A 57,671-nucleotide genomic window follows, 5' to 3' on the forward strand; every position below is an offset into this window, starting at 1 on the left:
TTTTTCTTAATTCCACTACGTTGAAAATGCGATAGCCATTTTCTTTATCCCTTTCGGAAACGATTAATCCCTCTTTTTCCCAATGCCTTATTGCGGAGGCGTTCACCCCAGCCATTTCGGCAACTTTGCCAATCGTCATTGCATTCGTCATTTTAACATTTCGATATTTGCTGAAATCAGCATTTTTAATCAGCATAAGAATTTCTTCAACTCTTTGTTTTTCCACTTGGTTGAGGTACAGCTGGTTGTTCACCAGCCAAAGGGCCTGCACCTGATCGCCGTTTTTTATTTTTCGCATGACCTCATAAACGGTTGGTATATCATAGCCTTGCAGCAACGAGCGAATCGTAATAAAAGCTTGAAAATGGATGGGCAAATAAGACCTATGGTTGCCTATCGTTCTCGGTACATCCGGGAGCAAGCCCTGCTCCTCATATCTTCTTAAAGTAGTCGTACTTATGTTCAGCTCATTGGCAATTTGTACAGGGGTAAACGTATTTGTCATGCGCCTGCTCCTCATTAAAGTAAAACCTTCAAGTGCTACGATAACATAAAAATGCCTGCATCGAAATCCTGCCGCTGTCTCATGAATCAAAACCGGAATATTGCATGAATGTTGTATGGTATTCATATAAGCGGATTAGGAGTGAAAACCATGAAAAAAATCGTAACTTTAAATGACGGCTCAAAAATGGAAGCGGGTCTAACCGGGAACCCTTCCGGTAAAGTCATCATGCTGCCGATAGCCAAAAAACCGGTTTATGGCCAGCAGGCTGAAAGCTTGAAAAGATGGGGGGCAGACCCCGAGCTGGGGGAGCATTTTATCGAGGGACTATCCGACCAGTTTCAGGTTTTATATTTTGATTATGAAGGCCATCTTTTTGAAAATCCTCAGCCGGATCAGCTCACGCCTGACCATATGACAAAGGATTTTCTGCTCATAGCCGATGAAATGAAGGTGGATACCTTTAGTTATTATGGCTACTCATGGCTTGCATTAGCTGGCTTGCAACTGGCGATTCGAACAAACAGATTGGAAAGCTTGATGATGGGTGGATTCCCGCCATACGAAGGGCCTTATAAAGAAATGCTGATCGTAACGGAAAAGACTCATGGGCAAGCTTTAAAGAATCCAAGCAGCTCCAAGGCTTCTATATATGAGGAAAATACGGCTCCTGATGCCATCGATTGGGATCATATCCAAATCACTCTCGATCCAAAGCAAACCCAACAATTTGTTACCTTGTATCAAAATTTAATGGATTTTGATGATACGTCCATTCAATATGCGTTGGACTTTCCTAAACTAGCCTTCGCTGGAGAAAAGGATACGATTGTTTACGGCGAAAGCTTCGGCAGTGTAACGGTTGATATGATTGGTATTTTGCAAAAGAATAAACAGCAGCTAGAACAATGGGGCTGGGATGTGGCTATTCTCGAGGGAGGAGGAATGGACCATACCCAAGCGATGCAGCCTAATGCTGTTCTGCCCTTGATTAAACCATGGTTGATGGAGCATTTGTAAATGATCTATCTACCGATCCGGTATAACAAACGACACGGTTGTTCCTTCATTAACGCTGCTTACTATCGACAAGCCCTGGCCGTACAGCTGCTGCAATCGGCGATTCGTATTAGGGATGCCAATGCCAGCTTTTTCACTCAAAGCAGCATTTTGCAATTGTGCGACCATCTCCTGCTCCATTCCCTTGCCATTGTCTTTTACTTCAATAAGGGTGAAGCCCTCCCGGCGAGTGATGGAAAGCTGAATCGTACCTCCTGTATTTCGGCTGAGGAGACCGTGCTTGACGGCATTTTCGATCAGCGGCTGAATAGAGAGCGGGGGCAGCAGCAGGCTAATGCCCGGCTCCACCTCCCATTCAATCGACAACCGATTCCCGAACCGCGTTTTTTCAATATAGAGATAGGCTTCAACGAGCGCGAGCTCATGGGACAGCTCTACCAACTCTCCTGTATTCAGATAATCAAAGCTAATCCGTAAAAAGGACGAGAAAGCCTCACCCAGCTTGCGCATGCTTTGCGTATCTATATCGCTTAATGCCATTAACGAATTAAGGGTGTTGAATAGGAAGTGGGGCTGGATTTGCGCTTGCAAATAGGCGGCCTCCATACGCAGACGCTCATTAATGGATAGCTTTAGCGCTACCAAGGCTCTGATTCGATATTTTAACTCCAGCGCATCTACGGGCTTCGTCACGTAGTCGCTTGCTCCCGCTGAAAATCCGGTGTAAATGTCGGCTTGCTGGCTGCGTGCGGTTAGAAGCAATACGGGCAGCTCCGACATGGAAAACTGCTCTCTTACTTTCTGCGTTAATTCATAGCCGGACATTTGTGGCATCATGACGTCAGCGATAAGCAAATCCCACTGCCGTGTCCCAAGCAATTGCAGCGCTTCCCTGCCGGAACGGGCGGTTGTAAGGGTGTACGGCTCGGTCGAAAGAATGCTTGCGAGAACACTCAGATTGATCGGATCGTCGTCAACGGCAAGAATATGGGCGTACTCTTCCTTAAGCAGCGGCGCAAGGGTGGGGGCAGCCTCCATTTCCCCTGAGAAATGATGCGGGAGCAGGAAGCCGGCGGGCGTCTCCTCCATGATTTCTGGCACTTGTCCAGAAGTTTGCGGGAACTGCGCAAGCGGAAGCTTGGCCTCATCTGCCAAAGGAAGATCAAAGCTGAACACAGAGCCTTTGCCCAATTCGGAGCGCACCGTCAATGCTCCGCCGTGCAGCTCGACAAGCTGCTTGCAAATGCTTAAGCCCAGTCCAATGCCTTGCCCATCGCTTATTCCAAAAGCACCTTGCTCATAAGGGAGAAAAATTTTCTCCTGCGTTTCTTTATCTATACCGAGACCCGTATCGGAAATATGAATAATCGCTTGCTTGTCGCTCATTTCGGCTGAGATGGTAATGCTTCCTTCCTCCGTATACTTGAGGGCATTATGCAGCAGGTTATATAAAATTTGAACGAGCCTTTTCTCATCAGCCAATACCAAGGGCAGCGATTCGGATATATCCATATGCAGGTTGATTGGCTTGTGCTCCTTCATGAATTGCAGCATTGCGATAACGCCGGGTGCAACAGCCTGAATGCTCAGGGGCTCCCGCTGCAAAACAATGCGTTGTTCCTGAAGCCGGGCAACATCGAGAAGATCGCCAAGCAGCTGTGACATTCGCCTGCTGATCGTAATGAGGAGCTGCATATCCTCAAGACTGCTTTTCGCAAGCCTGGTCTTCTCTTTAGTGACAACGTTATAAGCGATATTCATAATACCGTGCAGCGGCGTACGCAGCTCATGAGACGTATTTGCTAAAAACTGGTCTTTAATTTTATCCGCTTTTTGCAGCTGATTGTTCAAATCTTTGTTTTCTCTCGCATTTCGAAAATACTTTTTAAACCAATAGGCCGAAAAACCAATAATGGCAAAAATAATGTCAATAGGATAGTAGACGGTGGTAACATCTCTTGCATTTTCGGCAATGCTCCATAATAAGTTGGAAAGGATGCCTGCTGCGGACAACAGCAAGAAAATGATGTCATTATCTTTATTTTTTTGCAAAATCAGCGTTCCGACTATGTATATAAACCAGGCGAATGAGATGAAATTTATAATATTCAATATATTGAAATGAATAAGTCCATAAGCCATATAGACTGGCGAAATCAGAAAAATGACGGTAAAAACGACAATGGCCGCATTGTGCGTTCGGAACCAGTTTTCTCGCAGAGGAGTCGCGTTGAAGCTTTTGAATAGCAGAAGCAGGAGCACATTTTGCCACAGCAGAGTGATCATTCTAATCTTGAAACTCCAAGTATAGTTGATCGGCAGCCACAATAAGAGTACATTGTCGTGACCTATTAGAATTGTAATGCCTACGGATAACGTTAACAGCGCTGCGATCAACAATGTCTTATCTTGCGGACTGAACAGGTAGAGAATGCAAGCATATGCGCAATGAAGCAGCAGAATAAGAAAAATGAGCATCTGAAACCCTATCGAGTACCAGCGAACATAATCAATCGCGGCCGCAGTCCCGAAGCGAATTGGCGTTAAAATACCGCCCTTATAAGGACTGTCGAAATTGGCTGCATGAATGACCAATTCGATCTCTGTCGCGCCTTCAATGCCATAAGTAGAGGTGAAAGAAGCGCTTTTCGGCGTATATTCATAGGCAGATTCGGCAAGCTTGCCCATGCCCCCATTATCTTTACCGTTAAGCTCAATTTCTGATGCCGCCTGAATGTTTCTAAACCAGAATGAAACAGGAGTCTGAAGCGGATCGATCAAAATGCGAAGTCGATACGTTCCATATCCGTACGAGTTGCTAGAATGATGCGGCAGCGCGCTGCTCCAATCGCCTGGAACGACGACGTAGCTTGCATCGGATTCCGTCTCCAAAAACTCGGTGCCCGTTAAATATTTTTCAGGATAAAACTGCCATTCCCCATTCAAATTAAGCACGGGGGAATTTTCCAAATCGATACCGCGAAGATCAAGTACACCGCCAACGGCATGCGGCTGCTGGTCTGACATGGGAAAAAGGACAGACCATGCCCATCTCATGCTAACTAATACAGCAAAAATTAAAAGCATGATCGTTATATATTTAAAACGTGTGATAGGTTTTGCCTGCAGGACGTTCTTCAATTTTGTCATAAATGAATAAAACCTCTTTTGATCGTTCTCTATTGTTAATCATTTACATTATAGCATAGGATTTAGCCATTCTCTTGTCTGGCTGCTAAGAGAGCAGGTAACGACTAGCAAAAAGCCCTTAGAATAAACACTGGGAACCTGTGAAGGTTTTCCAGTGCTATTCTAAGGGGCGTCTAAAAGGGAGATGTCCTCCTGCGTAATTTCAAGCGTACCTGTGTCATCGAACAGGGGAAGCGTCTCGCCAGCAGCTGCTTGCAGCAGCCGCTCGATAATGCGTGTACCCCATAATTGTTCATTTTGCGACAGCGACGCTGTAATTTGTCCATTCTGAATTGCTTCCTGAATTTCCGGCATCATGCCGAACGTTAGGGAATAGCGGTTTAGACCTTGCGCTTTCCAGACGAGCACCGAGGTGGAGCCGGAGAGGGCATCCATCGATACGAGGGCGTCAAAATGCGGATGGTCGTCGATCATTTTTTCCAGCTGCGCCAGTGCGCGGGTTTCGTTGCCTTCGTTATACAACACATCGAGCACTTGAATGTCGGTCTGCTCATTAATATAGGTCAGCATGCCTTCGAGGCGCTCGCTCAAGCTTTTCATCCGCGTCATGCCGTTCTCGACAATAACCATTCCCCGCCCGCCCAGCAGCTCGGACAGCATATGCCCCATTTGGGCGCCCGCAGCAGCATGATCCGTTCCAATGAAGGCAGCGCGCTTGCTGCTCGGGGAATCGGATTCAAAGCAAATGACCGTAATGCCCGCCTGTACGGCCTTGTTAATGACAGGAACAAGCGCTTCCGCATCAATGGGATCAAGCGCTATGCCGTCAACCTGCGAGGCGATCATCGTCTCCATCATGCGGATTTGCTGCTCCAGATTCGCTTCATCCGGCGCCTTCACCATGAGCTTGACGCCGTGCTGAGCTGCTGCTGCTTTGGCGGATTCCGTCACCGTCTCATAATACGGATGCGCCATCGGATATATAATGCCAAAGGTAGCAGTGTCGGGTGCTGCTGTTGAAGCACTTGAAGCAACAGGGGAAGATGGGGGAGAGCCGCCATCCTGGCTGCTGGATGAGACGATGCGGGCATCTTCCGCCGTCTCATTACGACTATCGCTGCTGCTAGAGTTTCCAGCGGCAGTGCCAGCTGCCTCATGATTTGTACAGCCTGTCAGTAGCAAGGCGAGCACGAGCAGGGCTGCAAGCAAAATAGCGAGCAGGGGCCTTTGCCGAATAGCCGCAAGCCTATGGGCCAGCTTATGGGGAAATAATGATGCCTGAGCTCGCATGGTGATGCACTCCTTCTGCCGTTTGCGCACTGCCATCTTGTTCTTGCTGCTTGCGAAACTGCGTTGTCGTCATGCCGGTTACCCGCTTGAACAAATTGGAAAAATAATGGGCGTCATTATAGCCGACCTGATGGGCGATTTCATACGACTTTGCATTCGACGCCTGCAGCAGCTCCATTGCTTTGCGGATGCGCGTATGGGTTAGAAATTCAATAAAGGTCTGGCCCGTCTCTTGGCTGAACACTTTGCTAAGATGGCTGGGGCTGACGCGCACATGCTCCGCCGCATCATTCAGCGACAAATGATCATCGCCATAATGCTTCAAAATGTAGTCCTTCACCTGGCTCAGCATTTCGGCGTATTTATCCGCGGCGCCAGCGCGCCATTGCCAGAACTGCGCCAGCAGCGTTTGGAGATAACAGCAGGCATCCTCTTGGCTGCGTACCTCGCTCATGGCCCGCTGCAGCTTATCCAGTTGCTCCTTGGGCATATCCGGATTGCGCTGAATGGATTTGGCGATATGAACAGCTTCAATCGTCAAGTCATTAAGCAAATAATAGCCGTAAAAAGCGCCGCGCCAGTCAAGCTGCTGAAGCCCAGCTGCAAAGCTGGCGACGAAAGCCTCCGTCTTGGCGGGCGTGCCAAGCTTGAGGAAGTCGATGAAGCGCTGGCGCTGGGCGACGACCGATTGCTCGGATAAGCCGGAGGCGGCATCGCGCAGCGCCTTGCGGTTTTGCCCGGAGAGCCTGCGCCAATGCTTATCATCCTCCGCCTCCAAATAGGAGGAATGGATGCCTTGCAGGCGATCTTGAATACTGCCGATGCCGACGGCTATCGTGCAGTTGGCACTGCGCTCCGCCTGCTCCTTCCAGCTGGAGGCGAACCGCGCCAGCACCTCTTGCAGCTGCGGCAGCGAATCGCTCTTGAGCAGCCAGATCGTCTCCGTCTGGCTGCGCTTATAGGACAGCGTGCCCGGCAGAAGGGAGCTGACCGCTTCGTGCAGCAGCAGCTCCGTCTGCTGCTGGGTCGCCATATGAACGCTGGCGGAGCCTTCCGGGCAGCGAATGTCCGAGATGGCGGCTGCATAATAGCTGGCCGTCAGTCCAATTGAAAGCGAGCCGGCCTGATGGATCGCTTCGGCCGTTGTAATAAAGCCGCTGCATAAATCGCTGAGCAGCTTATGCCGCATCTGTTCTGCGCTTCCGCCTTGGGCGAGCTGCTTCTTCTCCAGCAGCTCGCGCTCATAGCGCTCGCGGTCAATGCTGCGGCTGACGTCCTGCAGCGTCCGCACGATATCGGCAGCGCTGACCGGCTTGAGGCAATATTCCTCTACGCCGACACGCAGAGCGGCACGGGCATATTCAAATTCGTCATGCCCGCTGAGAATAATGATTTTGATGTCCGGCATCCGCTCGCGGACGATGGCGCTCAGCTCCAAGCCATCCATAAACGGCATCTTGATATCGGTAATGAGGATATCCGGCTGGCGCTGCTCAATGAGCGGCAGCGCCAGCTCGCCATCAGAGGCGTCCCCGCAAAACATAAAGCCTTCTTGCTCCCAATTGATACAGTCCCGAATGCTTTCCCTGACAAGAATTTCGTCGTCAACGAGCATAACCTTTTTCATTCGGCTTCATCCTCTCCATTGGAATGCGGATCGTAACCTTGGTTCCGAGCTGGTCTTCGCTTTCTACGATAACGGTATAGGCTTCCCCGTAATAGAGGCGCAGCCGCTGCTGGACGTTATGCAGGCCGAAGCCGCCGGAAACCTCCGAGCCTGTCTCCTCGGGAATATGCTGCATGCGCAGCGCCTCGCGCAGCTCGGCAAGGCGCTCCGGCTTCATGCCGATGCCATTGTCCTCAATCATCAAATACAAGTCCGAATCTTGGCTGGCATAAGCATGTATGCGGATTAAACCTTTACCGCGTTTATTTTTAATGCCGTGATATAACGCATTTTCAACGATGGGCTGGAGCGTCATTTTCAAAATCGGCAAGTCCTTCAGCTCCTCCGGCACATCCAGCTCATATTCCAATATGTCGCGATAGCGCATCTGCTGGATGATCAAATAGCTTTGCACATGCTCCAGCTCATCCCTCAGGGCAATCCAGTCCCGCCCCCGATTGAGGCTAATGCGGAAAAAGCGCGACAGCGCCTGTACGAGCTGGATAACCTGCGCGCTGCGCCCGGCCTCCGCCATCCAGACGATGGAATCGAGCGTATTATAGAGAAAATGCGGATTAATTTGCGCTTGCAGCGTCCGCAGCTCTGCCTTCTGCAAATGCTCCTGCTCCTCAATGCTTTGCTTGAGCAGCTGCTTGATTTTCTCCAGCATAATGTTGAAGCTGTTGCCCAAATCGGCAATTTCGTCATGTCCGCTCGGCTGTACCTTGACCTCAAGAAAGCCGCTGGCTGCCAGCCGCATCTTGCTCTTCAGCAGCTGAATCGGCCGCGTCAGGCGGGCTGTAATGAAATAATGCAGCGTAATCGCAAACACGATGCTGAGCAGCACGCTGATAATGATCAGCTGGCGAATTTCATTCGCCTCGGCGACAATTTCCTGCAGCGGCACGGAGCCGACGATTTTCCAGCCCGTTGTAGACGAGGTTGTGAAGGCGACGAACTTCGGCCTGCCGATGCTGTAATCCACAAAGCTGTTTTGCTGCATAGCGAGCTGCGCGCTCAGGTCGGCTGGCGGCTGGGCCTTCGCCAAGCTCGTCATGGCCGAGGGGAGGAAGATGGGATTGCCCGCCTGATCAAGGACATAGACGTAGCCGCTTTCGCCAAGCGTAATATTTTCACAGTAACGCTCGATGATGGAATCATCCAAATCAATGACGATAAAACCGATCACCTCATGGGTAATTTGCTGCTTGACCGTTGCCATGATGGAGATGACGTTATGCTGCGAATAATGAAAGCCATCGAGACGGTCCAGCGGTGAGGCGTCCGGCGGGGGAATGTTCAATACCTCATCCGGATGGTTCAGCAAATATTGAAAATGCGGATTGCGCAGCGGATTCCTGTCCAGCTGGAACACGCCTTTACGCTCGCTTAGGCCCCGTCCATACAAGTTGACGACCGTAATGTTGAGCACACTTTCGTATTTATACGTTTCCCGGTACAAATTCATCGTTTGAATAATGGCTTTGGCATCCTCATACGTATCCGTTTGCGAAAATAAATAATGCAGCACCTGCGGGTTGTTTTCCAGCTCCAGCAGCCTTCCCGTATCCTCAAGCAGCGCATCAATATCATTGCCAAGCTGGCCCACGACGAGCATGGTCGCTGCTTTGCTGTGATCGGATACCGCATTGTACGATTTTTGATAGGAAATGAGGCCAACGGCAATCAGCGGGACGGAGGTCAAAATAATGAACATCAGCAGCAGCTTGGCCCGAAGGCTTGAGAAAATCCAGCGCATCAGCTTCATAGGTTTATAGGAACCTTTCAAATTGGAAATGTATGCGATTTCAAATCTATCCAACCTTCACTATACCAAATTGCCCCAAACCTCGCTACGCACAGATGAAGGATCGACGAAATTTCCACCTTTCGCACAAAAAATCAAACCATTTGCCGCCGTTGCTGGAAAATTACCCAAAAAATCAAATCGAACGGCTATCGGACTCCGTATCCCGGCCTTTTGAAAGCGTTCTATAATGAGGGCACGCCATAAGTTGGTGAATGACAGGGGAGGTAATACAAAGATGAAAAAAGCAGGAAAACTAGGCATGTCGCTGTTGATGGCGACGATGCTGCTCGTCACATCCGCTTGTGGAAGCGGCAATGGAGGAACGAATACGGCAGGAGCTGGCAATACCGGTGGGACGAGTGCTCCGGCAGCAGCGAGCAGCGAGCCAGCGGCAGCGCCGGCAGACAAAAAAGTGACGCTCGGCTTCGCTCAGGTTGGTGCCGAAAGCGGCTGGCGCACAGCGAATACGAATTCGATTAAGGAATCGGCGGCAGCGGTCGGCTATGACTTGAAGTTTTCCGATGCCCAGCAAAAACAAGAAAATCAAATTAAAGCGATCCGCTCCTACATTCAGCAAAAGGTGGACGTGATCGCATTTTCCCCGGTTGTGGAATCCGGCTGGGATACGGTATTGAAGGAAGCGAAGGATGCGGGCATTCCGGTTATATTGACAGACCGCGCCGTTGATTCGTCGGATACGTCGCTGTACGAGACGTTTATTGGCTCCGACTTCGTAGAAGAGGGCCGCCGCGCTGGACAGTGGCTAGTAGATAAATATAAGGATTCGACTGACGAAATCAACATTGTCGAGCTTCAGGGCACAACCGGCTCGGCGCCAGCGATTGATCGCAAAACAGGCTTTGAGGAAATCATTAAAGACCATGCCAACCTGAAGGTTATCGCTTCCCAAACGGGCGATTTCACCCGTGCGAAAGGCAACGAGGTTATGCAATCCTTCTTAAAAGCGAATAAGAAAATCGACGTTCTGTATGCTCATAATGACGACATGGCACTAGGCGCGATTCAAGCGATTGAAGCAGCAGGCCTCAAGCCGGGCGAGGACATTGTCATCATTTCAGTCGATGGCGTTAAAGACGGCTTTGTTGCGGCAAGCGAAGGCAAAATCAACTTTATCGTCGAATGCAATCCGCTGCTCGGGCCGCAATTGATGCAGGCGGTACAGGATGTACTGGATGGCAAAACGATTGAGAAGCGTATCGTGACGGAGGAAGGCGTCTTTACTTCGGAGCAGGCGAAGGCCGCGCTGCCTGACCGGAAATACTAGAAGCAGAGCTTAAAGCCAGCGAAGGAAGCCGAACAAGGCTGGTCCACGTACCAGGCGGACGGCTTCCTTTTTTCATCTTTTATCGTTCATCGCACAGGCGAAATTCCAAACCAAAGGGGAGAAGAAGATGGAGCGGGAACGCGAACCTATCCTGCAAATGAGCAATATCCATAAAGGCTTTCCAGGCGTAAAGGCTTTATCCGGCGTCAGCTTTCGCCTCTTTCCCGGCGAGATCCATGCGCTGATGGGCGAAAATGGGGCGGGCAAGTCAACCTTGATTAAGGTGCTGACTGGCGTGTATTCCATTGATCACGGCACGGTGGAGCTTGCGCGTCAGCGTATGGCTATCGATAGTCCTCAAGCGGCGCAAACGGCCGGCATTAGTACGGTTTATCAGGAAGTAAATCTATGTCCGAATTTGACAGTTGCTGAAAATATTTTTATCGGCCGCGAGCCGCGTCGTTTTGGCCGTATTTTATGGAAAGAAATGAATGCGGCAGCCGAGAAGCTGCTGCTCGAACGCTTGCAAATTCGATTGGATGTAAAGCTGCCATTATCGGCTTATTCCGTCGCCATTCAGCAGCTTGTTGCGATTGCGCGGGCGTTGAACATTTCGGCGAAGGTGCTCATCTTGGATGAGCCGACGTCGAGTTTGGACCGCAATGAAGTGAAGCAGCTGTTTGAGGTCATGAACAAGCTGAAGGCGGAAGGGCTGGCCATTTTGTTCGTCACGCATTTTCTGGATCAGGTATATGAGGTGTCCGATCGAATAACCATTCTCCGGGGCGGAGAATTTGTAGGGGAGTATTTGGCCAAGGAGCTTCCCCGGATAGAGCTCGTATCGAAAATGATCGGCAAGGAGCTGCAGCAGCTCGATGCGCTGCCGCGTGAGAAAGAGGCGGCTGCGGCTGCCGAGTCTTCGCAGCAATTGGTTATTGAAGCGAAGGCGCTTGGCCGCAAAGGGGCAATTGAGCCGTTCGACCTCCATATTCGCAAGGGAGAGGTCGTTGGCCTTGCCGGCTTGCTCGGCTCGGGAAGGACGGAGCTGGCGCGGCTGTTCTTCGGCGCAGATAAGCCTGATGAGGGCGCGCTGCGGGTGAACGGAGTGAAGGAGGGCATCGCTTCGCCGCGCGAGGCGATCGACCAGGGAATTGCCTTTTGCCCGGAAAACCGCAAAACAGAAGGCATTATCGACGAGCTGACGGTTCGTGAAAATATGATTCTCGCCCTGCAGGCGACGCGCGGCTGGTTCCGCGCCATTCCCCGCAAGCGGCAGGATGAGCTGGCTGATGAATATATCAAGGCGCTCAACATTAATCCGCCGAACCCGGAGCAGTTGATTAAGAACCTTAGCGGCGGCAACCAGCAGAAAGTCATTCTTGGCCGCTGGCTGCTGACGCAGCCGAAGCTGCTCATTCTTGATGAGCCGACGCGCGGCATTGACGTCGGCGCAAAGGCGGAAATTCAGAAGCTTGTGCTGAAGCTGTCGGGCCAAGGCATGTCGGTGCTGTTCGTCTCCTCGGAGCTGGAGGAGGTGCTGCGGGTCAGCGACCGGATCGCCGTGCTGCGGGACCATGTCGTAGTCAAGGAAATAGAAGAAGATGAAATGAGCCAGCAGCAGCTTATGCAGGCGATGGCAGGGGAGTGAGCAAGCATGGTGAAGCACCATTTATTTTGGCCGCTGGTGATGCTGGGGGCGCTGTTATTATTTAATTTGCTGTATGAGCCGGATTTTTTCTCCGTGCAAATGCGGGCTGGCAAGCTGTACGGCAGCTTGATTGATATTTTGAATTTTGGCGCGCCGCTTATTCTAGTAGCTATCGGCATGACGCTCGTCATTGCCACGAAGGGCATCGACCTGTCGGTCGGCTCAATCGTGGCTATCTCAGGAGCTATGGCCTGCATGACGCTCGCCCAAGGCACGGATCAGAATATGCTGGGCCTTGTGTTTGGCGCAGTCGCCATTGCGCTTGTGCTGGCGCTTGTACTGGGCCTTTGGAACGGCATGCTGGTGGCGGCCTTCGGCATTCAGCCGATTATTGCCACGCTCATATTAATGGTCGCCGGGCGCGGCGTCGCCCAGCTCATTACAGGCGGGCAGATTATTACCGTATCGAGCAGCGCCTATAAATTCATCGGCGCAGGCTCGCTGCTCACGCTGCCCTTCTCCATCTTTATCGCAGGCGCCGTGCTGCTGATCGCAGCGCTGCTGACGCGCAAAACCGCCCTCGGCCTGTTCATTGAGTCCGTCGGCTGCAACCCCGAAGCGAGCCGCCTGGCTGGCATTCGCTCGCGAGTCGTCATGATCGCCGTTTATATGTTTTGCGGCTTATGCGCCGGCATCGCCGGTTTGCTGCTCAGCGCAAATGTATCCAGCGCCGACGGCAACAATGCCGGGCTGTGGTATGAGCTTGACGCGATTCTTGCCGTCGTCATTGGGGGCACCTCGCTCAGCGGCGGACGCTTTTATTTGCTCGGTACGGTCGTCGGCGCACTCATTATTCAGACGCTGACGACGACGATCTACATGATCGGCGTTCCGCCGGAAATTACGCTTGTGGTCAAAGCGTTTGTCGTGCTGCTCGTCTGCCTTATTCAATCGGAGACGTTCCGCAAGACGCTGGTGCATCGCTTTAAAACTCGCCGCTATCCGGCAGAGAGGGAGGTTAAACGCCATGCTTAAACGGCAGTATATCCCGATCGTAGTAACGGCTGCGCTGCTCGCTTTCATGTTTGCGGCTGGCTCGTTCCGCTACACCGGCTTTTTCTCGCTCCAGGTGCTGCTCAATCTGCTCATTGACAACGCCTTTCTGCTTATCGTCGCGGTCGGCATGACCTTCGTCATCGTTTCCGGCGGCATTGACCTGTCGGTCGGCTCGGTCATTGCGCTGACGACGATGATTTCGGCAAGCCTCGTCCAGCAGCAGGGCTGGCCGCCCGCCGTCGTTATTCCGCTAGTGCTCGTGCTTGGCGCCGCCTTTGGCTGGCTGATGGGAGCCATCATCCATTATTTTAAAATCCAGCCATTCATCGTCACGCTCGCCGGCATGTTTCTGGCGCGGGGACTATGCTATGTCATTAGCATCAATACGATTACGATTGACCATCCGTTCTATACGAGCATGGCGCAGACGAAAATCAAGCTGCCGGGCGGCTTTTTCATCTCGATCAGCGTCATTATCGCATTGGTTGTAGTAGCCGCGGCGATTTATTTGGCGCATTACACCCGCTTCGGCCGCAATACGTATGCCCTTGGCGGCAGCGAATCCTCCGCGCTGCTAATGGGACTGCCTGTTGCCCGCACGAAAATTCTCGTGTACACCTTTAGCGGATTATGCTCCGCGCTTGCGGGCGTCGTCTTTACGTTCTATATGCTGTCAGGCTACGGCCTGCACGCGGTAGGCTTGGAGCTGGATGCCATCGCGGCGGTCGTCATTGGCGGCACGCTGCTGACAGGCGGCGTCGGCTACATCCTCGGCACCTTTTTCGGCGTATTGATTCAAGGGGTTATCCAAACGATTATCAGCTTTGAAGGCACGCTCAGCTCGTGGTGGACCAAAATCGTCATCGGCCTGCTGCTGCTGCTGTTCATCGTCCTGCAGCGCCTGCTCAGTGCAAGGCGGCAAATGCAAAAAGCTTAATAGAACGCGGTTCAAGGGTGCAGCGCAACGATTCGACGTTGTTCGCGGCACCCCCTGAGTCGTTTCGACCATGACAAAGCGCCCTGTATCCATTACAATACGATCAGCAAGCTGGAAGGGCATGGACGCTTTTACTGGCTGAACCGGAGGGAGCCTTATGCAAAGACAAGCTGTATTTGTGAAAATAATTTATGCAATCGCTTTCTTAATGCTGTTAAGCAGCTGCCAGCTTTCAGCCCCAGCTCCTTCATCCTCGGGGATAGGCCATGCGCTCCAGTCTGGAACGGGTATAGGAGAGCGCGCAGAAGGCGGCACGCTGCCTGAAGCAACGGGAATCGAGCTCATTCAGCCAGTGAGGCCGATTGTTCTTGGTTTCTCCCAGCTTGGTTCAGAGAGCGAATGGCGAATGGCCAATACCAATTCGGTCAAAGAGGCGGCAAAAGAGGCCGGAATCGAGCTGTTGTTCGAAAATGCGGAGCAATCACAGGAAAAGCAGTTTGAAGCGATTCGTTCCTTCATTAAGCGCAAGGTCGATGTCATTGCCATTGCTCCGGTCGTGCATTCGGGCTGGGATGAGATTTTAACCGAGGTGAAGCAGGCGGGCATTCCGCTTATTATATCTGACCGATCCGTTGATGTGGGCGATACCTCGCTTTATGTGACGCATATTGGGGCAGATTTATATGAAGAAGGACGCAAGGCGGGCAAATATTTGGTCGATAAAATGCGGGATGCTGCCGAGACGGTTCAAATTGTCGAGCTGCGGGGAACGGAAGGCTCTTCCCCCTCGATCCAGCGCGGACAGGGCTTTCGGGATATTGTGCTGAAGCAGCCGGGCTATAAAATGATGGCCAGCGTCGACGCTGATTTTACTTTTGAACGGGGCAAGGAAGCGATGGGCACGCTCCTTGAACAATATGGCAGTGAAATGGACGTGCTGTTCGCCCAAAACGATGATATGGCGCTTGGCGCAATTGAAGCGATTGAGGAATATGGGCTGCGGCCAGGCGTTGATATTGTCATTATTTCAGTGGATGGGACACGGCGGGCGTTCATGATGCTGGGGGAGGGTAAAATTAACTGCATCGTTGAATGCAATCCGCTGCTTGGCCCGAACATGATGCAGGCGGTGCAGGAGCTCGTTGCCGGGCGCACGCTGCCGAAGCGAATCGTGCCACAGGAAAGCGTGTATACGGAGCAAATGGCGAAGAAGGAAACCCCGTTTCGGAAATATTAGACCTATCCTATACAGCACAAGGCAGTTCCCGTCAGCGTAAAAGCTGTGCGGAAACTGCCTTGTGTCGTTTTCCCTATATGGTTTTGGTAGAGGCGAGGAACAGCTTTACATGCAGAATCGGAATAACCCGGTTATCCAGCCTGAAAGCTTGGTGGAAAATGTCCTTCTCTGAAGAATCCGGCACAGGTTCAATGTCGGCTTCTTCAATCGAAGCGGTATTTTCGATATCATCGACGAGCAGTGCTACTTTGGCTTGCCTGAGCAAAATGATTTTTTGATAGCTGTCCGGGGCCTGTCCAAACAGATTAAATTTTTTGCGCAAGTTAATAATAGTGTAGAGGCCGCCACGAATGTTGGCCACGCCACCATGCCACGGCTCGGCGAAAGGAAGTGGTGTTCCTTCTACGGCTGCTTGAATTTCATCAATTTCCGAAAAATGGACAGCAAAAGATTTGTTGGCCACGTTGAAAATAATAAAGTCGCTCATTAGAGATAGTCTCCTTGCCGTGTTTGGTATGCTTCGAGCAATTCCTATCTCTATTATATTATATCGTTCGACAAGCTGCATATAGCTTTCAAAATAATGATTTGACATTGCAAGTAACCTGTAACTATAATAGTTACATAAAGCGGACCGCTTTTTTGAAAAAAATAAACCTTATTTATATTCAGGAGGAATAGACAATGAAAATAGCAGTGATTGGCGCAACAGGTAAAGCCGGAAGCTTGATCATTCAAGAGGCGGCGGCAAGAGGACATGAGGTGACAGCAATTGTCAGAACGGCATCGAAGTTTGCACAGCCCAATGCAGCCGTATTGGAGAAAGATGCGTTCCAGCTGACAGCAGCAGATTTGAAAGCTTTTGACATCGTCGTCAACGCATTCGGCGCACCGCAAGGCGAGGAAACGAAGCATGTAGAGCTCGGCAAAGTTCTGATTGAAGCGCTCAAAGGCGCACCGGAAACCCGCTTGATCGTAGTCGGCGGAGCGGGCAGCCTGTTCGTGGATGAAGCAAAAACGACGCGCATGCTCGAAACAGAGCATTTCCCGAAAGAATATTATGCGACAGCCTTTAACCAAGGCAGCAACTTGAATGACCTGGAAAGCTCGACGGGCATCAAGTGGACGTTCGTTAGCCCGGCAGCCTTTTTCAACCCCGATGGCAAACGCACAGGCTCTTACACCAAAGGCAAGGACAACTTCTTCTTTAACGCCAAAGGCGACAGCTACATCAGCTACGCCGACTATGCAATTGCCATTGTGGATGAAGCGGAGCAAGCGAACCATGTGAACGAGCGTTTCGCAGTCGTAGCGGAAGCGGAATAAGCAAAAGGAATAGATCATTCCGACATTCTAATAGGTAATAGCTTCTCTAGAAAAAACAGCCCGAACGGACGCATCCGTTCGGGCTGTTTGCATGTCTCTGGCAGCTGCGATAGCAGCTTGACGCTTCACGGCTAGCCTTCGAGTCCGTCGATTTTGCCGAGCACGATCAGCGTTCGAATGAGCACAGCCGCCGCTTGCGCACGCGAAGTTTCTCGCTGCGGCTCGTAGCGGCTGCCGCCAGTGCCGGTCATAATGCCAAGCTCGGCAATGCTGCGTACCGCCTCCAAATACGCCGGCTTCACGCTGGCAATATCTTTGTAGCCGTTGACGTTGATAACGCCGCCGTCTGCATGGCCGGCAGGGAGCTCCTCAGCTTTGGAAATAGCTGCCGCAACCATGTCCGCCATTTGCTCGCGGGTAAGCGGCTGGCTGTCCACGGCATAGGACGCCGGGAGCGCATTTGCGCCGAGCGCCCGTGTCAGCATTGCTGTGAATTCCGCTCGCGTTACAGTCCGCTCAGGAGCAAACTTGCCGCCGCCGATGCCGTTTACCAGCCCCTTCGCTGCGGCCAGCCGGGCCAGCGGTTCGCCCCAATGCTTAGACATGTCACTGAAGACGACGTTATTCTCCGTAACGACATACGTGCCGTCAGACGCAGAACGGATCGCTGCGAACGAGATGCCGCCGATATTCAGCTTGCGGGCGGGAACGAATGCGAGCTGCTTGGTTGCTTCGTCAAAGCGGAAGGCCCCCCAATATTCCGGTATCTCCTTCATGTCGCCAGTCAGCGGAAGGAGAATTGTCATTTCGGAGCTGAATGTGGCCAATGCTCGCAGCACCATGCCAGTCTTGGCATTGATTATATCCATGCGAGCATGGACTGGAGCTCCGAGCAGCTTGCCGTCAGGCAAGCTGCTCGTAAGTGTGCCTCGCAGCGCAGAATCGCCGGATTTATCGGTCAAGGTGAGTTTAAAGCTGATGTCCTGAGCGCCAAGCTTGTTTTCGGCAAGCAGCTCCTGCAGCCCGGGTATTAGCGAAGCAAGCTGAACCGGGATGCGGTAGCTGCCATATGGCGCCTTAATCTCAAGAAGAAAAGCTTCATTTTTACTCGCGAAGCCTGCAAGCACGCTTGCCGGAATGCTGGCATAGACGGCGCTGCTGCCAGTATGCGGCGAAGCCTCCAGCACAGCAATCGGCTTCGTCGTGTCGATGGTGCTCGCCGGAACGAGAGTGCCGTTCAGATTGATGCCTGCCACGGCAGCAGGTGAGGATGTGCCCCCGCTGATGCCGCCTCCGCTTATCGGCGATGGGGTGGGCGCAGGAGTAACTGTTGGAGTGGGACTAGCCGTTGGGCTTGGCGTGGCCGCTGCTCTAGTCACGGTTACGGTGTACGTCTTCGTTGTTCCAATTTGCGCAGTCACTTTCACTTCAATAATATTAGCGCCCTCAGTCAAGGGCAGCGGGCCGAAAGGCGCGCCGCTGGCGGCAGCCTCACCGTTAATCGTGACCGCTGCCGTACTGGCCGATACCTCTGGCGTAACCGTAATCTCGCTCACATTGCTGCTTACAGCTGCTGTATAAACCGTCGTACTCTCATCAAACACTGGATTAAGAGAGCCGTCTGACAATGCAAGATGGCTAAGGTTCGCGTCGGTGGACAGCGGAATAGCGCTCACTTCATTGGACGCGGAGCTGTCCCGCCCGGCAAAAGCAGCTTTAACCGAATAATAATAGGTCATGCCATTGGTCAATCCGGTTACTGTGCGGGAATAGACGGAGCTGCCGACAGTAGCGATCTCGGCTCCGCTGCTCCCCATCGTCTGGCTCTGATAAATTTTATAACCGATTGCGCCGTTTACCGGCTCCCAGGCCAAATCAGCCTGCATATCCCCAGCTATAGCAGGCTGCATAACAGGCACACTGGACACCCGAATGACTTGAGTGGAAGCTAAAGGAATAAGCCAAACGTTGAGGCCGTCAAACATGGCGGAATACATGGGATTAGCATTAACGCCTGCCGGCCAATCCGAGAAGCCCTCCATTTCGCCAGTCGTTGTGTCAATTCTGAATAATTGGCTGTAGGAGCTGGCCTTTACCCAAATATATCGCCCGTCAAAGGCGCTTTCGCCCAATAGGCTTCCGGCTTTATTGAAGCCAGCGGGCCAATCGTCATAGCCGGTCATTTCGCCGGTGCTCGTATCCAGCTTCACGACCTGGTTTGCGCTATAGGGGGTCATCCACATGCTGTCTCCGTCAAATATGGCTCCGTTGAAAGCATAAGCCCCTTTCACAAAGCCGCTAGGCCAGTCGTCGTAGGCGGTCATATCTCCCGTAGCTGTGTCGACCTTGATAACGCTGCTCGCCGTATTAGGAACGAGCCACAAATTTTGGCCGTCATAAATACCGTCGGAAAAAGCATAATTCGGCAGCGTAAAGCCGCTAGGCCAGTCATTATAGCTGGTCATGCTGCCGGTTGACGGATCGAGGCGAATCAGGCTGTTAGCATTGGAGGGAACGAGCCAAATATATTGCCCGTCAAAAACGCCTCCACTAAATCGGGGAGAATGGTTGTTAAAGCCGGCTGGCCAGCTGTTATAGCCGGTCATGGCACCGCTCTCCGGGTCAAGTTTAATAATCCGGTCAGCTAATGACGGGATCATCCATAGCGATTGCCCGTCAAATACGATGTCGCTGAATGCCCCGTTCCCCTTCGTAAAGCCTGCTGGCCAATTGTTATAGCTGGTCATGGCTCCCGTTACAGGATCCAGCTTGACTACCTTATCCGTTTCTTGCGGGGCCATCCATATGGCTTGACCGTCCGAAACGCCGCCCGCAAAAAGCGTGTAGCTCAGGCTCACGTCGCTTGGCAGTTCGTAAGCCGCCATCTCGATAGCTGGTCCGAGAGAGGTTGACACGGTTCCTGATGCCGCAGTTGGCGAGCCTGCTGGCCACAAGCCTGATACCAGCAGCAGAGCGGCGAGACATACCGAGATTTGGCGCTGTATTTTGCTAAACATCCGATAATCCTCCTATTCGTTCCCCTGATTGTAAATGCTGCAATCTATATTCTACTATCTATATTTTACTTATTTTAGCAGCAAAAAAAATCCCCCTTTAGGGGGATTTAGCGAAAAAAAACATCTATTTTACGCAAGCTGCACGTTTTTGCCGTTCATGGACGAAGGAAGCAGCGAATAAACGTTTTGCAGGTGAAATACGCGCGGGCTAAGCTTGAAGCTGGAGCCCTTGAAGGTGCAGCGGTCATAATTGAAATGCAGGGACGATATTGTAATGGTGCAGTTGTTGAACGTGCAGCCAATGTAGTGGTTTCCATCGAAGCAAATATGCTCTCCGTCAAAGCGTTTGTTAATAATATATTCCATCCTATATTCCTCCTCGAAATGTATATCGAATTACTTTGTATTTACCCTAGTAAACAGATATGAAACAGGTATGGAGCGGCATTAATTTCCGAATGCAGCTAGCCCTTTCCTTTATTTGACGAAAAAGGTGCCTGTCCGGTTTTGCGGCGTGCGCTCTTGCAGACTGGGCTTGGATGGGCGTGAACGAGCCAGGCACGCATTCATTTCCCCGCCTAAAATAATGATATGCGACGTAATGAATAACCAGACCAGCAAAATAATAATGCCGCCAATGCTGCCGTACGTTTTGGAGTAGCTGCCGAAATTATTAATGTAGAACTGGAACAGCATCGAGGCTGCAACCCAGCCAATTGTCGTAAACAGCACGCCGGGCAGCACTTCCTTAATAGTCAGCCTGCGGTTAGGAGCAATCCAATACAGCATCGTAAATACGATAAGCATAGCGGCGAGCGGAATCGCATATTTCACCAAATTCCATACCCACTCGCTTTCACTGGGCACATGAAGCAGGTTGAACAAATAGCTGCTGATCGTCTGGCCAAAAACGAGCATAAGCATGACGAGCGTGATGACAAGGCCGAGCACGAGCGTGGCAATCAGTGCAATGCCGCGTATCTTCCAGAAGGGGCGGCTTTCCTGCTCCTCATAGGCTGTATTCAAGCCTTTTATTATGGCATTCATGCCATTGGACGCCGACCAGACCGTCGCCAGCATTCCGACCGATAGCAGCGTCCCATTGCTGCCCTGCGTAATTTCTTCAAGCACCTTGCTGATCGCCTCGCCCGTCTCGGCAGGAAGCAGGCGAATAAGCTCGGCCACGAGGCTGTCACCCGATAACTGAACGAAGCCGAGCAGGCTGACCACAAACAGCAAAAAGGGGAAGAAGGCCAAAATCAAATAAAAAGTCAGCTGCGCCGCTACCCCCGGCACATCATCATCGCGGAAACGGACATACATATCGAGGAAAAACCGCATCGTTTTTGATTTAGGAGCCATAAGCAGCTACCTCCGTTTATGATCTATTTTTTTAAGTTATTTAAATATGATCATGTGGGCGGGTTAAGCCCTGACATTGCCTGCCGTTTATGCTGTTGCTTATGCTTACCCGCACAGGCGGCAGCTCAAGCGAAATAGGACGTATGCTATTCCAAAACCAAGTTGGAAAACTGGATGAGTATGGAGGCGGGTGTCAAGGAAATGAAAGGATGGAGAGAAAGGAGAGGAGCTGGGGCAAGATGATTCGTACAATTAATCGCGCGGCAGGTACAACTTTTTCCAAATGATCATCGTCTATAGAATAAATGGGCGGACAGGAAGTGATCGTTTGGACGTATATTTGCAAGCAAGCGTCGTCATAGCGCTGCTGCTAGGAGTGGGCCTATTGTTTATTGCTTCTACTAAAAAGCGTCATGGGCAGGGCGAGCACTTGACCGAGCGCCAAAAAACGCTGCGGCGAATCGGCGCCTGCATCGTGATTTTCACAACGCTGCTGATCGTATTCGGCTTGTTGTCCTATAACGCCGATGAAGTGCATCAGATGGGGCATTGAATACTGACGCACAAAGGGGTTATCGTTAAGCCGCGCTTGAATAAGGCGGCTTAACGATAACCCCTTCTATTGGTTGCGGCTCAGCTAGTGGTTCTGCTATTGGGAAAACGGTAGGCTGCGCCAGCATGAGTATCCGGCAGGCGTGTATTTCCTTTGCCGAACAGGCGCTCGCGAAGCGTATCCTCCTCGTATTGTTGTCTGAACATGCCGCGCCGCTGAAGCTCTGGCACAACGAGATCGACAAAGTCGATATGCGTCCCGGGCAGTACATAACGCTCCAAATTAAAGCCGTCAATACCGGTTTCCTCTACCCAATATTGCATTTGGTCCGCAATTTCCTCAGCTGTTCCGGCTATTACAATACCGCGAAACTCCTTCTCGGCAAAATTATCGCTCACTTCACGGACGCTCTGAACTTTGCCGCTATGCTTCGTATAGCGCTCGGTATGCGTGCGTCCTTGCTCGGTTTTTATTTGTTCGAACGGCGCATCGGGATCGAGCGCGGACAAATCAATGCCCGTCGCGTTCTCATAGGTGAGCAAAGCCGCCTCCCGGCTGCGATGGGCTTTGTATTCGGCAAGCTTGCCCTCAGCTTCCTCTCGCGTACGGCCAACCACAGCCGACAGTCCCGTGAAAATTTTAATTTCCCCGGCTCCTCTGCCATAAGCGGCAGCCCGCTTGCGAATATCCTGCACCTGAGCTCTTAGCGCTTCTACAGTCGGGGCTTTCAAAAAAACACCCTCGGCATGCTTGGCGGCAAAATCTCGCCCACGATCCGAGCTGCCCGCCTGAAACAGGACAGGCGTACGTTGAATTGAAGGCTCACTGGCATGGGAGGCCTTCATTTTATAATATTTGCCGCTGTGTTCAATGACATGAACCTTGTCCGCATCGGCATAAATGCGGCGCTCGCGATCAGCGATGACAGCGTCATCCTCCCAGCTGCCCTCAAGCAGCTTATAGCTGGCTTCCATAAATTCCTCGGCCTGCTCATAGCGTTCATCATGCGGCAATATGCCGCTGCGCCCAAAGCTTTCCGCACCGCTGATGCCGCCTGTAGCCACGACATTCCAGCCTATGCGGCCGCTGGTCAAATGGTCAAGCGTCGAGAAGCGGCGGGCGTTGGGAAATGGCAGCTCGTATACAGGCGAGGCCGTGGTGACGAAAGCGAGATGCTTCGTGCTGGCAGCGAGTGCGGAAATGACCAGCATCGGATCGTTGGAGGGCGTGTACACAGCTTCGCGATACGACAGCTCGCGCTTATGATGGGGATAGCCATAGGAATCGGCAAAAAACATAAAATCGAATTTGCCGCGCTCCAGCACTTGCGCCAGCTCAATCCAGAAAGCCAGCTCCTTGTAGCGTGTAGATTGATTGGCGGGATGGGTCCATAAGCCCTGCGTCATTTGATTAGGGGTATGAATATCGAAAATGCCTAAATGGATTTTTTTCATCGCAAGCAGCGCTCCGTTCCACTATTTAAATATCAAGTTATTCACTCGGAATAATAGTTATAAGTGAGCATAGCGGAAGGGGGAGCGTTTGTACAATTGAAAATGCTAAAGCGCCGCTTTAATAAACGTAAAGATGGACGCCGTTACCACTCGGGATCGGGAGTGAGCGCCTGCTTAATATCGGCAATCAGCTCTTTATTGATTTGGCTCAGCGTCGTGCTGTTCCGCTTAATGAGGATGCCCAGCTCAGGCCCCTCGGCTAAATCGATAACCTGCTTGATGATCGTCCCCGGCAGCGGCGGCGAAATAGCGACGACGGGCGATAGGGCAATGCCTAGCTGAGCTTGTACATAATATTTGAGCGCGGATATGCTGGCGACCTCAATGCTGTTATGCCGCAGCTTGCCGATCTTTTTCGTAATCATTTCCTCGATGCGAATCCGAAACGAGCAGGTTCCCGGCGTGAACAGAAACTTTTCATTCCGCAAATCCTTCATCCGTATTTCCGCGCGTTCAGCAAAGGGATGCCCAGCAGGGAGCAGCAATGAAAATTGTTCCTTCATTAAACCGTGAAATTCAAGCTCGATATGCGGTTCAGGCTGATTGCACAGCGCCAGATCAATTTCATCGTCGATGACCATCTGCATCAGCTCTTTGGTCGTGCCGACCTTGACTTTAATTTGCACCTTCGGCTTTTTTTGCGTATACGCGGACAGAATGCCAGGCAGGCGGCTGCTGGCGGAAGGCTCTGATGCGCCTACCCGCACAACGCCGGCGTCCCCTTGAATGAAATCCGTTAAGGAGCTGTTCAGCTCGTCGTATTCCCGCAGCAGCATATCGGCCCGTTCATGGAACAGCCGTCCGGCGCTGGTGAGCGTTATCGTTTTGCCCCGCTCGAACAGCTTCATGCCGAGCTCCTCTTCGAGCTTCTTGATTTGTATCGTAATGGTAGGCTGCGAATATTGCAGTGCCTCGGCAGCACGCTGGAAATTACCGAGCTTAACAATGGTCTGGAACGTTTTAATTAACCGAATTTCCATGCGATTTCACCCCTATGCTTAAAAAATACTAAATTGGCTATTTAAATCTTTCAATTATACACGTTCAGCTTTATGCCCTATTATAACAGATATAAACCCGATTAAATCAAGTGGATTACACATATTTAAAATGGAAAATGGAGGTTTTACCCTAATGTCGAACGAAAGCTTGTACACCAGACACGCCCCTAGCTTCTCATCCAAAATATTCAGCTATGCCCCTGATGCCTTTAAGGCGTTCGGCGAATTTAACAAGGAAGCACTTGCTGATGGCGTAATTTCAGTCAAAGTCAAAGAGTTTATAGCCGTTGCCGTTGCCCATGTTACAGGCTGCCCTTATTGTATCGAAGCCCATGTCGGCAAAGCGAAGGCGCTGTCTGCATCGTTCGAGGAATTGTTCGAGGCTGCGGCTGTCGGTGCGGCGGTCAATGCTCATTCCGCCTTTTTTCATTCAGTCAATGCGCTTAATGCGTTCAACGGCAGCAAAGAAACGGACTTGTACAGCAGAAGCAATATCGAGCTGGTCGAGCAGCTGGAGGACGTAAATGAGGGGCTGTACAATGCTTTCTTCGAATATGTGCACAAGTCGCTTAAGCCGCAGCATATCGAAGCGAAGGAAAAGCTGCTCATCGCAGTTGGCTCGGCCCATGTGACGGGAAGTGCTTACAGCATTGAGATTTTTACAAAGCAGGCGAAGGAAGCGGGAGCAACACTGGAGGAGCTGGCTGAGACGATCGTTGTAGCAACGGTGTTGAAGGCAGGCTCTGCGATGGCACACCGGGTGAATGCCCTGCAAGCCTACGAGCGGGAGTAGCAGCCGATTTCTAGCCATTAATAGCCTGATAATCGAATGAATAAGAAGAGGAAGAAGGGGAAGCAAGCATGTCAGAGGAAAATAAAGGCTGGAGCGGACAGCTCCCCGAGTGGGTTCATGAGCAGGTTGTCGCATGGCGAAGGCATTTGCATCAGCATCCGGAGCTGTCCTTTGAGGAGACGGAGACGGCGCAGTTTGTGGAAGATACGCTGCGCAGCTTTGGCGGGCTGATCATCAGCCGCCCAACGAAGACGAGTGTGCTGGCGAGGCTTGTCGGTGCTTATCCGGGCAAAACGCTGGCGCTGCGGGCGGATATGGATGCTCTGCCGATAGCGGAAGAAAACACGTTTGATTATGCTTCGCAAAATCCGGGCGTCATGCATGCCTGCGGGCATGATGGACATACCGCTGTACTGCTCGCGGCAGCGCGTCTGCTTGTAGAGCAGAAGGAGCGGCTGCACGGCGAAATCCGCTTTATTTTTCAGCATGCAGAGGAGCTTCCTCCGGGGGGAGCGCGCGAGCTGGTCGAAGCTGGCGTACTGGACGGCGTGGATTGGATCGTAGGCGAGCATCTGGCCGCCCAATTGCCGGTTGGACAAATCGGCATCGTCTATGGGCAGATGTCGGCTTCGCCGGATAATTTCACTATTACGGTCAGCGGGGTTGGCGGCCATGCCGGTTTCCCTCACCGCTCGGTCGATACGATTGCGATTGGCGCCCAGATCGTGACGAATATTCAGCATATTGTGGCGCGTTATACCGATCCGTTGGAGCGGCTAGTCGTTTCCGTGACCCAATTCACGGCGGGAGCCTCCCATAATGTCATACCCGATAAGGTAACCCTGAAAGGAACGGTGCGGAGCTTCAGCGAGCAGGTGCGCCAGCAGGCGGAGGAGCAGCTGCAGCGCATTGTCGCAGGTATTGTTTCGGCACATAATGCGCAATTCGAGTTCCAGTATGTGTACGGCTATGATCCTGTCGTTAATGACGAAGCATTGACCCGCATCGTGGAGGAGGCGGCGATTGAAGTCGTCGGCAAGGAGCATGTCGTTCAAAACCCGCCGGGCATGGGCGGCGAAGATTTCTCCGCCTACCAGCGCAAGGTGCCTGGCACATTTATTAATATAGGCGCAGGCAACCTTGAGAAAGGCATCGTTTATCCGCATCACCATCCACGATTTGAGATTGATGAGGATGCATTGGCAAACGGAGTGGCCTTATTCGTAAAAGCAGCAGAAAAGCTAGTGGATTGGCAGTCATAATGCACAATAACAGGGAGGCACTTTATTTATGAAGCATTATCAAAAGTTAGGAATAATCGGATTGCTCGGCGCATTGCTCATCGTTTTCGGCTGCTCCAGCAACAGCTCTGCACCTGCAAGCTCGGAAGGAGCGGCTTCGCCTGCCGAATCAGCGGCGGCTGGCACGGCAGCAGGCGAGAAGCTGGCGACCGAACTGAAATATCCGCTCGCGCAAACGATTCCGACGCTTGATCCGCATCTGTCGCTTGGCGGAAGCAATTCCACGATAGCGGTCAATATTTATGAGGGGCTATTCGCCTTTAATGCCAAGTATGAGCCGGTTCCTATGCTCGCAGAGTCTTATGAGCTGAGTGAAGACGGGAAAGTATACACCTTTCACCTTCGTAAAGGTGTCAAGTTTCACAACGGCAAGGAGATGAAGGCAGAGGATGTAGCCGCCTCGCTCAATCGCTGGAAAAATACGGCGCCGCGCGCAAAAAGCTCTTTTTCCGATCGCGAGTTCGAGGTCAAGGATGACTATACGGTCGTGCTCAGCTCGGACGTGCCGAGAAATGATACATTGGCGCAGCTTAGCCATGTGCTTAATTTTGCGGCGATTATGCCGAAGGAGGTCGTGGATGCGGCTGGTCCGGATGGCGTAACCGAGTATATTGGAACCGGGCCGTTCAAGTTTGCGGAGTACAAAACCGACCAATACGTGCATTTGCAAAAATTTGCGGATTACCAGCCTGTCGATGCGCCAGCTGACGGTTTTTCCGGCAAGAAGGAAGCGCTCGTGAACGATCTGTATTTCACTTTGGCAACGGATAATGCGACGCGTTTCTCCTCTTTCCTCGCGAAGGACTTTAACAATGTCGACGTCAGTCTGGATAATTTGCCGCAGGTTGAGAGTGACCCTGATGTGGAAATCATCAAAAACCTGTCTACCGATTTCAATTTGGTTTTCAATAAAAAAGGGCCGCTGTTCTCGCAGCTGAAATACCGCCAGGCTGTCGCATCGGTGCTCGATGTGGACCAGGTTTTGCTTGGAATCGTGTCCACACCGGAACTGTACCGCTTGAATCCAAGCTACATGTACAAGGAAAATGCGAAATGGTACAGCGAGGCAGGCAGCGAAGCCTACAACCAGAAAAATCCGGACAAGGCGAAGCAGCTTCTTCAGGAAGCGGGCTACAATGGCGAGGAAATTACGCTACTGACGACCAAGGATACAGGCACCTTCTATAATGCAACGTTGATGGTGCAGGCGCAGCTGGAGCAAATCGGCATCAAGACGAAAATCGACATTTCCGATTACGCCACGATGCTGACGAAGCGGGCTGACCCGAATGGCTGGGATATTTATGTCGGTCCATTCCTCGTGCCTTCAACGCCTTCACAGCTGCTTTATTTGAACCCGACCTATGGTTTTGCTGATGATGCCAAGCTTGCGGAGCTGCTTGAAGCTTCTACCTCGGCTATTAGCGACGATGCGATTAAAGCGGCGAATGATGCGCTGCAAGCTTATGAGTGGGAGTATTTGGCGGCGATTAAGATCGGCGATATTTACAACTATAATGCGGTTCGCAAAAATCTCGTCGGCTTGACGTACCTCAGCAACATACCGAATCTTGCAAATACGAAGCTGGTTGAATAGCAGCCTTGCACAGCACAATACAGCATTGCAGCGGCATAAAGCAGGCATACAGCAGCTGCTTGCCGTGCGGAATTCTACTTTGGAAGGAGGTAAACGGTTTGACCGCTTTTATTGTAAAACGGGTGTTATCGTTGATCCCCATTCTTTTCATCATGTCGGTTATTGTCTTTCTGATCATTTACCTCATTCCGGGTGATCCCGCGCGCGTCATGCTGGGCGATGGCGCAGACGAAGCGACGATTCAGCAGCTGCGTGCCAATATGGGGCTTGATCAGCCCCTTGTTTTGCAATATGGCCAATGGATAGGCTCGGCGCTGCAAGGAGATTTAGGCGATTCTTATTTTTTGAAAAAATCGGTGTCCGCCGTCATAGGCGAGCATCTTCAGCCTACTTTGTCGCTCGCGCTGCTTGCCGAGCTGATTGCAATTGCCATTGCGCTGCCGTTCGGCATTTGGGCAGCCGTGAATCGCGGAGGCTGGGCGGATAAAGCATTGGCTGCCTATACGCTGCTCGGCATAACGATTCCCGGCTTTTTGCTTAGCATGTTTCTTGTGCTTCTGTTCGCCGTGCAGCTGAAATGGCTGCCGGTATCCGGCTATGCGCCAATTAGTGATGGACTTTGGAATTTCTTGAAATATTTAATTTTGCCCGGCATTTCAGTCGGCGTCGTCATGTCGTCGGTCATTGCCAGAATCGTTCGCTCCTCCTTTCTGGAGGTCATGAACCAAGGGTATGTGAAGACAGCGCGCTCGAAGGGGCTGCGTGAGCGGAGCATCGTATATAAGCATATTTTGCGCAATGCGCTCATTCCCATTTTGACGGTCATTGGCGGAACGTTCGGTACGCTGCTCGCAGGCGCGGCGGTCGTAGAGAGCATTTTTAACATTCCGGGACTGGGGCAGCTTCTGGTCCATTCGGTATCGCGCCGGGACTATACCGTTATTCAAGGCTTAGTACTGTTTATCGCGTTCACCTATGTGCTTGTTAATTTGGTCGTTGACCTGCTTTATGCGGTCGTCGATCCCCGGATTCGGTTGAATAAATAACAGAAAGGAGGCTGGGCGCGGATGGAAAAAGCACAGCCCTCGCTGCATCTGGCAAAGCGCAAGCGCACTATCGGCAATCGAAGGCGCGGACTGCTCAAGAAGCTGCTGGCAAGCAAAACAGCATCGGCAGGCAGCGTACTGATAATAGTGGTCGCCTTTATTTCCTTTTTTGCGCCATGGATATCCGTTTACGGTCCGCTCGACGTCGATATCGTCAACCGTTTGTCGCCGCCGGGCGCGGAGCACTGGTTTGGCACGGATAATTTGGGCCGGGACATTTTCAGCAGAGTGATGCATGGCACGCAAATATCGGCGCAGGTTGGCTTTGCCGTCGCTTTGTCGGTCGCCGTTCTGGGGCTTGTCGTCGGTTTGTATGCGAGCATGTACAAGTGGCTGGATCAATTGCTGATGAGGACGATGGACGCTTTGTTTGCTTTCCCGGCGATTTTGCTGGCGATTGCCATTATGGCCGCGCTCGGGCCAAGCGTTTCCAATCTGATTATTTGCCTGATTATCGTGTTTATTCCTTCGGTAGCCCGAATCGTCCGTTCAGCCGCGCTCGTTGCGAAGGAGCAAACCTATGTGGAAGCGATGCACGCCTTAGGCGCGTCACAGACGAGGATTTTGTGGCAGCATATTATGCCCAGCACGGTTTCGCCGCTTATTGTGCAGAGCTCCTTTATTTTTGCCGAGGCGATTATTGTGGAAGCCGCCCTTAGCTTTCTAGGGGCAGGCATTCCGGCTCCGATGGCAAGTCTCGGCAATTTGCTGGCCGATGGAAAAATGTATATATACAACTCATGGTGGATGACGCTGTTTCCCGGCTTTGCGCTCATTATTTCGGTACTGGCGATGAATTTGTTTGGGGATGGAATCAGGGACTTGCTCGACCCTCATGTTAGACAGGGCAAAGGGAAAAAATAGGGCATCGCAGCCGGCGGGTTGGAGTCCGACTAAGGAGGGTGGAAGAAATGCCGGAGGAGCTTTTGCTTGAGGTTAAAGCTTTACGAACTTATTTTCATACAGCACGCGGGAAGCTGGCCGCAGTCGACGGCGTTTCCTTTGATGTTAGGCGTGGGGAAATCGTCGGCGTTGTTGGAGAATCCGGGTGCGGCAAAAGCGTCACTGCCCAGTCCGTGCTGCGGCTGCTCGATGAGAAGCATGACGTGAGCTATGAAGGGGAAATCCGATTTGCAGGCAGCAATCTGCTTGGGCTGAAGCAGCGGCAAATGCGGGAAATTCGGGGCAATGAAATCGCGATGATCTTCCAAGACCCGCTTAGCTCGCTCAATCCGGTATACACCATTGGCGAGCAAATTATCGAGGCTATAGTGCTGCATCAGAAAATCAGACGCAAGGAGGCGGTTCGCAAAGCGATCGAGCTGCTAAAGCTGACGGGCATTCCTTCGCCGGAGCAGCGGGTGTGGGAGTATCCCCACCAGCTTTCTGGAGGCATGCGCCAGCGCGTCATGATTGCGATTGCACTGGCCTGCGAGCCGCAGCTGCTTATTGCTGACGAGCCGACGACAGCGCTGGATGTGACGATTCAAGCGCAAATTATGGAGCTGATTACGGAGCTGAATCGCAAGCTGGCGATGAGCGTTCTGCTCATCGCCCATGATCTGGGTGTCGTCGCGGAAACATGCCAGCGCGTCGTTGTCATGTATTTGGGACAGGTCGTTGAAATGGCTGATGTCGCCACCTTATTCGCCCGCCCGCTGCATCCATATACGATTGGGCTGATGGGAGCCATACCGCGAATGGATGGCGACAGAACGCAGGATTTGCAAGTAATTGAAGGCAGTGTGCCTTCGCTATCGAATGTGCCGACGGGCTGCCGCTTTGCGCCGCGCTGCGCCTATGCCGACGACCGGTGCCGCCGGCACATGCCGGAATTAACGCGCGATGCGGCTAGTGGAACGATGGTGCGCTGCTGGCATGCTGGTACCTTGGCCGAAGCAGCTGAAGCAGCTATAGCAGTCGTAGCAGCTGAAACGGCCGAGTCAGCCGAAGCATCCGAAAGAGTCGCAGCGAAAGGAGGCGTGCAGCATGCCATCTGCCCATGAACAGGAAGGCGGGCCCATGCCGCTGCTGGAAGTGAAAGGCTTATCCAAGCATTATAGTACGAAGCGTCCGGCATCCTTTCGCAAAAGTCTCGTTAAAGCCGTTGATGATGTTTCCTTTCACATTTATGAAGGGGAAACCTACGGGCTGGTCGGGGAATCGGGCTGCGGCAAAAGCACGCTCGGCAAGGCGCTGCTGCGCCTTGTTGAGCCTACTGCCGGAGAAGCGCTGTATCAGGGCGAGGATTTAAACCGCATGCCGAGCCGCCAGCTTCGGGCCAGCCGCCGGCAGCTCCAGATGGTTTTTCAGGACCCGTATTCCTCGCTGAATCCCCGAAAGACCATCGGCAGAACGCTGGAAGAGCCGCTCATCATTCACGGTATAGGCAGCCCGCAGGAACGAACGGAGCTTGCGCTGCGGATGCTGGCGACGGTGGGCTTGCAGGAGGAGCATTATGACCGGCTGCCGCATGAGCTGTCCGGCGGCCAGCGCCAGCGAATTGGCCTTGCCCGGGCTCTAATTCTTGAGCCGCGGCTCGTCATCTGCGATGAGCCCGTTTCGGCGCTGGACGTCATTATTCAATCGCAAATTATTAACCTGATGCGCAAGCTGCAGCGTGAATTAAAGCTGACGTATTTATTTATCGCCCACGATATTGGCGTCATCCGCCATATATCTGACCGTATTGGCGTCATGTATTTAGGCAAAATGGTTGAAGAGGCCCGAACGGACGACCTGTTCGCCCAGCCGCTGCATCCTTACACGCAGGTGCTGCTGTCGGCTGTGCCGATTCCCGATCCTGCGATGAAGAAGGAGCGGATGGTTTTGCAAGGCGACATACCCTCTCCACTGGAGACGGTCAGCGGCTGTGCTTTTCATCCGCGCTGCCCGTATGCGGTTGAGGCCTGCCGTAAGCAGGTGCCGCTCAAGCGGGAGGTTGCGCCGGGCCATTTTGCAGCGTGCCATCTTGCGTAAGGCCTGTGCACACAAGCTAAGCTATTGAGGGATAGGAGAGAGTAGACGATGAAGAAGAAAATTCATTTGGGCGTCTTCGAGGTGAACGCCGTCAATCATTTAACCCAAGGCATCTGGACGCATCCCGAGCAAAATCGCATTCATTATAATAGCATGGATTATTGGATTGATATCGCCCGAACTTTGGAGCGGGGCAAGTTTGATTTTATGTTTTTCGCTGACAGCTACGGCTATCCGAAGGAGAGGACCGAGCTTGCGTTCCGCGAGGCATCGGGTGCAGTAGGGAATGACCCGATGCTGCTCATTCCAGCGCTTGCGCAGGCGACCGAGCACCTCGCTTTTACGATGACGACCTCGACGACGTATGAGGCTCCATATGCGAATGCGCGCAGATTTTCAACGCTGGATCATATTACGAAGGGGCGAATCGGCTGGAACGTCGTGACGACGAGCAGCAAATCGGCCGCCGATTTGTTCGGCAGAAGCGAGTTTCTGCCGCATGATGAGCGTTATGATATGGCAGATGAATATATGGATGTCAGCTATAAGTATTGGGAGGGCAGCTGGCAGGATGATGCGCTGCTCGTTGATCGCGAGAAGCGGATATTTGCCGATCCGCAGAAGGTTCATAAGGTGAAGCATGAAGGGAAATATTTTAAATCGGAGGGGTACCATGCTTCGACGCCTTCCCCGCAGCGGACGCCGGTTATTTTTCAGGCGGGCAGCTCCGGAAGGGGACGCGCTTTCGCCGCGAAGCATGCGGAGGGCATCTTCCTCAAGGCGCCGACGACGGAGGTGCTGCGGGACCAGATCGCAGATATTCGCAGGCGGGCCGCAGAATATGGACGTGATCCGGCAGCGGTGAAAGTGTTCACCGGGCTGTCGGTTGTGGTGGCACAGACGCGTGAGGAAGCACAGCGCAAATTCGACGAGTATATGCGGCATCAAAGCGCTGAAGCAACGCTGTCCAGCTATGCCGGTGTAACGGGCATCGACCTGACGCAGCTTGATCCGAACGCTTATTTTGAAAATATTCATACCGAAATGGGCCAAACGCATACCGACCGTTTTACGAAGCACAGCAAGACGAAGAAGACGGTGCAGGAGGTCATGGACGATTTTGTGCAAAAGGGCTTCCGCGGACTGACCGTTGTCGGCACGCCGGAAGACGTTGCCGATCAAATCGAACGCTGGACGGAGGAAACGGACGTGGACGGCTTTAATTTGGAGCCGTATGTGCTGCCTGGCTCCTATGTCGATTTTGTCGATCTGGTCATTCCGGAGCTGCAAAAACGCGGGCTGTTCAAAACCGATTACGAAGCAGGCACGCTCCGCGAGCGGCTGTTCGGCAAGGGTGAGGCGCGCCTGCCAGAGCATCATCCGGGCGCTTCGTTTCGCACGCCGGCCGCTCTTGTCTAATCGAAAGAAAGTAGGAGACGATGATGTTTAACGACGAGTTGCTCCTCCAGCTTGTGGAGCAGACCGAATACACGCAGCGCCAAGCGGAGCTTCTCGCCCAGCTTCGCCGAATAGGCAAGCAAAGCATTGGGCCCGCTGCCATACAGGTGGATAACGAAGGAACGTATCCTTATTCCTCGCTCGCTGCGCTTAAGAGCGAAGGCTTGCAAAATCTGTCTGTTCCTGGGGCGTTCGGCGGTTTCGGCGCTGGCTACAAGGGAGATGCTGTGCTGCTCGTATTGGCGCTGATGGAGCTAGCTTCATGGTGCTCATCCACCTCGCAAGTATTTGCCTTGCACAATACGGGGGTACAACTGGTTCATGCGATGGGGGATGCGGGGCAGCAGCGATTTTTTTTCGAGGAAGTCCGGCGCGGCCACCTATTCGGGAGTTTTGGGAGCGAGGCAGGGGCGAATCGTTTCGTATTGGCTAATACGCTTCGCAAAGCAGAGGGAGGCTACCGGCTGAATGGAAAAAAGATTTTTGCAACCGGCTCGCCCGGCGCCAAATGGGCGTTTTGGCGCTCGGTGTCCGATGATGCGCCGGGCAATCAGGATGAACGGTATATGATGCCTATAGCAGAGCTTAATGGAGCAGGCATTACGATCCATAATGATTGGGACGGCATCGGGCAGCGCGGAACCGGAAGCGGAACCGTCATTGCCGAGGATGCTTTTATTCCAGAAGCGCATGTAATGGGAGGGCCAGGCGCTTATGCCGCCCATGCTCCTTTTTTTGCAGCACAGTTTCATATTCATTTTGCAGCCCAATATGTCGGGATTGCGATTGGCGCTTTTCGGGAGGCTGCTGCCTATTTGAAGGAGAAAGCAAGGCCTTGGTCAGAGGCCAAGACGGCGGCTGAGGACCCGATTGCGCAGCTCCGGGTAGGCGAAATGGCGGCCAAGCTGTCCTCCGCACAGCAGCTGGTAGTTCGCGGCGCACGTCTGCTCCAAGCAGTCAATGTGCGGCAAGGTGATCCGGAACTGCACAGGGCTGTTCAAGCAGCTGCGTCCCACGCCAAAATCATCGCAACCGACACCGCGCTCGACGTAACGAATGCAATTTTTCAAATTATGGGTGCCCGCTCAGCGACCAGAAGCTGCAATTTCGACCGCTATTACCGCAACGCCAGAACGCTCACGCTGCATGACCCGGTAGACAAGCAGCGCGAGGCGGCGGGCAAGCATGAGCTGGGACTATAGCTTAGAAATGCAATCAAACACGAACAAGCATAAACAAGGAAGCAATCCGAATGTCCCATTTGGATTGCTTCCTTATGTGTGTTTAGGTAGTGATTAGCTAGGCCCGAAGAAGCAAGCAGGAATAATGATATTATTGAAAACGCTTGCAAAAAATACTATACTTTGATCAAGCGGCAGAAGAGAGAGGGGTAAAGCATGAAAATCAGACATCCGTTTTTTTATCGCACGCTCCGCTTTAAGCTTTTGTTCGGCTTCCTGCTGCTTGTCATTCCGATTGTATCCTTCATGATCTACAACAATCTGTATGCGATTAATGTCGTACGGAATCAGGTCGCCCAGTCCAATAAAAATCTGATCAGCCTCTATATGGGTCAAATTGACCGCAACTTGGAGGATGTGGAGAAATATTTGTTTAATATAGCGGCGATGGAGACGGGCCTGCTCGTACTGGAGCAGCCGCGCGAGCAAAATCCCGACAGCTATACGTTCGAGAAAATCCAGCTCAGCAACCAAATGAGAAAGGAACTGCCCAATTATAAGTCGATGGACATCTTTTTCATTTACTCGCCGGTGAACGATGATATGATGAGCGTGTTCAGCATAGTCCCGGATTATGCTACCCGAGCCGCGATGGAGCAGGACATTTTAGATCATATCAAGCTTGCGAAGAAGCCGCTTGAGAAGGACTGGTTCGTCCAGCATATGGCTGACGGTGATTATTTAGCCTATGTCATTCAATACGGCGACATTTATATAGGCGCGATGGGCAATGTCGATCAGTTGATGGTACCGCTGCATTTAATTGATTTGGGTGAAAATGGCCGGGCCTTTCTGACGGATGACCGTATGAAGCCCATTATCGATACGCCGCTGGATGGCGGCATTTCGATTGAACCAAGCGGCAGCGGGAATGAAGGCTACCAGCTTACGGGAAGCGATGACCAATTTATCGCAGTCGGCGAGCGCTCCTCGCGAGGCCGCTTCGGGCTTGTCGCCCTTATTCCCGACAGCGTTGTGCTGCAGAAGCTTCCCTTTCTGCGCAGCATCGTCTCGCTCATCTCCTTTGGAGCGCTGATCATTTTGCCGATTATTTTGCTGCTGCTGCGCAAGCTGGTGCTTGTTCCAGTCAATCGCATTATTATGGCGATGCGCCGCATCGAGGATGGCAATCTCGATGTGCGGATTACGAAACCGTCCTCCACGTTCGAATTTGAGGTGATGAACGAATCGTTCAACCGCATGATTACGCAAATTCAGGAGCTCAAGGTCAATGTGCTGGAGGAGCAGCTGAATAACAAAAAAGCACAGCTTAAGCATTTGCAGCTGCAAATCAATCCCCATTTTTTTCTTAACTCGCTTAACATTGTTTATAATTTGGCCCAGGTGAAGGATTTTCATCTTATTCAGGAAATGACGCATTGCCTGGTCCAATATTTCCGGTTTATGTTCCGCAGCAATCTGTCGTTCGTGTCTCTGTCTGATGAGCTTGCCCATACGATGAATTATTTACGCATTCAGGAAATGCGCTTTCCGGGCGATTTGACCTTCGCTTTCCATACAGATGACAGTCTTGGCAGGGTGCCTATCCCGCCGCTAGTCATTCAATCGTTTGTGGAAAATACAATTAAGCATGCGGTAAATACGGATACGCAGGTTCACATTGCCGTTACTGCCAAAGCGCACAATGAAGATACGCTTTATGTCCGCATCGAGGACACGGGGGAAGGCTTCCCGCCGCAGGTGCTGGCACTTCTCCAGCGAGATATGGAGCTGAGCAATGAAGAAGGCGATCATATCGGCATTCAAAATGTGAAGCAGCGGCTCGGGCTGCTGTATCAAGACGCAGCACGCATGGCGCTTAGCGGCAGCTCTGGTCAAGGGGCGGTCGTAGAGCTGTGGCTGCCGATGCAACCAGAAGAGACAGGGGGACGACGAGGATGAGACAGCTGTTAATAGTCGATGATGAGCGGCATGCGGTACGGGGCATTAAGGCAGGCGTCGAATGGGAGGAGCTTGGCATATCGGTCGTGCATGAAGCTTACAATATCCGAACGGCTAAGGAAATTATGAGCGACAGCAAAATCGATGTGCTTATTTGCGATATTGAAATGCCGCAGGGCAACGGCTTCGAGCTGCTCGATTGGGTGAAAATCCATTACCCGCAGACGGAGGCGATGTTTCTTACTTGCCATGCGGATTTCTCCTATGCGCAAAAAGCGATTCAGCTAGGCAGCTGCGATTATATGCTCAAGCCCGTCCGTTACCCCGAGCTGGCCAGCACGGTCAAGCGCGCGCTGGACAAGCTGGCGAAAGCCGATCATGATCGCGAGAAGCTGCAATTCGCAGACATGTACGAGCATTATTACCGGCTGTGGGAATCGTACCAGCCGATGTTTATGGAGCGCTTCTGGCAGGATCTGCTTAGCCGCTCGATTCCTTCGACGAAGGATGGAATTCGCGAGGCGCTGGCGAAGCATAACATTGCTTATGAGGAACTGCCGCTCTATAAGCCGGTGCTCATTAGCGTTCAGCGCTGGCATAAGGAGCTGACGCTGCGCGAGGAGAAGATTATGGAATATGCGCTGCGCAATTCATTTGAGGAAATGATACTCGCGAAATCCGGGCTGGGACGAATTATTCAGGTGCGCAGCGGGGCACTGCTCGCGCTGCTGCCTATTCGCCAGGAGGGGGAAGGCGAGCAGCTGCATGAGCAGATCGATTCCTATATCGAGGCGTGCAACCGTTATTTTTTCTGCGACTTATGCTGCTATATGGGAAGCTCAGTACCTGTAGAGGAAATATGCGAGATGTACGAGCAGCTCGTTGAGATGGAGTCGCGCAATGTAACGCGCACGAACGAAAGGCTTAGTCCCGTCAATTGCGGCATCAGCACGGATGTTGCCCCGCTTCCTGTGATGAGCGGCTGGGCGGAAATGCTCAAGCTCGGCTGCGGGAAGGAAATGCTGGAGGAAATCGCTCAATACTTGGATGGCGTGAAACAGTCGGGGCAGGCGGATGCCAAGTGGCTGCGCAGCTTTTATGAGGATTTTCTGCAAATGGTGCATCAGGTGCTGCATGCGAAGGGACTGCGGGCGCATCAGGTATTTTCCGCAATGGTATTGATGAAGCGGGTAGATGCCGTAACCCGGTCTATTACTGACTTGTCGGAGTGGGTAGCTGTGCTCATTCATGAGGTCAGCGGCAATCTGAATAGCGTAGATGAGACGCAGACCGTCGTCGACAAGGCCAAGCATTACATCGCCAAGCATATGAGCGACGATTTATCGCGTGAGGATATTGCCAGCCATGTATGCCTGCATCCGGATTATTTGGCCCGCCTGTTCAAGAAGGACACAGGGCTGACAATTTCCGAATATTTGCTGCAGGAGCGGGTAGCGCTCGCGAAGCAAATGCTGGCGAAGACGGAGCTGGCGATTACAAGCATTGCCTATGAGCTGGGCTACGGCAACTATTCGCATTTTTCGAAAATGTTCAAAAAAGCGACTTCGGTCGGGCCGCAGGAATATCGCAAGCTCCAGCAAAGTGGGCAGGCAAAGGGAAGCTGATTTGCCCCCTTTCCTCTTACGAATCTAAAATAGCCCTTCAGTTCCACGGGTAGCGAGGCGTATGGCAAGCTAGTAAGCCATCTCCCATCCGCTGTGGAATGGAGGGTTTTGTGCGTTTACCAAAAAGCATCCGGGCGGCTGCGAATTAGTATTGCTTTTTTTCCAGTATTCAACTATAAATAGATCAGACTTAGGGCGGAGGTGCTGGCGGATTTGCAAGCAATGATCAAAATAATGCGCCGATTTGCCGAATACAAGCTGCTGAGCAGCGTATTCTTATTCACACTATTAATAGAAGTAGCCTATACAGTGGCTTCGCCGCTTAGCTTGAAATATTTGGTGGATGAAGCTTTTACACCGCGAGACTTTCAGGCGTTTATTATCATTATGCTTATTTTGCTAGGCGGGGGCATCTTGAATGTCATTGCCGGTGCAGTGTCGGACTATTCATTAGGCAAGCTGGCTGGAGAGGTCGTTCGCAAGCTGCGAACGGAGCTGTTTGCTCATATCCAGCTCCAGTCCTTGCCTTTCTACGAGCGTTATCGGGTTGGTGATTTAGTGACCCGCTTCTCGGCTGATATGGGCTCCATTGAACGGGTGATTCGCGGCTCCAGCCCGATGCTGCTCAAAGAATTGCTTGCTGTAGCGCTTGGGCTTATTATGCTGTTTACACTGGAATGGAAGCTGACGCTTGCCATGCTCGGGGGCTCGGTTCTCATGTTTGTGCTGCCGCAGCTTGTGCAGAAGCGCTCGGAGCGGGCGAATCGGGAGTACAAGGAGGCGCAGGAGCGCTTCTCCAATATGATCGATGAGATGGCCAAGGGGCACAAAACGATTCGGGGCCTGCATCAGCAAAGCCGGTTTCGCATAAGGGGCGACAACAAAATTACGGCTTTGTTTAAGACAGGCATGAATCTTCATATTAGTAACTCTTTAATGGAACGGCTGCCTTTAACGGCTTTGCTGCTACTCAATGGAATTATGATGGGCTTCGGCGGTTATTTAATTTTTCATGATGCGATGACTGTTGGCGGCTTTATCGCCTTCTTCACCTTGTTTATGAGCGTGGGGCAGTCGGGCTCGAATCTGGCCTTTCTCGTTCCCCAATTAATCGAATCAAACATCAGCTTCCAGCGTATCGATGAAATGATGGCCTGCAAGCCAGATTTGCCAGCAGCCGGGCACCCTGCATTACTGCCGGACACGAGCTTATCCCTGCGCATGGAACAGGTCACCTTTGGCTACAACGCGGGCATTCCGCAGCTGAAAGATGTCAGCCTCCAGATCGAAGCTGGCAGCTATGTTGCTTTCGTTGGCCCAAGCGGATCGGGCAAAAGCACAGCGCTCCAGCTGTTATCCCGCTTTTATGATCCCCAGCAGGGAAAAATATTTATCCAAGATGTCCCCCTTCAGGACATTAGCGAAGCCTCGCTTAGACAGCACGCTGCGCTTGTTTCGCAGGACACATTTTTGTTCCATATGACGGTGAGGGAAAACCTGCTGCTTGGCGACGATATCGCGGAAGCGGACATGATTGCAGCTGCGAAGCAGGCGGGCATCCACGACACCATAGCAGGCTGGCCGGATGGCTACGACACCTGGATTCGCCATGAAGGCGGCTCCTTATCAGGCGGGGAGCGGCAGCGTATTGCCATTGCACGCGCTCTGCTTCGCAGGCCGCAGCTGCTGCTGCTTGATGAAGTAACATCGGCGCTGGACCCGGCAGCTGAGGCGGATATTAACCACCTTATTGAACAATTAAAGGGTACTCAGACAATCGTAGCAGTCACCCACCGTCTCTCTTCTGTCGTAAATGCGGATCGAATTTTTGTATTTCAGGGCGGTCAAGTGGCAGAGAGCGGTTCCCATCAGCAGCTGATTAGGGAGCAAGGGCTTTACAGCAGCCTATGGGAGAAGCAGCATGGCTTCCATGTATCGGGAGATGGACGTTATGCGTCGGTGAGAGGAGAGCGGCTTGCGAAGCTGCCGTTTTTTGCCGGAATGGGTCCCGAGCTGCTGGAAGGCGCAGCTGAATTATTCACCTCCGAAACGTGCAGGGAAGGCGAAGCGGTTGTACGGGAAGGCGAGGAGGGCGATAAGTTTTATATTATCGTTCGCGGCATTTTTGAAATATGGAAGATGTTTGAGGGTCAAGAGGATAAGAAGGTAGCGGTATTGCAGGACGGCGACCATTTCGGAGAAATTGCCCTGCTGCGGAACATTCCGCGCACTGCCACGGTAAAGGCAGCCGGTTCCGGCGTCCTGCTGTCGATGCGGCGCGAAGCGTTCCATCGGCTGACGAAGGAGCATCCGCAGCTGCTGCATATGCTGGAGCAAACGCTTCAGCAAAGAATATAGCGCAGCGGCAGAGCAGAGCGGGAACATTTTCAGGTGCAGAGAGGGGGGATTTAAGGTGGCAATGGCGTATTTTAAACGGTGTGAAAATGATGAGGATTATGCAAAGGCCAGCTTGTTTCTATTGAAGCACAGGCGGGATTTGCATCCCGCTTATACGACAATGGACACGTTGTCGCTGCTGTACGCTTATTTGACAGAGGGACAGATCATTGTAGGATTGGATGAGCTGCACCAGATAAATAGCATTTCCGGTTTTTATTATGGGACGCCGGAGCAGGATTTTCAGAATAAAGCAGTAGTTTTTGTGGATATGGTCATTGTTGAGCAAAAGCATCGGGGAACGCGCTTGTTTGCAGAAGGGCTGAATTTTCTAGTCCATCATGTGTTGGAGAGTCGACCGGAGGTACAGGAGCTGAGCCTCGCAGCCTTGTCGGAAAATAAGCGGCTTTGCCGGATGTATGCCAAGTTTGTACAAGAAAAGTACAAGCGCGAGGGTGCGCTTGGAGAAGAAACGGTTTTTAGCGGTGAAATTAGAAAAATTGGTACTATGCTAAGAAAAACCAATCCAGTATAATCGTTTTTGTAGGAAAAATTATCTAGGAATGGAGGCGGACAAATGATTCCACCAATCGGATTTGGCAACAAAGACACCAAAAAAGGCAGCGGTTTCGGCAAGATTGTTAAGGTTAATGAAGCATTGAGAGCCCAAGCGAACTAATGTCGTTTATATTTCGTCCCTGTGCGCTTGAAATGGATGAAGAGGCGTACGCTGCGTTTCTGATTCAGCATCATGCTGAACTGAATCTGCCTTATTCCTTCCCGATGAAGCTAAGCTTTATGGGAGGGCCGCTCATTTTGGGAAAAGGCCTGCTGCTTTTTAGTGAGGAGCCTTATGAGATTGCAGGCGCTGCGGGCTTCGTCTGCGGGACGGGCGAGCATGATTATGAGGATCAGCATATTTGCCAGATCGAGATTGCTTTTATCCGCAAGGAATATCGTGGCACCAGGCTGTTTGCTCACGGCTTGAATGCGCTCATTGAATTAATGAAGAAATCAAGCCCTGACGTCCAACAGGTACAGTTTTGGGTGAGGGCGGATGATCGCCAGCTTGACAAGCTGCTGTCCAAATTTACAGCGCTGCGAGACGCATCGAAGTCACCCGTAATTCATCTTATGCTTTACAAAATCCCCTTTAGCGAGCTCGAAGGCTACGTTCAGAAACGAACTGCTAGGACTCGCCCCTAACCTTTGATAATGAAGGTTATCCGTATGTATTACTTTCCCAAACAGCTAATCTATTATGAAGCAAGCTTTTGATTGTTTAGCGCTCTCAGAGGCGCTTCCTAAAAGCGATAGTGAAATGAAGCACGAACGGAGGCGAGCACATGATCCCGCCAATCGGTCTTGGCAAGAAAGATATCAAAAAAGGCAGCGGTTTTGGCAAAATCGTTCAGGCAAATGAAGCCTTGCGAGTACAAGCGTAGAGGCTGCACATCCTCTTAGGCTAAAGAAGCTTGCGATGGCTAAAAATTGAATTTTGCGTTTCATATCCGGCTTCATGATGAACTGAATTCGCCAAATATTCCCTATGGAGCTGAGCTTCATGGGGAATATTTATTTTCTTTCCCAAATAACCGATATCCTTCAAGTGGTAAGCTTATTATAGATTGTGTCATATAGTGGCCTGCCTGAAAGAAGCCTGTTCTGTTCAAGCTATTGTACGGGGGCCAGAAGAATATAAATGAATCTCATTAGGCTAATGAGCTGGAGGAGGTAGGCATAGTGACTGAGGAAGAAGTATTAAGAGGCGGGAATGTTAATCACATTATTCGAAAGGAAAATACTGTTCTCCGACCCACTGGTTATTGGAGTCATAGTGTTCATGAACTGCTCAAACATTTAGAGAAGCAAGGGTTTGAGGGAGCGCCAAGATTTCTCGGAATCGACGATTCTGATCGTGAAATATTAACATTCGTTCCAGGTGAATCTCCAGGTAACGATTACCCTGAACTTGAATCTTACATGTGGTCGGATGAAACGCTTGTGGGTCTAGCAAGTCTTTTACGGCGTTTCCATGATGCGACTGTAGGATCTAATCTTATAACAAAGAGCAAATGGCAGCTTAGTTATATTGACGATCGTGAGCACGAAGTGATCTGTCATAATGACGCAGCGTTGTACAATGTGGTTTTTCAAGAGGGGATTCCTGTGTCGCTGATTGATTTTGACATGGCTGGCCCCGGTCCGCGCATGTGGGACATTGCGTATGCTCTTTACACATCAGTTCCGCTTGCGAGCTTCGCACCAGACCATTCTTCGGGAACAACGGTAGAGTATCAATCGAATGTACACTCAGCTGAGCGCCGTCGGCGGATACAGTTGTTTTTTGATTCGTATGGAACTCCCGTCCCTAACGAGCTTTGTAAGTGGATTATTCAACGATTGACTACCATGTATGATACGTTGAGAAAGGGTGCTGCCGAAGGAAATCTTGCCTTTAAGAAAATGGTTGATGAGGGTCACTTGGCCCACTATGAGAGCGAGATTCAATTTGTAACCGATCATTTCAATGATTGGATATTGAATTAAATATTAAGCTAGCATTATTTCAAAAAGCCAGCGGTATGCTAGAACTTTATTTTCCAGTTCTAGCATACCGCTGGTTTTTTTGTGTTGGCGCCAGTCTCATACGTATTATTCGCCCCGTTCCTTCAAGATGTCGGAAGATGACAACGAAGAAGTCGGTTTAGTCGTAGTGTGCTTGCCCGCGAAAAACTAAGATAGAGGTAGAAGAAGTGAAGGGGGAACCGCGATGGCGACGACTGCAAGCACAGCGACAGCAAAACCAGCGGAGCAGCAGACGGAAGTAAGACGGGCACAAAATCCCGTATTGAAAAGGCTGAAACGTTACGCACCATTATTCATTATGATTATTCCCGGAGTCATCTATTTGTTCATTAACAACTACTTGCCGATGCTGGGGCTCATTATTGCGTTCAAGGATGTCAACTTTGCCAAAGGCATTTTGGCCAGCGATTGGATCGGCCTTAAAAACTTTGAATACTTGTTCAAAACCGAAGATGCCTGGATTATTACCCGCAATACGCTGCTCTACAACATATCTTTTATTATACTAAACCTGATTATAGCGGTGGGCATTGCCATCTTGCTTAATGAAGTGAAGAAAAAAGTGGCCGCCCGTTTTTATCAAAGCATCGTGCTCATTCCTTATTTGATCTCAATGGTTATTGTCGGTTATTTGGTACTCGCCATGCTGAGCGGTGAAACCGGATTCATCAATAAACAGATCCTTCCGCTCTTCGGAATTGATCCAATCTCATGGTATAGCGAGCCTAAATATTGGCCGATCATTCTAGTCATCGTCAACGTTTGGAAAAATGTCGGCTACCTCTGCATCATCTATCTTGCAGCGATCATCGGCATTGATCCGGAATATTATGAAGCCGCTACCATCGACGGAGCAGGCAAATGGCGCCAAATTACGCAAATTACGATTCCGCTTATTGCACCCGTAATTACGATCATGACGCTGCTGCAAATTGGACGTATTTTCTACTCGGATTTTGGTTTATTCTATCAAGTACCACTGAACACTGGCGAGCTGCTTTCCACAACGAATGTTGTTGATACGTATGTGTACCGTGCGCTCATTAATCTTGGCGATATCGGGATGTCCTCAGCTGCAGGCTTGTACCAATCCGTTGTTGGCTTTGTGCTCGTGCTGCTGTCCAACTATATTGTAAGTAAACGAAACCGCGACAATGCGCTGTTCTAGGAGGTTAGGGCCATGGTAAATACGAAGGAAAAAATATTTCAAGCCGCGATTCATATTTTCTTTATCGCTGTAGTGCTCATGTGTCTAATGCCATTCGTGCTGCTGCTCACAACTTCCTTTACGAGCGAAGCGTCCATTGTCAAAGACGGTTATTCGTTATTCCCTAGCGAGTGGAGTCTGGATGCTTACAAGTTTTTATGGAATGATGCTGAAAATATTACGCGTTCATACGGGATTACGATTTTCGTCACGTTAATTGGAACGTTCATCGGGCTGTCGATATCCGCGCTGTTGTCCTACCCGATGTCGCGCAGCGATATGCCCATGAAAAAGCAGCTCGCCTTCTACGTCTTTTTCACGATGCTGTTCAATGGCGGACTCGTGCCGACTTATCTGATTTACACACAGGTATTCGATATGAAAAACTCTCTGCTGGCGCTAATTATTCCAGGCTTGCTGACGAACGGTTTCTTCGTCCTCATTATGCGGACGTTTTTCCAAAATTCGATCCCGCATGCGATTATTGAATCCGCTTCTATTGACGGTGCTGGAGAATTCAAAATTTTCTTCAAGATGATTTTGCCGCTGTCGCTGCCGATCCTCGCAACGATTGGCCTTATGCAGACGATTGGCTATTGGAATGACTGGTTTAACGGGCTCATTTATATTACCGACAGCAAGCTGTTCAGTTTGCAAAACCTGCTGAACCGGATTTTGCTCAACGCCCAGTTTATTCAGAACAACGCCTCAACGCTGAATGCGGGGGAAGTAGCCAATGCGCAAATTCCGCTGGAAACGGTAAGGATGGCCATGGCGGTTATCGGCGTAGTGCCGCTGCTGTGCGCATACCCTTTTTTCCAAAAATATTTCGTCAAAGGGCTTGTTATTGGTGCCGTTAAAGGTTAATGCTGTTAAACGTCTGGCTATTCACGGCTTTCAGCCGGTTAGCATACAAGCTTGAACAAACAGGGAGGTTGCAGAGATGAGAAAACGGACAAATGGAATAGTGGCGATGCTGCTGACGGTTATGCTGGTGCTTGCAGCATGTGGCGGCAACAGCGGCGGTTCAACATCGAATGCCGGAGCAACGAATGCTGCAGGTGGAGAAACAGGCGGAGCGTCTGAACTCAAGCCTTATGAAATGACGGTGGCTTTCTTAAGCATCGGCAATACGAAGGATTTGGCTGAGGTTCAAGCCGAAGTCAATAAAATTACCCAAGCCAAAATCAATGCAACCGTTAAATTCCTTCCTATTGATATCGGGGCATGGCAGCAGCAGATGAACCTGATGCTGGCGGGCAATGAGCCGCTGGATATTCTCGTAACGGGCACAGGACTTAACTTTGGCACGCAGGCTGCTAAGGGCCAGCTCGTAGAGATGGATGACCTCCTGGCAAAATACGGACAAGATATTCAAAAGGTTGTTGGCGGAGATGTCATCAAAGCCGGCTCCTCGAATGGCAAAATTTACGCGATTCCAAGCGTGCGCGACTGGGCAGCAGATTATGGCCTCGTTATGCGCCAAGACATCGTAGACAAATACAAAATTGATGTCAATGCGATTAAGACGCTGGATGATTTGACGGCTGTTTACCAAACGATTAAAGACAATGAACCGGGCATGGCAGCTGTATTGCCGGAAGGCCCAAGCTTCTCGGTTATCCAATCGATGGTGGGCAGCGTCATTGACCCGCTTGGCGACGAGAATGGTGTACTGGTCGGCTTTGATGGCGAGCTGAAAGTCGTAAACTGGTACGAAACCCCTGAATATGCGAGCTTGGTGAAAAAAGCAAGAGATTGGTACAACGCGGGCTTTATTCCTAAAGATATTTCAACGAATCAAACGACTTCCGAGCAATTGATCAAGGCTAACAAGGCGTTTGCTTTCATGGCGCATATGAAGCCTGGCTACGAGAGCAAGGAGTCGCTGCTTACAGGTACACCGCTCGTTGCAGCACGTATTTCCCCAGCGATTTCGACGACTTCCTCGATCGCTAACATTATGTTCGGCATTGCAAGAAACTCCGAGGACCCTGAGCGCGCCATGATGTTCCTGAACCTGCTTTACTCGGATGCTGACCTCATTAACCTGATCGACTACGGCATTAAAGGCAAGCACTATGAAGTGAAAGAGGGCAATATTATCGGCTTCCCGGCTGGCGTAGATTCCTCCAGCTCGACTTACAACCCGACGCATGGCTGGATGTGGGGCAATCAGTTGCTTTCCCATATTTGGGAAGGGGACAGCGCAGATTTGTGGACGAAGCTAGATGAGTTCAATAAATCGGCGGTTAAATCGAAAGCGCTGGGCTTCAGCTTTACAGCAGATCCTGTCAAAACAGAAGTGGCAGCTGTTCAGAACGTGAAGGAGCAATTCAAGATTGGTTTGGAAAACGGTACGCTTGACCCGGATAAATATTTGCCAGAATACATCGCGAAGCTAAAATCAGCAGGCATGGATAAAATCGTGGCCGAAAAACAAAAGCAGCTGGATGAGTGGGCGGCAGCCAATAAATAAAATTCGAAGGAGTGAAGGTCTGGCATGAGCATTCAAGCAGGCATCAACATTTATTCCGTCTATGAGCAGCTTGCTCAAGATTATTACGGCACTTTGCGCAAGCTTGCGGAAGCAGGCTATACCCATCTGGAAATGCTAGGCTTCAATATGGTGAAAATGTCGCGGTTCAGCGATGAGTTTCCGGCCAAGGAGGTTGCCGCCGAGCTGGCGGCCTCCGGCCTAAAGGCCATCGCAGCCCATGAGGGGCCGATGCCCGGCGAGGAACTGCTCGCCCATCGTTGGGATGAGCTAATGGATTATTATGAACAGCTTGGCTGTACGTCGCTGGTGCTGCCATCCGTATGGATGGACGACCGTGACAGCACGCTGCGTCTCGCCGAGCAGCTGGAGCAGCTTGGCGGCAAGCTTGCACAGCGCGGCTTCCAGCTTTACCTCCATAATCACGCCCATGAATTTAAGGCGGATGGCGACACGACGCTGTTTGATATACTAGCCGCACATACCGATCCGTTGCATTTGAAATTTGAGCTTGATCTCGTGTGGGTGATGCGGGCCGGGGTTGATCCAATTGCAGTAATGGAGCGAGTCGGCGACCGCTGCGATATGATTCATCAGAAGGATTTCAGCAAGCAGCTGTCCGGCCCGCTTAATTTATTCGAATCCATTCAAGCGAACGGCGACGAAGGGCTTGGGCTGATGGATGTTTACCGCAAATATATCGTGCCCTCGGACTTTGTCGATCTCGGTACAGGAGCTTTCGATTTTGCCCATGTGTATGGGAGGATCAAGGAGCTTGGCCATGTGAAATATGCATTGGTTGAAAATGAAGGGAAATCCGCGGATAAGCTTGCCAGCGTCCGCAACGATCTGGAGTATTTGCGCACATTCATTTAAAATATAAAAATTTATATGCTCACATTTATAACTATGCTTATATTTCATCGCGAAACGGTTGCTTTGCCGCCAAAAGACGGCTTTCGGCCGTTTCATCTTAGGAGGCTGCAAACGATGGGGAAATTGAAAGCAGGCATTATAGGCTGTGGAGGCATCGCCTTTCAGAAGCATATGCCGTCACTGAAAAACAATAGCGATTTGGTTGATATGGTTGCATTCTGTGATATTATCCCGGAGCAGGCAGAGAAAGCGGCGCAGCAGTTCGGCACAGAGGATGCCAAAACGTATACCGACTATAAACAGATGCTCGAAGACAGCTCTATTGATATCATCCATGTGCTGACGCCCAACTTGCAGCATTCATTTATTACAGTAGATGCGCTGGAGGCAGGCAAGCATGTAATGTGCGAGAAGCCGATGGCGATTAACTCGGCAGAAGCGCGTAAAATGCTGGATGCGGCAGATCGGACAGGCAAAAAGCTGACGATTGGCTATCAAAACCGTTGGAATGACGATTCCCAGACGCTGCATCAAGCTTGCCGGGAAGGCGCGCTCGGTGAAGTGTATATGGCGAAAGCCCATGCGATCCGCAGGCGGGCGCTCCCGACATGGGGCGTATTTGCCGACAAGGAGCAGCAAGGTGGCGGCTGCTTGATCGATATTGGCACGCATGCGCTTGATTTGGCGTTATGGTTTATGGACAATTACAAGCCGAAGTCCGTCAGCGGCTCGGTGTTCTACAAGCTGCGGGATAAGCCGGAGGGCAATATGTTCGGTCCGTGGAAGCCAGAGGAGCTGGAGGTAGAAGATTCCGCATTTGGCCTCATTAAGATGGAAAATGGCGCAACGATTTTCCTTGAAAGCTCCTGGGCTTTGAATACGACAGATGTGAAGGAAGCGAAGGCATCGCTCTACGGCACGAACGGCGGCGCAGAGATGAAGCAAGGCGCGGATTATGCTGGAGAGCTGATCTTCAACAACGTCCAGTTCGGCAAGCTGATGGAAACGAAGGCGGCTGCAGGTCCCGGCATTGCGTATTTCGGCCCCGGCTCGAATGATCCGGGTACGAAGGAGGCTCGGCAGTGGCTGGAGGCGGTTATCCATGATAGGGAACCGCTTGTGAAGCCAGAGCAGGCTTTCGTGGTGACGCAAATTTTGGAAGCGATCTACGAATCGGCAGCGACAGGCAAAGAGATTTATTTGTAAAAAGCATGCAAAGAAGCCCGCAGCGATATTCGGCCTAGCCGAAGCTGCGGGCTTTTTTGCATATTAATGAAGCTTATCGTTATTTTCATTGTAAATGAGAAGATTTATCAATTATAATATAGGGACTAAGAGATAGATCGAGCGGTTCTTTTAAGGCAGGGAGTGGGGAGGTTGGGGAATTGAAGCTGGACGAGCATATAAAGTTATGGAATCAGGCGGCTATAAAAATATGGGATATTCGCCATGCCGTCATGCAGCCAGGGGAGCTGTTGGAGGATTATTTGCTGCCGTCAAGCGGCTTCATTTACAGTGTGCGCGGTGCTGGGCATTTGAAGCTGGACGGCGACGAGCATGAGGCTCAGCGGTTTCATATCTTGCATGGCGGCAAGGGCATGCGGCTGGATGTGTGGGCGGAGGAAGAGTTTGAATATTATTTGCTATTGTACCGGGCGGTATATGCATTGCCGGGCAATAAAGAGCTGGCGCGGCTGATGGAACGGCATCAGCCATTTGCGCTGCAATATGGTTTTCAGCCGCAGGAGCCGCTGCCCTTGCTTCGTCCGCTGGATTTGATTCGGAAAGCGTGGCAGCAAGCAGATGATTTGGACCGTATCCAGATTAAGGGGCTATTTTATCAATTTATCCATGAGCTGCTCCGGCAAATGAAGACGCAGGGCATTAAAGTGAGCAAGCCGGACCTCGTTACGCAGGCCATCCGCTACATAGAGGAGCATTTTCAGGAGGCCATTACGCTGGAGTCGCTGGGTGAAAAGCTGAATTACAGTTCCCGGCATCTATCGATGCGCTTTAAAGAACATACGGGAGCAAGTCCGATCCATTATTTGATTCAAATCCGGGTGAAGCGTGCGGCTGAGCTGCTCATTGGCACGGATGCGGCACTGAATGATATTGCGCTTGAGGTTGGTTACGCGGATGTGTATTATTTCAGCCGAATTTTCAAAAAACATACCGGCTTATCGCCCGTTCGTTTTCAAGAGCGGGAACGCAACAAGCGGCTTTCAGAAGATCGTCCATTCATCTTATCTGAAAAATCCATTGGAACGGGCAAGCTGGCGCGTTATATTGGTAATTATGATAATCATTATCAATATAAACGTGGAGGGTCTGTTCGAATGAAAAGAAATACAACATCGGGTCTCGCTATTAGCTTATTGCTTACGTTAACGCTATTGCTAGGTGCCTGTTCATCAGGCACTGCGAATACGAGCACGAACGCTGGAGCTTCTCCTTCGCCGGGCAATACGACGGAATCAGCGTCACCTGCGCAAAATGACAGCAGCCAAGCGTCTCCTGCGGAAGCAGCAACACGCATCGTCAGCACAGAGAAAGGCGATGTGGAAGTGCCTGCCGAGCCGAAACGCGTTGTTGTACTTTACATGCTTGGCGATGTAGTGGCCATGGGCGTGAAGCCGGTCGGTGTTTCGGATGTATACGAAGGAGCGGCGTTCGAGCAGGAGCTTGCAGGCATTCAAACGCTTGGCAAATGGTTCGAGCCGAATCCTGAAGCGGTGCTTGCGCTTGATCCTGACTTGATTATTACACCTTCTGAGGAAACGTATAACATGCTGCGTGATATTGCTCCAACGGTTTTCATTCAGCCGTTTAACGATAAGACGACGGAATCACGAATGAATATGCTGGGCAAGGTGTTTAATAAGGAGCAGGAAGTTAAGGCGCTGCTGAACAACTTCAATAAGAAAGTGGAAGAGAGCAAGGAGAAGCTGAAAGCAGCAGGCGTTTATGACAAGACCGTTTCTATTATTGAAGGCGGGAAGAAGGAAATGTCAGTTGTCGCCAGCAAGCAGTTTGGCCGCGGCTCGCAAATTATTTATGAATACCTCGGAATGAAAGCTCCGAAAGTAATTCAAGATATAATCGATTCGGGGAAAGGCGACAACCAGATCGTATCGATGGAAGTGCTGCCGGAATACATGGGCGATTATATATTCCGCTCCTCGTATTCAGGTATGGATGATCTGTCCGAAAACGCAATTTGGAACAGCATCCCAGCCGTAAAAGAAGACCGCTATGTCGAAATTGAATTTGGACTTGCATATTACAGCGATATTTATTCGATGGACAAGCAGCTTGATTTTATCGTGGAGAAACTGCTCGAGGGTGCGCCGAAGGCATAGCAACTTTATATTAAAGCTAGCCAGCTGTTCTATAACAGCTGGCTTTTTGCTGAGTGAATGCCCGTTCACATGCGCGAATAGCGAAGTGTGAACAAATGAAACTTGGGTGAACAAATTGCGGGAACAGCAGTGGTTCAGCTTGCTCCGAATTGTTCAATTGAAGGATTGCGAATGGTTGGTTACAATCCATTGTGACGCTCCAGCACTCTTTTTTTGTAAACGCATACATGTTTGGGGTGATCTATATACAGAGAGGGGATTCATCGTATTGAACAAGCGAAAATGGCTTTCGGCCGCATGCTCCTGTTTATTGGTGCTGTCCATGTTCGTATCTGCTGTTCCTGCCTATGCGGCAGATGAACCGCAAAACGGAGACAATTCGGTTAATGTGAGCGCAGCGGTACGTGATGATTTTACTGAGCAGCAATTGAAGGATAACGACTATATTCTTTATTTTGTGAATGCAGGGGACCCAACGCCATCTACAGTAGAAGGCACCGATAAGTTTGGGCTGTATTCCTCCGTAACCGAGCAGGTATATGGAGTGGATGCCGTAACCGGGAAAAAATGGGGGTTAGTGACGACTGCAACAGCTGCAAGAACAGGCGATGCTTCTACGAAGCTGGGGACGCTGCGTTATTATAATGGCACGCAAGTAAGGGATAAGGCGATCGAATACAAATTCGAGCTGCCGGAAGACCGCTATGATATTACGTTTGGATACAAAAATCCGTGGAGCGGCCGCAGTGTCAATATGGTTGTGAACGGAACAAATCTCTCTGGTGAATACAGCATTGGCGAGTATGACGCAGTGAAGGAGGTTACTTATCGAAATGTAAGCCTAACGGGCAATGAAATGCAGGTTCGCGTTCAAGGTCCGGCTACTGCAGCATTAAGCAATTATAATGATCCAATGCTTAGCTATATTATTGTCCGTCTGAATGTCACAATCCCGTTATCCGATCTGGGAGATAAGCTGGATGAGGCAAGAAGCGAGGCATTGGATGTGAAATACACACGCTATAGCGTACAGGTGCTAAATGATGCAATCGCTGCTGCTTCGGATGTGTTTGATGCACTATCTGCGAATGGCACAGACATGCAGGACCCGGCGGTGCAGGAGCAGGTTCGCGCGGCTATCGCTTCATTGAATGCGGCGCTTGCCCAGCTATCGCTGGATGTGCCGAATACATCGTTTAAGCCGGGCGCGGTATGGAATGATACGAGCGGTGCGCTTATTCAGGCGCATGGCGGCGGCATCATTTATGATGAGCATACGCAAAAATATTATTGGTATGGCGAGGATAAAACCAATGGCTATTTGCCGGCACGCGGCGTTCGGGTATACTCCTCAACCGATTTATACAATTGGGAGGATCATGGTCTGGCGTTGACTGCGATTGAGTCGATGGATGATTTTACGAATGATCCGCTTATTTCCCAGCTTTATGCAGGGAGAACCGATCAAGCCAGCATTTTCAATGATATTGGGACGAATCGCATTATCGAGCGCCCAAAGGTCATTTACAATGATGCAACCGGGAAATACGTCATGTGGATGCATACGGATGGTCCGTCGGAAACATCGACAGCCAACTATGCAAAGGCGGAAGCTGGGTATGCCTTGAGCGATTCGCCAACAGGACCATTCGTCTATGGCGAAAGCCACCGGATGGACCGTGCTCCTGCGGACGCCACCTACAATGGGCAGCCTAACCAGCCGGGAATGGCGCGGGACATGACGCTGTTCAAAGATGATGATGGCACAGCTTACCTCGTCTATTCCAGCGAGGAAAATATGACGATGTACATCTCCAAGCTGAATGAAGAGTACACCGATATTGTCGGTTGGCATAAAGACGGCAATGTCGAGCGCGATACCGTATACAAAGCCGAATATGGTGTCGATTACGTCCGGGTATTTCCGGGAGGACAGCGCGAGGCGCCTGCCTTGTTCAAATATCAAGGCAAATATTATATGATTACGTCCGGGGCAACCGGTTGGGATCCAAACCTTGGGAAATACACCGTTGCCGATAATATTTTCGGCGAATGGAAGCCAATGCGCGATGTAGCGCCGGGCAGCTCCACGACGTTTGGCTCGCAAAGCACGCATGTTCTTCCGATTGATCCAGCAGCGGGCAAGTTCCTCTATATGGGTGATCGCTGGGACAAAAATGACCTGAAAAATTCGCGTTACATCTGGCTGCCGATCGAATTTGGCCAAAATGATGAAATCGCGCTGCGCTGGCGCGATGAATGGACGCTGGATGAGCTAAGTGCAATGGGACGTATTACGATTGATACGCCATTGCCTACGCAAACCTCGATTGGCAAAGTGCCTGTACTGCCCAATACGGTGCAAATTACAGTGTCTGGCGGTTCGCAAACGACGGCTGCAATTGCTTGGAATGCAACGCCGGAGCTATTCGCCAAACCGGGCATCGTGACGCTGAAGGGTACGCTTAGCGGGGCGAGCACCAAAACGATTGAACAGCAAATTTATGTGGTACCGGATCGCAGCGCTTATTTCGTTCATGCCGGAGGCGCGGCGACAGCCGATTATAACGACATGATTTCCTACATGGAAGATACGCTTATTAATAAAGAAGCGATCGATCAGCAATATGACCCGGATAACGGCCGGAATTGGGGTTATGTGGGTAACAATACATTAACCTCTGGTACGGCTAGTGGCGATTTGTTCGCTTCGCTGCGTTATTTAAAGTCTGGAACAGGCGATGATTTGCCGTACCGTTTTGATATTGCGAATGGCGAATACGATGTTTATGTCGGTTTGTATGATCCATGGTCGCAATATAATCCTGGCACACGCAAAGCTCAAATCATTATTAATGATGAAATTAAAACGAACAGCTATACATTCAGCGCTTCGCGAGATGTACTTGGCTACGAAGATGTGAATGTGTCTGACGGCAAGCTGGCGCTGACGATTCGTCGGGCGGTCAGCGGCGCTCCTGATCCGCAAATTAGCTGGATTATGATTGTTGCTAAGGAGCAGACAGCGGCGCAGGCGGCTAACCGTCTGGGCGAAATAGCGGCACCAGCTCAAGGAGCGGTACAGTTGACGCTGCCGGAAGCCCCAGAAGGCTTCACAGTAGCGATCAAATCTTCCAACAGTGCGGTAATTGGTACCGATGGTACGATTACGCCGCCAGAGCAAGCGACAACGGTTCAATTGGAGCTGGAAGTGACGCGGCTGTCGGATCAGACCAGCGCTGTCATCGTTCGTTCCGTTATCGTTCCTGCCAAAGCAAGCAGCGGCGGCGGAACGGATCCGGGAACGAACCCTGGGACAGATCCGGGAACGAATCCGGGAACGAATCCAGGCTCGGGCTCAGGAAGCGGCTCAGGCAATGGGACGAATCCAGGCACTACGCCGGGCACAGGAACGGATCCGGGAACAAATCCAGGAACAGGTACGAATCCGCCTTCATTCCCGGATGTCAGCAATCACTGGGCAGGAGCGGCAATTGGCAAGCTGACGGCCCAAGGCCTTATGAAAGGTTATCCCGATGGTACATTCCAGCCGGATAGAAAGATGAATCGTGCAGAGTTTATGACGATTATTTTCCGCTTATTGAAGCTGGATGCGGCTGCTGGCTCATCGAAATTTAATGATGTGTCAGAAGGAGCTTGGTATGCGGGTTCGGTAAATGCTTTGGCCAATGAAGGAATTGTGAGCGGATTTGCTGACGGCAGCTTTAAGCCAAATCAGGAAATTACCCGCGAGGAAGCTTTTGTCATTTTGTATCGTGCGATTAAGGGGCAGCTTGCTGCTGGCACAGCAAGTGGCGAAGGCGGCTTCAAGGATAGCGACAGCGTTTCGGCCTGGGCAGCGGAAGCGGTTCAAGCGTTAGCAGAACATGGACTGATCAGCGGTTATAAGGATGGTTCCATCAAACCGGAGCAATCGATCAATCGGGCTGAAATAGCTACAATTATTGCGAAGCTTTTGCAAGAGCAATAGGAAATGAAAAAAAGCAAGGTTCCCCGAATCGTTGGGGAGCCTTGCTTTTTTGCTTTATTTTTGAGCGGTCCCGTTAAACGGAGCCTTCGTTAGTTCACTTTAAAGCTGGAAATAGCCGCCTCCAGATCGCCGACAATGCGATTCAGCGCTTGGGCCGATGATGCGATATGCTCCATCTGTGCAAGCTGCTCCTCCGTTGCGGCCGCCACGTCATCGGTTTTCTCCAAATTGGAGGAAGCTCCTGCCGCAGCTGATTCTGTCGAAGCGCTAATTTGCTGTGAGCCTGCGGATAATTGCTCAGCAATAGCCGAATTATCATGGAGCTGATTCGCAATTTGCTCAATCGCGATAGAGATGGCATTAAGCCGCTCCTGCACGACGTTCAGCTGTCCGCCGCCATTTTCGACCTCTTGGACGGTTGTCGCCATATAGCTCGATGCACTGGCAATTTCACTGCGCGTGCCAGCTACGAGCGTATTGATGCTTTCTGCTGATTCCAGCGAGGCTGCTGCCAGCTTGCGAATTTCCTCTGCCACAACGGCAAACCCTTTGCCTTGATCCCCTGCACGTGCAGCCTCAATGGAGGCGTTCAGTGATAAAATATTCGTTTGACCGGCGAATGCGGTAATATTTTGAGCGATTTTGCCGATTTGCTGCGAGCGATGCTCAAGGGAATGAATGCTTTCGGACAGCTTCGTTATGACGGCGCGAATGTCCTCCATCTGGTTAACGAGCGTATTCAATGCCTGCTGGCTTTGCTCGGTTTGCTCTGACGTTCCAGAGGAATGCATCGCAATGGAAGTTGTATTTTCGGCAATCCGCTGAATGCCTACCGCCATCTCTTCAATCGCACGGGACGTCTCCTGCGCCGTTCTTGCTTGAACCATCGAGCTTTGAGCAACCTCCTGAATCCGAATCGCGGTATGCTCTGCCGCCTCAGTCGATTCCTGTGATGCGGCTGTCAGCTGGGAGGAGGCAGCGCTCACCTCGATCGCAGACTCCGAAATGCCGCTAATGAGCTTGCGCATCGTGTCAATCATATGATCGACGGCAGCTGATATGCGGCCAAGCTCATCGGTTCCAGGATTTTCATCTCGCTGCACGGTCAAATCTCCCGCCGCTACTTGGTTGGATTTGGCGACAATCGTGCGGACTGTCCGCATAATTTGACGGACGGTGAAGATAACAACGACGACTAAAAGAAGCGTAACTAAAGTAGTTGCTATGAAAGCTACAAGTTGATTTTGCTTTACTTGCTTGTTGATGGCCGCAATTGTCAGCTCCGAATGCTTGTCTAAGCTTTCTCCAATCTCGTCAATGCCGGAGCGGCTGGATTTAAAAGCGTCGTCAATTTCGGCATTGCGGAACTGGTGCTGGCCCCCGGCAGCAGCCTGTACGGCAGCAGAGGACCATAATTCAAATTTCGGCTGAAACTGGCCCAAAATATCCTCAATCGTGCGGCCAGACTCGCCATATGCCAATTTTTTCAAAGATTGCGCTTCAATAATAACATTTGCTTGTCCAACACGTTCGGATACCTGCGCGATATTCTCGGACAACTCTTTGCGGGCTTCCTCTGTTTCAGCCGCGTTCAACGTACCAGACTCCACTTTTAAATACGCTTGATAAGCTTGATACATGTCACGGTCTGCATTCAAAATCAGTGAATTGACCTGATTGGATGTGTCATAAATCTCCTCTGTCATCGTACGCACAATTTGCTGCTGCCCGTTCAGGTAGTACAAGCTCGACAGCACATACGCAATAAGCGGAATTGCAGCAAGCAGAGCAAGCCGCCAGCGTAAAGATAGTTTTAACATGGAATCCCGCCCTCTCTTTCTAAGTCACCTAGCATGTAATATATATCGGTGAAATGTAGATTTACCCTTTATATACTGGGGTTTTTCTGGTATGGAAGTGTCTAATGGTCACAAAATGGTCACCGCGGTATGAAATTTAAGTGGATCGCATGAATTCTCCGAATTTTATTGCTGCTTCTTTTTTGCGTTTTTTAGTCACGTGCAGGTAGACTTGTCTGGTTACCTTGTCATCTTTATGTCCAAGCCGTTCCATGATTTCGTGCAATGGCACTCCTGCCTCTGCTAACAACGATGTGTGAGTGTGACGCATAGAGTGGGGGGTTAGGCTAGAATTAAGGCCAGCTAATTTCAAAATCCTTTTCATACGAGTTTGATAGTGGCCGGTAGGCATTGGGTAACCAGGGTATTTGTTTTGATTAATAAATATATATCCCTTGTCGTAATACGTGTTGCGATGGAGCATTTTAAAAGATTTTATCTTTTTAATATAACTGGTGACAACATCAACAACGAGAGGATCTACTTGCAGATTTCTTTTTGACGTTTTAGTTTT

43 protein-coding genes (2 of these 43 only partly in view) are annotated in these 57,671 nt (G+C 51.1%); 30 read left to right on the plus strand and 13 right to left on the minus strand.

Annotation, left to right across the window (positions count from 1 at the left end; translation table 11 throughout):
* A protein-coding gene (locus BBD42_RS12810; RefSeq protein WP_099518442.1) for a MerR family DNA-binding transcriptional regulator crosses the window boundary here: on the minus strand, window positions 1-505 show its 5' portion. 218 nt of this gene lie to the left of the window's left edge; the window shows 505 of its 723 coding nt (coding positions 1-505); its start codon is at window positions 503-505; its stop codon lies beyond the left edge, outside the window.
* A 150-nt stretch (window positions 506-655) separates the two neighbouring features.
* On the opposite strand from BBD42_RS12810, the gene BBD42_RS12815 reads away from it, so the two are divergent.
* Complete coding sequence (locus tag BBD42_RS12815; protein ID WP_099518443.1) at window positions 656-1,525, plus strand: alpha/beta fold hydrolase; 870 nt, start codon at window positions 656-658, stop codon at window positions 1,523-1,525.
* Between the two features lie 9 nt (window positions 1,526-1,534).
* Here the strand turns inward: BBD42_RS12815 and BBD42_RS12820 are convergent, their stop codons facing one another.
* The 4 genes from BBD42_RS12820 to BBD42_RS12835 all read right to left on the minus strand — a co-directional run bounded on the left by BBD42_RS12820 (window position 1,535) and on the right by BBD42_RS12835 (window position 9,399).
* Complete coding sequence (locus BBD42_RS12820; RefSeq protein ID WP_099518444.1) at window positions 1,535-4,675, minus strand: ATP-binding response regulator; 3,141 nt, start codon at window positions 4,673-4,675, stop codon at window positions 1,535-1,537.
* 162 nt (window positions 4,676-4,837) lie between these two features.
* Window positions 4,838-5,965, minus strand: coding sequence for a sugar ABC transporter substrate-binding protein (locus tag BBD42_RS12825; RefSeq protein WP_099518445.1), 1,128 nt, complete (start codon window positions 5,963-5,965; stop codon window positions 4,838-4,840).
* Window positions 5,934-7,592 (minus strand): response regulator transcription factor, encoded by a 1,659-nt coding sequence (locus BBD42_RS12830; protein WP_099518446.1) that lies wholly within the window; start codon window positions 7,590-7,592, stop codon window positions 5,934-5,936. The genes BBD42_RS12825 and BBD42_RS12830 overlap by 32 nt, the downstream gene beginning before the upstream one ends.
* Window positions 7,570-9,399 (minus strand): sensor histidine kinase, encoded by a 1,830-nt coding sequence (locus tag BBD42_RS12835; RefSeq protein ID WP_099518447.1) that lies wholly within the window; start codon window positions 9,397-9,399, stop codon window positions 7,570-7,572. Before BBD42_RS12835 ends, BBD42_RS12830 begins: the two co-directional genes overlap by 23 nt.
* A 277-nt stretch (window positions 9,400-9,676) precedes the next feature.
* Here BBD42_RS12835 and BBD42_RS12840 point away from each other — a divergent pair, with 277 nt between their 5' ends.
* The 5 genes from BBD42_RS12840 (at window position 9,677) to BBD42_RS12860 (ending at window position 15,604) form a co-directional block, all read left to right on the plus strand.
* Window positions 9,677-10,726, plus strand: a complete 1,050-nt coding sequence (locus BBD42_RS12840) for an ABC transporter substrate-binding protein (protein ID WP_056033628.1) — start codon at window positions 9,677-9,679, stop codon at window positions 10,724-10,726.
* Window positions 10,727-10,853: 127 nt separating this feature from the next.
* Complete coding sequence (locus tag BBD42_RS12845; protein ID WP_099518448.1) at window positions 10,854-12,374, plus strand: sugar ABC transporter ATP-binding protein; 1,521 nt, start codon at window positions 10,854-10,856, stop codon at window positions 12,372-12,374.
* Between the two features lie 6 nt (window positions 12,375-12,380).
* On the plus strand, window positions 12,381-13,409 hold the full coding sequence (locus tag BBD42_RS12850; protein WP_099518449.1) for an ABC transporter permease: 1,029 nt from the start codon (window positions 12,381-12,383) through the stop codon (window positions 13,407-13,409).
* Complete coding sequence (gene yjfF, locus BBD42_RS12855) at window positions 13,402-14,367, plus strand: galactofuranose ABC transporter, permease protein YjfF (RefSeq protein WP_099518450.1); 966 nt, start codon at window positions 13,402-13,404, stop codon at window positions 14,365-14,367. Before BBD42_RS12850 ends, yjfF begins: the two co-directional genes overlap by 8 nt.
* A gap of 157 nt (window positions 14,368-14,524) precedes the next feature.
* Window positions 14,525-15,604, plus strand: a complete 1,080-nt coding sequence (locus BBD42_RS12860; RefSeq protein WP_237163462.1) for an ABC transporter substrate-binding protein — start codon at window positions 14,525-14,527, stop codon at window positions 15,602-15,604.
* A gap of 73 nt (window positions 15,605-15,677) precedes the next feature.
* Here BBD42_RS12860 and BBD42_RS12865 read toward each other — a convergent pair whose 3' ends face one another.
* Window positions 15,678-16,091, minus strand: a complete 414-nt coding sequence (locus BBD42_RS12865; RefSeq protein WP_056033639.1) for a chemotaxis protein CheW — start codon at window positions 16,089-16,091, stop codon at window positions 15,678-15,680.
* Between the two features lie 197 nt (window positions 16,092-16,288).
* Here BBD42_RS12865 and BBD42_RS12870 point away from each other — a divergent pair, with 197 nt between their 5' ends.
* Window positions 16,289-16,930, plus strand: coding sequence for an NAD(P)-dependent oxidoreductase (locus tag BBD42_RS12870; RefSeq protein WP_099518452.1), 642 nt, complete (start codon window positions 16,289-16,291; stop codon window positions 16,928-16,930).
* Between the two features lie 131 nt (window positions 16,931-17,061).
* Here BBD42_RS12870 and BBD42_RS12875 read toward each other — a convergent pair whose 3' ends face one another.
* From BBD42_RS12875 to BBD42_RS12885, 3 genes are all read right to left on the minus strand, one after another.
* On the minus strand, window positions 17,062-19,947 hold the full coding sequence (locus tag BBD42_RS12875; protein WP_099518453.1) for an S-layer homology domain-containing protein: 2,886 nt from the start codon (window positions 19,945-19,947) through the stop codon (window positions 17,062-17,064).
* 129 nt (window positions 19,948-20,076) lie between these two features.
* Entirely contained in the window at window positions 20,077-20,313 is a 237-nt protein-coding gene (locus BBD42_RS12880) for a hypothetical protein (protein ID WP_099518454.1), read from the minus strand.
* A gap of 111 nt (window positions 20,314-20,424) precedes the next feature.
* Window positions 20,425-21,309, minus strand: coding sequence for a YihY/virulence factor BrkB family protein (locus BBD42_RS12885; protein WP_099518455.1), 885 nt, complete (start codon window positions 21,307-21,309; stop codon window positions 20,425-20,427).
* 328 nt (window positions 21,310-21,637) lie between these two features.
* On the opposite strand from BBD42_RS12885, the gene BBD42_RS12895 reads away from it, so the two are divergent.
* Entirely contained in the window at window positions 21,638-21,862 is a 225-nt protein-coding gene (locus BBD42_RS12895; RefSeq protein ID WP_099518457.1) for a hypothetical protein, read from the plus strand.
* A gap of 80 nt (window positions 21,863-21,942) precedes the next feature.
* Here BBD42_RS12895 and BBD42_RS12900 read toward each other — a convergent pair whose 3' ends face one another.
* Both BBD42_RS12900 and BBD42_RS12905 read right to left on the minus strand, forming a co-directional pair.
* Window positions 21,943-23,316: an LLM class flavin-dependent oxidoreductase gene (locus BBD42_RS12900; RefSeq protein WP_099518458.1), complete on the minus strand. Its 1,374-nt coding sequence runs from the start codon at window positions 23,314-23,316 to the stop codon at window positions 21,943-21,945.
* Window positions 23,317-23,459: 143 nt separating this feature from the next.
* Complete coding sequence (locus BBD42_RS12905) at window positions 23,460-24,356, minus strand: LysR family transcriptional regulator (protein WP_099518459.1); 897 nt, start codon at window positions 24,354-24,356, stop codon at window positions 23,460-23,462.
* Window positions 24,357-24,510: 154 nt separating this feature from the next.
* On the opposite strand from BBD42_RS12905, the gene BBD42_RS12910 reads away from it, so the two are divergent.
* The 22 genes from BBD42_RS12910 to BBD42_RS13015 all read left to right on the plus strand — a co-directional run bounded on the left by BBD42_RS12910 (window position 24,511) and on the right by BBD42_RS13015 (window position 55,298).
* Window positions 24,511-25,170: a carboxymuconolactone decarboxylase family protein gene (locus tag BBD42_RS12910; protein ID WP_099518460.1), complete on the plus strand. Its 660-nt coding sequence runs from the start codon at window positions 24,511-24,513 to the stop codon at window positions 25,168-25,170.
* Window positions 25,171-25,238: 68 nt separating this feature from the next.
* Window positions 25,239-26,432 carry an amidohydrolase gene (locus BBD42_RS12915; protein ID WP_099518461.1) on the plus strand — a complete coding sequence of 398 codons (1,194 nt, stop codon included), beginning with the start codon at window positions 25,239-25,241 and terminating at the stop codon, window positions 26,430-26,432.
* A 28-nt stretch (window positions 26,433-26,460) separates the two neighbouring features.
* Complete coding sequence (locus BBD42_RS12920) at window positions 26,461-28,068, plus strand: ABC transporter substrate-binding protein (RefSeq protein ID WP_099518462.1); 1,608 nt, start codon at window positions 26,461-26,463, stop codon at window positions 28,066-28,068.
* A 98-nt stretch (window positions 28,069-28,166) separates the two neighbouring features.
* Window positions 28,167-29,114, plus strand: coding sequence for an ABC transporter permease (locus tag BBD42_RS12925; protein WP_099518463.1), 948 nt, complete (start codon window positions 28,167-28,169; stop codon window positions 29,112-29,114).
* Window positions 29,115-29,135: 21 nt separating this feature from the next.
* Complete coding sequence (locus BBD42_RS12930; RefSeq protein ID WP_099518464.1) at window positions 29,136-30,038, plus strand: ABC transporter permease; 903 nt, start codon at window positions 29,136-29,138, stop codon at window positions 30,036-30,038.
* 47 nt (window positions 30,039-30,085) lie between these two features.
* Window positions 30,086-31,180: an ABC transporter ATP-binding protein gene (locus BBD42_RS12935; RefSeq protein ID WP_099518465.1), complete on the plus strand. Its 1,095-nt coding sequence runs from the start codon at window positions 30,086-30,088 to the stop codon at window positions 31,178-31,180.
* On the plus strand, window positions 31,164-32,153 hold the full coding sequence (locus BBD42_RS12940; RefSeq protein ID WP_150131544.1) for an ABC transporter ATP-binding protein: 990 nt from the start codon (window positions 31,164-31,166) through the stop codon (window positions 32,151-32,153). The genes BBD42_RS12935 and BBD42_RS12940 overlap by 17 nt, the downstream gene beginning before the upstream one ends.
* 48 nt (window positions 32,154-32,201) lie before the next feature.
* Window positions 32,202-33,572, plus strand: coding sequence for an LLM class flavin-dependent oxidoreductase (locus BBD42_RS12945; protein ID WP_099518466.1), 1,371 nt, complete (start codon window positions 32,202-32,204; stop codon window positions 33,570-33,572).
* Between the two features lie 20 nt (window positions 33,573-33,592).
* Window positions 33,593-34,813 (plus strand): acyl-CoA dehydrogenase family protein, encoded by a 1,221-nt coding sequence (locus tag BBD42_RS12950; protein ID WP_099518467.1) that lies wholly within the window; start codon window positions 33,593-33,595, stop codon window positions 34,811-34,813.
* Window positions 34,814-35,008: 195 nt separating this feature from the next.
* Window positions 35,009-36,754: a sensor histidine kinase gene (locus BBD42_RS12955; RefSeq protein WP_099518468.1), complete on the plus strand. Its 1,746-nt coding sequence runs from the start codon at window positions 35,009-35,011 to the stop codon at window positions 36,752-36,754.
* Complete coding sequence (locus tag BBD42_RS12960; RefSeq protein WP_099518469.1) at window positions 36,751-38,379, plus strand: response regulator transcription factor; 1,629 nt, start codon at window positions 36,751-36,753, stop codon at window positions 38,377-38,379. Before BBD42_RS12955 ends, BBD42_RS12960 begins: the two co-directional genes overlap by 4 nt.
* A 222-nt stretch (window positions 38,380-38,601) precedes the next feature.
* Window positions 38,602-40,737: an ABC transporter transmembrane domain-containing protein gene (locus BBD42_RS12965; protein ID WP_150131545.1), complete on the plus strand. Its 2,136-nt coding sequence runs from the start codon at window positions 38,602-38,604 to the stop codon at window positions 40,735-40,737.
* 55 nt (window positions 40,738-40,792) lie between these two features.
* Window positions 40,793-41,311, plus strand: a complete 519-nt coding sequence (locus BBD42_RS12970) for a hypothetical protein (RefSeq protein WP_099518471.1) — start codon at window positions 40,793-40,795, stop codon at window positions 41,309-41,311.
* Window positions 41,312-41,454: 143 nt separating this feature from the next.
* A complete protein-coding gene (locus tag BBD42_RS12975; RefSeq protein WP_099518472.1) occupies window positions 41,455-41,982 on the plus strand; it encodes a hypothetical protein in 528 nt (175 codons plus the stop codon).
* A 537-nt stretch (window positions 41,983-42,519) separates the two neighbouring features.
* Window positions 42,520-43,326 (plus strand): aminoglycoside phosphotransferase family protein, encoded by an 807-nt coding sequence (locus BBD42_RS12980; RefSeq protein WP_237163463.1) that lies wholly within the window; start codon window positions 42,520-42,522, stop codon window positions 43,324-43,326.
* 337 nt (window positions 43,327-43,663) lie between these two features.
* Window positions 43,664-44,533, plus strand: coding sequence for an ABC transporter permease (locus tag BBD42_RS12985; RefSeq protein WP_099521592.1), 870 nt, complete (start codon window positions 43,664-43,666; stop codon window positions 44,531-44,533).
* Between the two features lie 12 nt (window positions 44,534-44,545).
* Window positions 44,546-45,439, plus strand: a complete 894-nt coding sequence (locus tag BBD42_RS12990; RefSeq protein WP_099518474.1) for a carbohydrate ABC transporter permease — start codon at window positions 44,546-44,548, stop codon at window positions 45,437-45,439.
* A gap of 76 nt (window positions 45,440-45,515) precedes the next feature.
* Entirely contained in the window at window positions 45,516-47,051 is a 1,536-nt protein-coding gene (locus BBD42_RS12995; protein WP_099518475.1) for an ABC transporter substrate-binding protein, read from the plus strand.
* 24 nt (window positions 47,052-47,075) lie between these two features.
* Window positions 47,076-47,945: a sugar phosphate isomerase/epimerase family protein gene (locus BBD42_RS13000; protein WP_099518476.1), complete on the plus strand. Its 870-nt coding sequence runs from the start codon at window positions 47,076-47,078 to the stop codon at window positions 47,943-47,945.
* 114 nt (window positions 47,946-48,059) lie between these two features.
* Window positions 48,060-49,151 (plus strand): Gfo/Idh/MocA family protein, encoded by a 1,092-nt coding sequence (locus BBD42_RS13005; RefSeq protein ID WP_099518477.1) that lies wholly within the window; start codon window positions 48,060-48,062, stop codon window positions 49,149-49,151.
* A 179-nt stretch (window positions 49,152-49,330) separates the two neighbouring features.
* On the plus strand, window positions 49,331-51,307 hold the full coding sequence (locus BBD42_RS13010; RefSeq protein ID WP_099518478.1) for an AraC family transcriptional regulator: 1,977 nt from the start codon (window positions 49,331-49,333) through the stop codon (window positions 51,305-51,307).
* A gap of 268 nt (window positions 51,308-51,575) precedes the next feature.
* Entirely contained in the window at window positions 51,576-55,298 is a 3,723-nt protein-coding gene (locus BBD42_RS13015; protein ID WP_099518479.1) for an S-layer homology domain-containing protein, read from the plus strand.
* An 89-nt stretch (window positions 55,299-55,387) separates the two neighbouring features.
* Here BBD42_RS13015 and BBD42_RS13020 read toward each other — a convergent pair whose 3' ends face one another.
* The gene (locus BBD42_RS13020; protein WP_099518480.1) at window positions 55,388-57,118 is read right to left on the minus strand and encodes a methyl-accepting chemotaxis protein; all 1,731 of its coding nucleotides are present in this window, start codon (window positions 57,116-57,118) and stop codon (window positions 55,388-55,390) included.
* 136 nt (window positions 57,119-57,254) lie between these two features.
* Window positions 57,255-57,671, minus strand: the 3' end of a protein-coding gene (locus BBD42_RS13025) for a tyrosine-type recombinase/integrase (protein ID WP_099518481.1). 759 nt of this gene lie beyond the right edge of the window; the window shows 417 of its 1,176 coding nt (coding positions 760-1,176); its start codon lies beyond the right edge, outside the window — the gene reads right to left on this strand; it ends in the stop codon at window positions 57,255-57,257.

This window comes from Paenibacillus sp. BIHB 4019 (assembly GCF_002741035.1).
Classification (GTDB): Bacteria; Bacillota; Bacilli; order Paenibacillales; family Paenibacillaceae; genus Pristimantibacillus.

Bases quoted from the DNA above. Each gene is read 5' to 3' on its own strand.
- BBD42_RS12815 (WP_099518443.1), top strand. From the start codon at position 656: ATGAAAAAAATCGTAACTTTAAATGACGGCTCAAAAATGGAAGCGGGT.
- BBD42_RS12820 (WP_099518444.1), bottom strand. From the start codon at position 4,675: ATGACAAAATTGAAGAACGTCCTGCAGGCAAAACCTATCACACGTTTT.
- BBD42_RS12825 (WP_099518445.1), bottom strand. From the start codon at position 5,965: ATGCGAGCTCAGGCATCATTATTTCCCCATAAGCTGGCCCATAGGCTT.
- BBD42_RS12830 (WP_099518446.1), bottom strand. From the start codon at position 7,592: ATGAAAAAGGTTATGCTCGTTGACGACGAAATTCTTGTCAGGGAAAGC.
- BBD42_RS12835 (WP_099518447.1), bottom strand. From the start codon at position 9,399: ATGAAGCTGATGCGCTGGATTTTCTCAAGCCTTCGGGCCAAGCTGCTG.
- BBD42_RS12840 (WP_056033628.1), top strand. From the start codon at position 9,677: ATGAAAAAAGCAGGAAAACTAGGCATGTCGCTGTTGATGGCGACGATG.
- BBD42_RS12845 (WP_099518448.1), top strand. From the start codon at position 10,854: ATGGAGCGGGAACGCGAACCTATCCTGCAAATGAGCAATATCCATAAA.
- BBD42_RS12850 (WP_099518449.1), top strand. From the start codon at position 12,381: ATGGTGAAGCACCATTTATTTTGGCCGCTGGTGATGCTGGGGGCGCTG.
- yjfF (WP_099518450.1), top strand. From the start codon at position 13,402: ATGCTTAAACGGCAGTATATCCCGATCGTAGTAACGGCTGCGCTGCTC.
- BBD42_RS12860 (WP_237163462.1), top strand. From the start codon at position 14,525: ATGCAAAGACAAGCTGTATTTGTGAAAATAATTTATGCAATCGCTTTC.
- BBD42_RS12865 (WP_056033639.1), bottom strand. From the start codon at position 16,091: ATGAGCGACTTTATTATTTTCAACGTGGCCAACAAATCTTTTGCTGTC.
- BBD42_RS12870 (WP_099518452.1), top strand. From the start codon at position 16,289: ATGAAAATAGCAGTGATTGGCGCAACAGGTAAAGCCGGAAGCTTGATC.
- BBD42_RS12875 (WP_099518453.1), bottom strand. From the start codon at position 19,947: ATGTTTAGCAAAATACAGCGCCAAATCTCGGTATGTCTCGCCGCTCTG.
- BBD42_RS12880 (WP_099518454.1), bottom strand. From the start codon at position 20,313: ATGGAATATATTATTAACAAACGCTTTGACGGAGAGCATATTTGCTTC.
- BBD42_RS12885 (WP_099518455.1), bottom strand. From the start codon at position 21,309: ATGGCTCCTAAATCAAAAACGATGCGGTTTTTCCTCGATATGTATGTC.
- BBD42_RS12900 (WP_099518458.1), bottom strand. From the start codon at position 23,316: ATGAAAAAAATCCATTTAGGCATTTTCGATATTCATACCCCTAATCAA.
- BBD42_RS12905 (WP_099518459.1), bottom strand. From the start codon at position 24,356: ATGGAAATTCGGTTAATTAAAACGTTCCAGACCATTGTTAAGCTCGGT.
- BBD42_RS12910 (WP_099518460.1), top strand. From the start codon at position 24,511: ATGTCGAACGAAAGCTTGTACACCAGACACGCCCCTAGCTTCTCATCC.
- BBD42_RS12915 (WP_099518461.1), top strand. From the start codon at position 25,239: ATGTCAGAGGAAAATAAAGGCTGGAGCGGACAGCTCCCCGAGTGGGTT.
- BBD42_RS12920 (WP_099518462.1), top strand. From the start codon at position 26,461: ATGAAGCATTATCAAAAGTTAGGAATAATCGGATTGCTCGGCGCATTG.
- BBD42_RS12930 (WP_099518464.1), top strand. From the start codon at position 29,136: ATGGAAAAAGCACAGCCCTCGCTGCATCTGGCAAAGCGCAAGCGCACT.
- BBD42_RS12935 (WP_099518465.1), top strand. From the start codon at position 30,086: ATGCCGGAGGAGCTTTTGCTTGAGGTTAAAGCTTTACGAACTTATTTT.
- BBD42_RS12940 (WP_150131544.1), top strand. From the start codon at position 31,164: ATGCCATCTGCCCATGAACAGGAAGGCGGGCCCATGCCGCTGCTGGAA.
- BBD42_RS12945 (WP_099518466.1), top strand. From the start codon at position 32,202: ATGAAGAAGAAAATTCATTTGGGCGTCTTCGAGGTGAACGCCGTCAAT.
- BBD42_RS12950 (WP_099518467.1), top strand. From the start codon at position 33,593: ATGATGTTTAACGACGAGTTGCTCCTCCAGCTTGTGGAGCAGACCGAA.
- BBD42_RS12955 (WP_099518468.1), top strand. From the start codon at position 35,009: ATGAAAATCAGACATCCGTTTTTTTATCGCACGCTCCGCTTTAAGCTT.
- BBD42_RS12960 (WP_099518469.1), top strand. From the start codon at position 36,751: ATGAGACAGCTGTTAATAGTCGATGATGAGCGGCATGCGGTACGGGGC.
- BBD42_RS12965 (WP_150131545.1), top strand. From the start codon at position 38,602: ATGATCAAAATAATGCGCCGATTTGCCGAATACAAGCTGCTGAGCAGC.
- BBD42_RS12975 (WP_099518472.1), top strand. From the start codon at position 41,455: ATGTCGTTTATATTTCGTCCCTGTGCGCTTGAAATGGATGAAGAGGCG.
- BBD42_RS12985 (WP_099521592.1), top strand. From the start codon at position 43,664: ATGATTATTCCCGGAGTCATCTATTTGTTCATTAACAACTACTTGCCG.
- BBD42_RS12990 (WP_099518474.1), top strand. From the start codon at position 44,546: ATGGTAAATACGAAGGAAAAAATATTTCAAGCCGCGATTCATATTTTC.
- BBD42_RS12995 (WP_099518475.1), top strand. From the start codon at position 45,516: ATGAGAAAACGGACAAATGGAATAGTGGCGATGCTGCTGACGGTTATG.
- BBD42_RS13000 (WP_099518476.1), top strand. From the start codon at position 47,076: ATGAGCATTCAAGCAGGCATCAACATTTATTCCGTCTATGAGCAGCTT.
- BBD42_RS13005 (WP_099518477.1), top strand. From the start codon at position 48,060: ATGGGGAAATTGAAAGCAGGCATTATAGGCTGTGGAGGCATCGCCTTT.
- BBD42_RS13020 (WP_099518480.1), bottom strand. From the start codon at position 57,118: ATGTTAAAACTATCTTTACGCTGGCGGCTTGCTCTGCTTGCTGCAATT.